38 protein-coding genes, 1 tRNA gene and 2 pseudogenes (1 of these 41 running past the window's edge) are annotated in these 57,671 nt (G+C 62.3%); 17 read left to right on the top strand and 24 right to left on the bottom strand.

What is annotated here, in order from left to right; genetic code table 11:
- The 15 genes from E0L37_RS14045 to E0L37_RS13975 form a co-directional block, all read right to left on the bottom strand.
- On the bottom strand, positions 1 to 88 hold the beginning of the coding sequence (locus E0L37_RS14045) for an isochorismate synthase (RefSeq protein WP_133492349.1). The gene continues 1,304 nt to the left of window position 1, outside the view; 88 of the gene's 1,392 nt are visible here — the first part of the coding sequence; it begins with the start codon at positions 86 to 88; the stop codon falls past the left edge of the window.
- Complete coding sequence (locus E0L37_RS14040) at positions 85 to 390, bottom strand: isochorismate lyase (protein WP_133492348.1); 306 nt, start codon at positions 388 to 390, stop codon at positions 85 to 87. The genes E0L37_RS14045 and E0L37_RS14040 overlap by 4 nt, the downstream gene beginning before the upstream one ends.
- Positions 377 to 1,153: a thioesterase II family protein gene (locus E0L37_RS14035; protein ID WP_133492347.1), complete on the bottom strand. Its 777-nt coding sequence runs from the start codon at positions 1,151 to 1,153 to the stop codon at positions 377 to 379. Before E0L37_RS14035 ends, E0L37_RS14040 begins: the two co-directional genes overlap by 14 nt.
- Positions 1,153 to 2,760 carry a (2,3-dihydroxybenzoyl)adenylate synthase gene (locus tag E0L37_RS14030; RefSeq protein WP_133492346.1) on the bottom strand — a complete coding sequence of 536 codons (1,608 nt, stop codon included), beginning with the start codon at positions 2,758 to 2,760 and terminating at the stop codon, positions 1,153 to 1,155. The genes E0L37_RS14035 and E0L37_RS14030 overlap by 1 nt, the downstream gene beginning before the upstream one ends.
- A gap of 33 nt (positions 2,761 to 2,793) precedes the next feature.
- Positions 2,794 to 3,501, bottom strand: a complete 708-nt coding sequence (locus E0L37_RS14025) for a VOC family protein (RefSeq protein ID WP_133492345.1) — start codon at positions 3,499 to 3,501, stop codon at positions 2,794 to 2,796.
- A gap of 1 nt (position 3,502) precedes the next feature.
- Complete coding sequence (locus tag E0L37_RS14020) at positions 3,503 to 4,663, bottom strand: Gfo/Idh/MocA family oxidoreductase (RefSeq protein WP_240687477.1); 1,161 nt, start codon at positions 4,661 to 4,663, stop codon at positions 3,503 to 3,505.
- The gene (locus tag E0L37_RS14015; RefSeq protein WP_133492344.1) at positions 4,609 to 5,799 is read right to left on the bottom strand and encodes a cytochrome P450; all 1,191 of its coding nucleotides are present in this window, start codon (positions 5,797 to 5,799) and stop codon (positions 4,609 to 4,611) included. Before E0L37_RS14015 ends, E0L37_RS14020 begins: the two co-directional genes overlap by 55 nt.
- Positions 5,796 to 7,994 (bottom strand): class I SAM-dependent methyltransferase, encoded by a 2,199-nt coding sequence (locus tag E0L37_RS14010; RefSeq protein ID WP_133492343.1) that lies wholly within the window; start codon positions 7,992 to 7,994, stop codon positions 5,796 to 5,798. The genes E0L37_RS14015 and E0L37_RS14010 overlap by 4 nt, the downstream gene beginning before the upstream one ends.
- Positions 7,991 to 9,166 (bottom strand): class I SAM-dependent methyltransferase, encoded by a 1,176-nt coding sequence (locus E0L37_RS14005; protein WP_133492342.1) that lies wholly within the window; start codon positions 9,164 to 9,166, stop codon positions 7,991 to 7,993. Before E0L37_RS14005 ends, E0L37_RS14010 begins: the two co-directional genes overlap by 4 nt.
- The gene (locus tag E0L37_RS14000; protein ID WP_133492341.1) at positions 9,163 to 10,272 is read right to left on the bottom strand and encodes a saccharopine dehydrogenase NADP-binding domain-containing protein; all 1,110 of its coding nucleotides are present in this window, start codon (positions 10,270 to 10,272) and stop codon (positions 9,163 to 9,165) included. Before E0L37_RS14000 ends, E0L37_RS14005 begins: the two co-directional genes overlap by 4 nt.
- Positions 10,269 to 12,014, bottom strand: a complete 1,746-nt coding sequence (locus E0L37_RS13995) for an ABC transporter ATP-binding protein (protein WP_133492340.1) — start codon at positions 12,012 to 12,014, stop codon at positions 10,269 to 10,271. The genes E0L37_RS14000 and E0L37_RS13995 overlap by 4 nt, the downstream gene beginning before the upstream one ends.
- Positions 12,011 to 13,777, bottom strand: coding sequence for an ABC transporter ATP-binding protein (locus tag E0L37_RS13990; RefSeq protein WP_133492339.1), 1,767 nt, complete (start codon positions 13,775 to 13,777; stop codon positions 12,011 to 12,013). The genes E0L37_RS13995 and E0L37_RS13990 overlap by 4 nt, the downstream gene beginning before the upstream one ends.
- Positions 13,774 to 19,263, bottom strand: coding sequence for a non-ribosomal peptide synthetase (locus E0L37_RS13985; RefSeq protein WP_133492338.1), 5,490 nt, complete (start codon positions 19,261 to 19,263; stop codon positions 13,774 to 13,776). The genes E0L37_RS13990 and E0L37_RS13985 overlap by 4 nt, the downstream gene beginning before the upstream one ends.
- A gap of 49 nt (positions 19,264 to 19,312) precedes the next feature.
- Complete coding sequence (locus tag E0L37_RS13980; RefSeq protein ID WP_133492337.1) at positions 19,313 to 25,894, bottom strand: non-ribosomal peptide synthetase; 6,582 nt, start codon at positions 25,892 to 25,894, stop codon at positions 19,313 to 19,315.
- Between the two features lie 126 nt (positions 25,895 to 26,020).
- Entirely contained in the window at positions 26,021 to 26,983 is a 963-nt protein-coding gene (locus E0L37_RS13975; protein ID WP_236563955.1) for an AraC family transcriptional regulator, read from the bottom strand.
- 168 nt (positions 26,984 to 27,151) lie between these two features.
- Here E0L37_RS13975 and E0L37_RS13970 point away from each other — a divergent pair, with 168 nt between their 5' ends.
- The 4 genes from E0L37_RS13970 to E0L37_RS13955 all read left to right on the top strand — a co-directional run bounded on the left by E0L37_RS13970 (position 27,152) and on the right by E0L37_RS13955 (position 35,700).
- Positions 27,152 to 28,039, top strand: coding sequence for an ABC transporter ATP-binding protein (locus E0L37_RS13970; protein ID WP_133492335.1), 888 nt, complete (start codon positions 27,152 to 27,154; stop codon positions 28,037 to 28,039).
- Between the two features lie 5 nt (positions 28,040 to 28,044).
- The gene (locus E0L37_RS13965) at positions 28,045 to 31,335 is read left to right on the top strand and encodes an ABC transporter permease (protein ID WP_240687478.1); all 3,291 of its coding nucleotides are present in this window, start codon (positions 28,045 to 28,047) and stop codon (positions 31,333 to 31,335) included.
- Between the two features lie 23 nt (positions 31,336 to 31,358).
- Positions 31,359 to 33,479: a TonB-dependent receptor gene (locus E0L37_RS13960; protein ID WP_133492333.1), complete on the top strand. Its 2,121-nt coding sequence runs from the start codon at positions 31,359 to 31,361 to the stop codon at positions 33,477 to 33,479.
- Between the two features lie 112 nt (positions 33,480 to 33,591).
- Positions 33,592 to 35,700: a TonB-dependent receptor gene (locus tag E0L37_RS13955; protein ID WP_133492332.1), complete on the top strand. Its 2,109-nt coding sequence runs from the start codon at positions 33,592 to 33,594 to the stop codon at positions 35,698 to 35,700.
- Positions 35,701 to 36,031: 331 nt separating this feature from the next.
- On the opposite strand, the gene E0L37_RS13950 is transcribed toward E0L37_RS13955, so the two are convergent.
- Positions 36,032 to 36,505: a HAMP domain-containing protein gene (locus tag E0L37_RS13950; RefSeq protein WP_166643073.1), complete on the bottom strand. Its 474-nt coding sequence runs from the start codon at positions 36,503 to 36,505 to the stop codon at positions 36,032 to 36,034.
- A 28-nt stretch (positions 36,506 to 36,533) separates the two neighbouring features.
- Positions 36,534 to 36,665 (bottom strand): hypothetical protein, encoded by a 132-nt coding sequence (locus E0L37_RS21865; protein WP_255433155.1) that lies wholly within the window; start codon positions 36,663 to 36,665, stop codon positions 36,534 to 36,536.
- Between the two features lie 638 nt (positions 36,666 to 37,303).
- Here E0L37_RS21865 and E0L37_RS13945 point away from each other — a divergent pair.
- The 8 genes from E0L37_RS13945 to E0L37_RS13910 are packed head-to-tail and all read left to right on the top strand — an operon-like array spanning position 37,304 to position 45,960.
- The gene (locus tag E0L37_RS13945; RefSeq protein WP_133492330.1) at positions 37,304 to 38,938 is read left to right on the top strand and encodes a long-chain fatty acid--CoA ligase; all 1,635 of its coding nucleotides are present in this window, start codon (positions 37,304 to 37,306) and stop codon (positions 38,936 to 38,938) included.
- A gap of 10 nt (positions 38,939 to 38,948) precedes the next feature.
- Entirely contained in the window at positions 38,949 to 40,670 is a 1,722-nt protein-coding gene (locus E0L37_RS13940; protein WP_133492329.1) for an acyl-CoA dehydrogenase, read from the top strand.
- A gap of 5 nt (positions 40,671 to 40,675) precedes the next feature.
- A complete protein-coding gene (locus tag E0L37_RS13935) occupies positions 40,676 to 41,890 on the top strand; it encodes an ABC transporter substrate-binding protein (protein WP_133492328.1) in 1,215 nt (404 codons plus the stop codon).
- Positions 41,891 to 41,939: 49 nt separating this feature from the next.
- Entirely contained in the window at positions 41,940 to 42,704 is a 765-nt protein-coding gene (locus E0L37_RS13930) for an ABC transporter ATP-binding protein (RefSeq protein ID WP_370450548.1), read from the top strand.
- Entirely contained in the window at positions 42,697 to 43,401 is a 705-nt protein-coding gene (locus E0L37_RS13925; RefSeq protein ID WP_133492326.1) for an ABC transporter ATP-binding protein, read from the top strand. Before E0L37_RS13930 ends, E0L37_RS13925 begins: the two co-directional genes overlap by 8 nt.
- 1 nt (position 43,402) lies before the next feature.
- Complete coding sequence (locus E0L37_RS13920; protein WP_133492325.1) at positions 43,403 to 44,284, top strand: branched-chain amino acid ABC transporter permease; 882 nt, start codon at positions 43,403 to 43,405, stop codon at positions 44,282 to 44,284.
- A gap of 10 nt (positions 44,285 to 44,294) precedes the next feature.
- The gene (locus tag E0L37_RS13915) at positions 44,295 to 45,248 is read left to right on the top strand and encodes a branched-chain amino acid ABC transporter permease (RefSeq protein ID WP_133492324.1); all 954 of its coding nucleotides are present in this window, start codon (positions 44,295 to 44,297) and stop codon (positions 45,246 to 45,248) included.
- A 31-nt stretch (positions 45,249 to 45,279) separates the two neighbouring features.
- Positions 45,280 to 45,960, top strand: a complete 681-nt coding sequence (locus E0L37_RS13910) for a TetR/AcrR family transcriptional regulator (protein WP_133492323.1) — start codon at positions 45,280 to 45,282, stop codon at positions 45,958 to 45,960.
- Between the two features lie 170 nt (positions 45,961 to 46,130).
- On the opposite strand, the pseudogene E0L37_RS21925 reads toward E0L37_RS13910, so the two are convergent.
- A pseudogene (locus tag E0L37_RS21925) lies at positions 46,131 to 46,226 on the bottom strand (transposase domain-containing protein); the annotation flags it as partial.
- 74 nt (positions 46,227 to 46,300) lie between these two features.
- Here E0L37_RS21925 and E0L37_RS13900 point away from each other — a divergent pair.
- Positions 46,301 to 47,410, top strand: a pseudogene (locus E0L37_RS13900) (IS3 family transposase).
- A 125-nt stretch (positions 47,411 to 47,535) separates the two neighbouring features.
- Here E0L37_RS13900 and E0L37_RS13895 read toward each other — a convergent pair.
- From E0L37_RS13895 to lptF, 3 genes are all read right to left on the bottom strand, one after another.
- Positions 47,536 to 47,622: transfer RNA gene (locus tag E0L37_RS13895), tRNA-Leu, on the bottom strand.
- Positions 47,623 to 47,713: 91 nt separating this feature from the next.
- A complete protein-coding gene (gene lptG / locus E0L37_RS13890; RefSeq protein WP_133492322.1) occupies positions 47,714 to 48,775 on the bottom strand; it encodes an LPS export ABC transporter permease LptG in 1,062 nt (353 codons plus the stop codon).
- Positions 48,772 to 49,920: an LPS export ABC transporter permease LptF gene (gene lptF / locus E0L37_RS13885; protein ID WP_236563956.1), complete on the bottom strand. Its 1,149-nt coding sequence runs from the start codon at positions 49,918 to 49,920 to the stop codon at positions 48,772 to 48,774. Before lptF ends, lptG begins: the two co-directional genes overlap by 4 nt.
- An 18-nt stretch (positions 49,921 to 49,938) precedes the next feature.
- Here lptF and E0L37_RS13880 point away from each other — a divergent pair, with 18 nt between their 5' ends.
- The 3 genes from E0L37_RS13880 (at position 49,939) to E0L37_RS13870 (ending at position 54,690) form a co-directional block, all read left to right on the top strand.
- The gene (locus E0L37_RS13880) at positions 49,939 to 51,414 is read left to right on the top strand and encodes a leucyl aminopeptidase (RefSeq protein WP_133492321.1); all 1,476 of its coding nucleotides are present in this window, start codon (positions 49,939 to 49,941) and stop codon (positions 51,412 to 51,414) included.
- Between the two features lie 4 nt (positions 51,415 to 51,418).
- Positions 51,419 to 51,835 carry a DNA polymerase III subunit chi gene (locus E0L37_RS13875; RefSeq protein WP_133492320.1) on the top strand — a complete coding sequence of 139 codons (417 nt, stop codon included), beginning with the start codon at positions 51,419 to 51,421 and terminating at the stop codon, positions 51,833 to 51,835.
- A gap of 62 nt (positions 51,836 to 51,897) precedes the next feature.
- Entirely contained in the window at positions 51,898 to 54,690 is a 2,793-nt protein-coding gene (locus tag E0L37_RS13870; RefSeq protein ID WP_133492319.1) for a valine--tRNA ligase, read from the top strand.
- Between the two features lie 14 nt (positions 54,691 to 54,704).
- Here E0L37_RS13870 and E0L37_RS13865 read toward each other — a convergent pair whose 3' ends face one another.
- Positions 54,705 to 55,388: a TetR/AcrR family transcriptional regulator gene (locus tag E0L37_RS13865; protein WP_133492318.1), complete on the bottom strand. Its 684-nt coding sequence runs from the start codon at positions 55,386 to 55,388 to the stop codon at positions 54,705 to 54,707.
- Between the two features lie 76 nt (positions 55,389 to 55,464).
- Positions 55,465 to 55,677: a DUF2061 domain-containing protein gene (locus tag E0L37_RS13860; protein ID WP_133492317.1), complete on the bottom strand. Its 213-nt coding sequence runs from the start codon at positions 55,675 to 55,677 to the stop codon at positions 55,465 to 55,467.
- Between the two features lie 207 nt (positions 55,678 to 55,884).
- Here E0L37_RS13860 and yegS point away from each other — a divergent pair, with 207 nt between their 5' ends.
- A complete protein-coding gene (yegS, locus tag E0L37_RS13855; RefSeq protein WP_133492316.1) occupies positions 55,885 to 56,793 on the top strand; it encodes a lipid kinase YegS in 909 nt (302 codons plus the stop codon).
- On the opposite strand, the gene E0L37_RS13850 is transcribed toward yegS, so the two are convergent.
- Positions 56,794 to 57,186, bottom strand: coding sequence for a DUF2721 domain-containing protein (locus E0L37_RS13850; protein ID WP_133492315.1), 393 nt, complete (start codon positions 57,184 to 57,186; stop codon positions 56,794 to 56,796).
- Positions 57,187 to 57,671: the final 485 nt, after the last annotated feature.

The raw sequence follows: 57,671 nt of genomic DNA, 5'->3' as shown, positions 1-57,671 counted from the left end.
CCGCCAATACCGGCTGGCCGGATTGCCGGGCCTGTTTCCGTGCCTTGGCGAACACGGATTCCAAATCGCCCATCCGCGTCATCTTCATCGCTGCCCCCTCTGCTCACGCCAATATTCCACCTGGCGGGCGATAAACCAGGGAATGATCTGCTCAAAGAGGGATTCGACGAAGTCGCTGTCCAGGTCGTTTTCTCGCGCCCAGAGGCGGCGCTCCACCAGCATCGCCGCTACCCGGTCCGGCGCCGGGATACTCGCTTCATCCGGTTTGAACCGTGACGCGGCCAACACGTACCCCATCCGCTTGCCCAGGAGCCCCACCAGTTCATGATCCAGCGTATCGATCGCCTGGCGGATATCGGCAAGGCCGGTGCACTCGTCAGGATGTAACATGCTCTCTATCTCCTTGTCCGATCGGGGAGTCCAGTTGTTTCAGCACTCTGTCGACCACATCCCGATACTGCTCGCGCAGATAGAAGTGACCGCCGCGAAAAGGCAGCACCCCTAGCGTCCAGGGCGTGACATCCTGCCAGGCGCGCACCTCGTCTCCGCTAATTTCGTCGTCATCAACGGGAAAACACACATCCACGGGCACGTCGATCTCGTCGGGAAAATCTCGCCTGTAACGTTCGATCAGCCGGTAGTCGTTACGCAGCATGGGCATGAACAGTTCACGCATGGCCGGTTCATCAAGCGGGGTACTGCCGCCGGAAAGGCGTCGTATGTCGTCCAGCAGCGCCGTGTCGCCCCGTTGATGGAGCGCGCTCTCGCGTTGCCGGTGAGGAGCTGGGTGGGCGGACACCACCAGACGTTTCAGTGACAGATTCCGTCGTCGCAGCCGCAGCGCCACTTCATAAGCCAAAGCGGCGCCGAGGCTGTGCCCGAACAATACCAGCGGCACCTCGGCGAACAGCGTCAAAGCCTCGGTGATTTCATCGGCCAGCGCTTCCAGGGAGTCCGCGAACGGTTCCGGGTAGCGCTCCTCCCGCCCTGGATATTGCACCGCCAGCAGATCGAGGTGATCAGGCAAAGCTTTGCCCCAGTCGCGGTAACAGCTGGCGCTGCCACCGGCATGCGGCAGGCACACCAGACGCGCCGACGGCTGTTCGCTGAGACGAAAGCAGCGAACAGCCGGGTGCCTCACCTTTGCGCTCATCACGAGACCTCCTCGGCGACAAGCAGCTCGACCAACTGCCGCCGATTGATCTTGCCTAGCCGAGTCAACGGAAAGCCATCCACGATTTCGAGCCGATCCAGCAACTTGTAGGCAGCCATCCCCGCAGCGGAGAGATGCGCATTCAACTCCGACAATCGCGGCGCTTCGCCCTTGACGACAATGCACGCGCAGCTGCATTCGCCCAATGTCTCGTGGGGCAGGCCCACCAGCGCCACATCGGCGACCGCCGGATGCGACAGCAGGTGGTTCTCCACATCCTCCACCGGGACCTTTTCCCCGCCACGATTAATGACGTCCTTGTCCCGGCCTTCCACCACCAGATAGCCTCCCTCCAAACGCCTCACCCGGTCGCCACTGCGGTAATACCCCTGCTCGGTAAAGGCCCGCCGGTTGTGTGTCTCCGCCCGGTAGTAGCCGCGCAGAGTGTAGGGCCCGCGGACCAGCAGCTCGCCCACTTCCCCATCCGGCAGGTCCTGGCCCTGCTCGTCCACCACCCGGATCTCGTCGTCCTCGGCAAGGGGGCGGCCCTGGGTATCAAGGATCCGTGACGGCGGATCATCCGGCGCGGTCATGCACAACAGACCCTCCGCCATGCCGTAAACCTGCTGCAAACCGCAACCCAGGACCTTGCCGACCTGCGCCGCCACCTCGGCTTTGAGACGGAAGCCGCCCACCTGTAACAGACTCAGACTGCTCAGATCAGCATCGGCATGGAGCGCGAACTCCAGCCACACACGCACCAGTGTCGGGATCAGAGCGGTCACCGTTATCCGTTCGCGCTCCACCAGTTCGAAGGCGGTATCGGGGCTGGGATCGGGGCACAGCACCACCGTGCCCCCGACCTCGAACGTGCCCAGCAACCCCGGGCACGCCAGGGGGAAATTGTGCGCCACCGGCAATGCCGCCAGATAGCGGGTATCACCGGAGAATCCGGTCCGTTCGGCGCTGGCGCGGGCGTTATACAGATAATCGTTGTGCGTGCGGGGAATCAGTTTGGGCAAGCCGGTGGTGCCGCCGGACAATAGCAACACGGCAACGTCATCGGCAGCGGGCACGGCGATCGGACGCGGCTCGGCGTCCAGGGAGGCAAAGCGTTGGAAGCCGCCGGCGTCTCCGACCACGAACACCGAACGCAGGGTATCGACCTGCTCCAATAACGTCCGCGCCATCGGACGATAATCGAAGCCCAGATGGGTATCGGCGATCACATAGGCCCGGGCCGCCGAAAGCCGTGCCAAATGGCGGATTTCATTTTCCCGGTGCGCCGGCAACGCCAGTACGGGAATCACCCCGACACGGAACAGCGCCAGGCTCAACGCGACAAATTCCGCCCGGTTGGGCAGTTGCAGCAGCATTCGTTCACCGGCCTTGAATCCCGTCGCCAGTATTCCCGCCGCCAGCCGTTCTACCCAGTCATCCAGTTCCCGGTAGCTCCAGCGCCGCTCACCGTCCACCAGCGCGGGGTGATCGGCGAACTCAGCAGCGCGTCGCCGCCACCAGCTGCCCAGATCGAGATCACGCCAATAGCCTTCACGCCGATAGCGCTCCGCCAATTCCGGCGGCCAGGGTACGCAGCCTTCCAACATGGTTGCCTCCTTTGCAGTCAACAGGGGTACGGGTCACCCCATCGCTCCAGCCGACACCGCGGCAGGTCGAATCGAGGCGCCGTGTGTCAAAGTCCCGTCCAGTGCATGGGACAGGCCCTCCAGCTCGATCCACAGCACACTGGTTCGCTCCGCCGATTCGACCGAGAACACCGGGTCGTCGCTCACCAGATTGTTCAACAGCACGCGGTCCTCCACCCGCGCCCCCAGACGCACTCGCCGCAGCGCCGTGGCGCCGTTGTCGTGGCACACGGTGGCCGGGTGCTGCGGCGGATCATAGGGCGTCACCAAAAAGGGAAGCCGGCCATGACGCGGGTAGGCGAAGCGGAAGCGGGTACGCTGGCCGTCTGGACGGGTACGCCGCCAGGGCACGAAACGGCCGAGGGTGATGCCGCAGCGTTTCAGTCTGGCCGTCACCGCCTTGGGGTCATCATTGGTCACCACCGCGACATCGCAAAACCCTTCCCCGCCCTCCCCCCAGCGCACCATGCGCTCGCCGGCACCACGCCCGGCCATCAGATCGATGGGCCATTTGAAATAACGGGCATTGGCCGGTGTGGTCAGTAATTCGATCACCGGCCCGCGTCGAAACCAGATGTGCGCGTGCTGGGCTTTTTCCGGGTCGGTGGCGTAGTCCACTTGAAACCCGAGAGCCCGGAAATCCACCACCGCCTGATGGAGATCGCGCACCCAGAGCAGCACATGGCTGCAGGACAGACTCATCTCACCCCTCCTCTTCCATCGCCGCCGCCCGCAGCGCGTCGAGACACACTTCCCGGGGTTCGTCCGGACGGATCAGTTCCGGCATCCCCACCTGCGCCGTCATATCCTTCCATGCTTGTGATACGGCCAACGCCCATTGGCCGCTGGCCGCCCGCCGCGCCGGATCCTCGATATCCCGGCACAGGCGCAACAGCGCGGACACCACCGCCTCCGGCCAGACGTCGGCGAACACGCGGTGATAATCCGTCGCCACCGGGTCGCTCAACGTCACGGTACTGGGAACCGCCAGACGCCCGGTGCCAAGTCCCGCCATCAGCAAGCGACCGGTGTCATCACGAGGCGCGTGCAGGCGCGGATTCCACAGCACCGGTCCATGGGTTTCGGCCAATGTCAGCACGCCGCCTTCCCAGCCCAACGTAATGCGGTGCATCAGGTAGGAATGGTTGTCCGGATCGTCGGGATGCACCTGATTCTGGATGCGCAACGTGGTCGGCACGCCGCCAATGATCGCGTTCAGGCAACGAAATGGCGTCGATGCAATGCCGGCCGGCTCCGGCCCGGCCCGAAACGACCAGGGCCGCAACCCACCAGCCGCGCGTCCAAGGATGTCGATCAACGGATACGCCACCTGGCTGTTGCAAGCGGCATCAATAAAAGCCAGCGGCTGCTGCTGACGCAGATGAGCCGCGACGGCCAGCATCCTCCGAATCGGCTTGATAGTCGGGTACAGTGTATTCACCCCATAGGCGGTGCCACCGGCCCGGGCGGCGCGCAGGCAGTCGACGATTTCCGTACCGTGCACCGGATGTTCCTGCAACACATGGAAACCCCGCTTCAGCAATCCGCACGCCAGTTCAGCCCCATCGCCACCGAGGGCGCCGGAGCGCACCACCACGCAGACGATATCGACGTCATCGGGAACCTGTTCCGGATCGGTAAACAACGGCACGCCCCGGCGCTCCGCCAAGGCGAGGGAGTATTCGCTGCCCTTGGCGAGCAAGCCCGCCAATTGAAAACAATCCGGGCGGGACAACACCGCATCAATGTAAATGCGACCGAAAGCGGTGCCCGCCACCACCACGCGGCGTCGCCCACCGCCGTGCCGGCTCACCATGCCACCGGCATCCGCAGCGGGCCGCGAAAGAACGTCTTGGTCTTCCATTCGATCTCTCCGCGAATATGGATCTCCGGAAATCTCCGCAGCAAAGCCCCCAGCGCTTCCTGCAGCTCCACCCGGGCGAGCCCGGCGCCAATGCAATGGTGCATGCCGTGGCCGAAAGCAAAGTGCCCTGACGCATCCCGGTCGATGTCCAGACGGTCCGGCCGAGGGAAACGGCGCGGGTCCCGATTAGCCGCGCCAACCGACGCGAATACCGCCTCCCCGGCGCGCACCAGGGTGTCCCCCACTTGCACGTCCTCACGGGCGAAATGCACGAACATCGCCGCCGAAGCGAGCGGGATGAGACGCAGCAGTTCCTCCACCGCGTCAGCAATACGGGCCGGATCCGAACGCAGCCGGTCCAGGGTTTCCGGCTGCGACAGCAGGGTGTAAAGAAAGTTGGGAATATGGGAGGAAACCCCTTCGTAGCCCGCCACCAGAATGGCGATGCACAGTAGCACCAGTTCCCCCTGGGACAGACGGTCGTCCTGATCCCGGGCCTGGATCATGGCGGAAATCAGATCGTCCCTGGGCTGCTCCCGTCGCTCGTTGATCAGTCCCATGATGTATTGGGACAGTTCACCCAGGTTTTTTTGGGTCTCTTCCGCGGACAGCGCATTGGTGGACAACAGGGAATCGTTCCAGATCTTGAAACGGGGCTGATCCGCCAACGGCACCCCCAACAACTGGCAGATCACCGACATCGGGATCGGCAAGGCGTAATCCGCCACCAGATCCGCCGGTGCGCCACGGCGGAGCATATCGTCGATCAGGCCGTCGGCGACTTCCCGCACATGGGGCCGCAGGCCCTCCACGCGGCGTACCGTGAACGCCTGCAGAGCCAGTTTACGCAAACGGGTAAGCTCCGGCGGATCCATGATCACGATCCCGCCAGCGACACGGGGAAAGGCCCGTGGCACCCGTTCCCGCTGCGTCGCTTCCGCCCGGCTGAGACGGCGGTCCGAAAGCACCAGACGGACATCCTCATAGCGTGTCGCCAGCCAGGCGTCGCCATCGAACGGCAGCGTGATGCGGGTCAATCCGGTCCGGCTCAGCGCCCGGGTGTACTGCTCCGAAAGCTCCAGGCCGTCGAAGCGATTGAACGGATAAGATAGCGGCGGTTCCACAGTGCTTGTCATTTCACCTCCCCAACGGTGCGGGCCCACTCAAAGTTCCCGTCTTCGCCCGGTTCGGGAAGCCGGTCGACAATCTCCACCCGGGATACGATCGTTCCCAGCGCCCGTTGGCAGTGGTGTCGCACCTCGTCGGGCCGGACATCGGCACGGTCGGCCCTGGTCCGGGCGGCGAAGATCCGGTGTCCCAACGCCGCTAACGGATGGTCTTCCGGCGGCAAATCGAGTACCCGGTCGAGACCTGCCCGGTCGAGCACCCGCAGCCACTGCCCCCGATCCAGGAAGGTCCGTCCAGAGCGCGCACGCTCGTCGTCGGCGTCCGCCAACATGAACGCCTGGGACGCCATCACCCAGAATTCCTCCCGCGTCGGTTCGGTGATCACCAGCCAGCCTCCCGGCCGCAGCAGCTGTCGCAGCCAGCCCACGGAGGCGTCGGTGTCGCGGGCCGCGTTCAACACGCCGCCACCGATGACCACATCGAATTGATGGGATGAAAATCCCTGTTGTCGTGGCGGGCGGTCGATATCGTAGAGCGCGAAAGTTACCCGCGGGTCCCGGTCCAGGCGCTCGGCGGCCTGATCCAGAAAAAAGCGCGAAACATCGGTATAAACATAGTGGAGCGGCTTGCCCGCCAGGGCCGGCAGAACCACCTCGGACGTTGCCCCGGTGCCGGCGCCGACTTCCAGAACGCGCAGCGGGTCGTTGGCGTCACGGGGCGCGGCGATCTCCGCCAGCAGCGCGGCCACGGCGCGATGCTGATAACGGGCCGCCGGGCTTTCCCGGTACAGGGCTGCCGCCCGTTCGGTACGCCCTGCCGGGAAAAGCACCTCGACGGCCTTGCGTTCCCCGGCCAGCAATTGGGCCAGCACGGCGCTGTTTTCCCGCGCGTAGTCGATGGTGCCGGAAGCGCCGGTCACGGTTCGCCAGAGCACCGCCATCTCGTCCCAGGCCAACGCCAGGGCCGCGTCGTCGTAGCGCCCGGTCCGCGCCACCACCGCCAGTTGACCACCATCACGGCGGAGCAGTCCCTGGTGCTCCAGCACCGCCAGCCAGCGGCGCAATAGAGGACGATGGCGTTCAGCGGCGCAGGCCAGCACCTGCTCTTCCGAATAGCCCGCCTCCGGCGTGTTGAAGACGCCTCGGTGGGACAGCGCATTCAACATGGAGCGCAAGGCGATATCCGCCAGGCGCTCGGTCGCCGCCACGCCGCCACGCCAATCGGCGTCGGCGAAATGCCCACCCAGCGAGGTCAAAACGCGGTCTCGCCAGAGTGCCTCCCGCACCGGCACGGGCGTACATTCCGCCGCCACTACCGCCAAGACCCAGATGCCCGCGTCATCCTCCAGCGCTCTCGCCTCACTCACCCCCGGATGGGCGATGGCGGCCAGTTCCAGATCCCGTCCCTGTTGGCGACGCCGCGAGCGGGCCTCTTCCAACGTCAGTAGTTGCTGGTCGGAAGACACCAGAAAGTGGGTCCTACGCGCCTGGAAAGGGCCCTCGGCAAGCAGTGCCATCAACTCCCGTTGATCGGTGCCGACATGACTTTCTATGAACAAGGATTGCAAGGACACGGGACCCGCCAGCAGCGCTGCCGGATGCGCCGATAGAGACCGGAGCCGGGCCTCCGACAGCACCAGCGAGTCAACCTCGGCGGATTCCAGGAAGGCAAAGACTCCGGCGGCTTGCCCAACATCGCAGTACCGCACCATGGCCGGCACGCCCCAGGCGGCCAGGGACAGATCACCGCCAACCCCGGACAAAGGAGACAGCACCGCCAGACGGCGAGCGCCTTCTAACTTTTGCCGCAGTGTAACCAAGGTGACATCGTGGTCCGTTGATCTGAGCGTTTTCCCAGCGCTGCCACCATCCATGGCTTTTTCGGCAAAAAGAACCGGGGATATTGCAATCGCCAGACCTTCACCCGCACGGCCCGCCCCCGTATAGGATGAACCGCCGGGGAAAAAGCGGCAGCCGAGGGCCATGGCGGCGATACGCAATGCCAGCACCTCTCCCCCTTCGTCGCCGGACCAGATCAGCCGATCTCCGGGCTCCAGGGCATGCTGGTTCAGCAAGGCCTGATACGTCCGCACCGCTTCCAGTAATCGCGCCCCGTGCCACCCGCCATTCCCATCATGTAGCACGATGTCGTCCCGTGACCTTGCCAGCCGATCAAGAAGGCACTGATAAAAAGGCGTCGTCATACGGCCCCCATGTCCATGTCATCATCCACCCGGGCCAGAAACAGGTACTGGCCGGCGGCGGCCAAGGGCGATGCCGTTTCCGGCAAAATCAGCAGCGGTGCGAATCCCGCCTGCCGCAAGGTGTCCCGCCAGCCAGTGAGGTTCAGAAACGGGCTGCCGGACACCCCGCGCCGATCCGACCAGCCCGGCGCCGCGGCACCGGACGCCGGCGACAGCAGGAACTGCATACAAGTCAGCACGGCATGGTTGTCACGGCAGGATTCGGTGAATAACAGCCACCCTCCCGGCGCCAGGACCTGACGGATATGCGCGAGGGTAGCGCGCAGATCACGGGCGTTGTGCAGCACATTGCCGGCCACCACCAGATCGACGCTGTCGGCGGCGACATCCTGCGTGGTGAAGGCCGTGTTGATGTCCAGCAGGCCATACCGCATTCCCGGCCTCGCGGAAAACCGGTCCCGGGCGGCGACGGTAAACAACCGCGACAGATCCGAAAACAGATAGTCCACCTCGATGCCGTGCAATTCCCGCAGCACGGAGGCAGAGGTCAGACCGGCGCCACCACCCAGTTCCACGATCTTCAGCGAACGGGTTGAACGTGACTCGGCCAGGCGCCTCGCCAGATGGGCGCAGGCGCTGTTGAGGTAGGTGGTGAACAAGTTGTCCTGATAGGCCGCCAGCGCTTGCAGAACCCGACCGTCGGCAAACAGCACCTGCTCAATACTGAGCATGTCTCGAATCAGATCCGGCAGAGACTCGAGGGCACGCCCATGCACCCTCGCCATGATCGGCGGGAAGCCCAGGTCGGCGTAGGCCCATTCCAGTTCACTTGGGGCGCTAACGTTGAAGTCCGGTGATGGCGCCTTGCCTCGCCAACCGAGAGAGCCGCCTGTCTCCTCCAGCATTCCGGCCGACATCAAAGCCGAAAGCCAGGACCGCAGCAGTCCGGCATGCCGGTGCGCCACGCCGAGTCTGGCCGTCAGATCCCGACGCGGCAGACGCTCACCGTGATGCCAGCCACACCGATGCAAACCGTCGCGGATGGCCAGGCGCCCGACCGCCTCCAGATGTTCCATCACCCGCGGAATCCGCTCGGGCTCGACAACCGGACGCCCATGGCGGCGTACACCGGCAACACCAGCCAAATGGGCCTCGGCGGGCTCGATGATCACAGCACCCCCTCCTCGGCTTCGTTGAGCGCTTCCAACGGGCCTTCGATAACGGACAGTCCGGCGGTCATCCCGGTGGCCAGCAGCGTTTCCACCGCGGCCCCGGGGTCCAATACCATGGCTGCGAAATGACGGCCGGCGGGAACATCGACTCGTGCCAGCGCGTCAACCGCCACCGCCGCCAGGGCACCGGTCAGGTCGGCGTTGCGATGCCCCCGCAACGCCAACGAACAAGTTCTCTCCTTGCCCTCCCGGTGCCCGGTCATCCGCAGCAAAAGCGTCACGAACGGCGCCCTGCCGGCCAGGTCCAGCCGGCTCATACGCTGCAGCTGCATACAGGCGTCTTCGCGTGAACAGGTATGAAGCCGGTCGAACACCGAGCGCATTGGACCGTCGGCCAGCGCCGTGTACCAGTCCCCGTGTTCCAGCTCGAGAGCAGCGGCCACCCGTTCGGCCTCCTGATTCAAATACGGCATGACCGTTACCGGGCCGGGGAAGAACGGCAAGCCCACGCCCTTCTTACGGATCAGCACCCCGGTCCGCACACCACCGTTCCGCCAGGCCGCCCGTGGCTGACCGATACCATCCTCGACGCTCTGCCGGTAGTCCTCGGCGGCCACCGCGGTGAAAAGGTCCCGTAGCCCGAAATAGCTGGTCAGCGATGTCACCCGATCAAATCCGGTGTGCGCCAGCCACAATGGTAATAAGGCGGTCAGCCCTGGCTGCAAACCCGCCGAGAGCAGTGCCCGACGGCCCTGTTCCCGCCAGGCCCGATCATCCAGCCGGGCGTGCAAACGCTCATCACCGGCCACGTCCAGGTAATCCGCGCCGGCGCGCAAGGCGGTTAAAGCCGGCCCCTCACCGATCCGGTGGGAAGGGCCGGCGCAGTTCACCAGGACAGTGCAGCCGTGGACGAAACGCTCCAGAGAGCCCGCATCGTTGATATCCACCGTCACGACTTCCACCGGTCCCTGATCCAGGGTGCGTACGAATGCCTCGGCGGAAACCGGATCCCGGCCGCCAATCCGCAAAGGCCCCGACCTCAGCGCCAGCAGCGCACGCACCACCGCTTTACCGACTTCGCCATAACCACCCAACACCGCGATCATGCCGAGGTCTCCACGTCGGTGAGACGCCAGCCCCGGGCGCGCTGACGTTCGCGCCAGAATTCCGCGTACCTGGGTTCGTTGGTACTCAACTGCGGGTGCGTGCCGGTGGCGACCACGGCCCCGTGTTCGAGCATGACGATTTGGTCCGCCGAACGAATCGTCGACAACTGATGGGCCACCACGATCAGGGTGGAGCGCGCGCGCAGGGTACGAAGGGCGTTTTGCACATGACGTTCGTTCTCGGCGTCCAGGGCGGCGGTGGCCTCGTCGAGAATCACGATAGGGGCCTTTTTCAACAGCGCCCGAGCCAGGGAGATGCGTTGCCGTTCACCGCCGGACAAGGCGCCACCGCCCTCGCCCACCGGCGAGCGCCAGCCTTGCGGCAGCCTTTTCACAATTTCATCGACACCGGCCAGGCGGGCGGCCTCATGGACATCCTGATCGCTGGCGCCGGGCGCGCCGATGCGGATATTCGCTTCCAAGGTATCGTCGAACAGATAGACGTCCTGCATCACCGGCGCGATCTGCGCCATCAGATCCGCACTGGTCAGACCACGGACATCGGCGCCGCCGACCTGTACCGCGCCACTGTCAACATCATGGAATCGCATGATCAGCCAGGTCAGGGTGGTCTTGCCGGATCCGGATGGGCCAATGATGGCGGTCATGCTGCCCGCCGGCACCCGCAGCGAGACGCCGTCGATGATGGGCTGTTCCGGCCGATAGCCAAACACCACGTTGGAGAGGCACACCGTCCCCGGGTCGCTGATCGGCAAGGAGCGCGCCGGCTCCGGCAGCGGCGGCTGATCGAAGATATCGGCCAGGCGCCGCAGATCATTGGCCGCCATGCGCAATTGGCCACTGCGCGCCGCCGCTTCCGCCAACGGTCCCGCCAGGCGGGCGGATAACGCCAGCAGCGCCACCAGTTCCACGGTGTCAATGGCATGAGCAAGTGCCAGCATCACCCCCACCACCAGCAGGGCGGCAAAGGCCAGATGCACGCTCAGGCCCGCCATCAGCAAGCGGGGAAAAGTGGCGCTGAGCCGGTCGCCGCCCGCCCGCTGCTGCGCGTCAATGGCCTGGTCCAGCGGCGGGTACCCTTCGCGGGTGCGGCCAAACGCCCTCAACACCGGTTGCAGACGGGCGAACTCCACCACCCGGTTACTGGCTTCAACGCCCGCGGCATCAACCCGTTGCTCGGTGCGTGCGATCCAGGACGCCGACCAATGATGCAAAACATAAATAAATGGCGCCGCCAGCAGCACGGTCAGTCCCAGGCGCCAGTCAAAAAACAACAACGTCAGAGCCGTGGTGGCCGGTGTCAGCACCCCGGTCACCACCGGCGTCAGCAGATGCGCGAACACGTTGGTCACCATCATGGTGCCACCAGTGGCGCTGCGTGACAGGCGCCCCACCCGTTCAGAGGAAAACCACCCCAATGGCAGCGAGACCAGTTTCGCGCCGAGCCGATCATGCAAGGTGGTCAACACCACCAGCGCCAAGGAGAACCCTTTCATGGCCTGACGATAATGGGCCACCGCCACCAGCAGCACGGTCAATGCCAGAGCGAGCAGGCCGTAAGCGGCCCGTTGCCCATCACCGTGGATCATGGCCGCCAGCACCGGCACGAGAAAGGCGGTGGCCACACCTTGAAGGACCCCGTAAGCTCCCAGCCACAGCAAATAGCGACGCAGATCCCCGGCGTGCTTGGGGCCCAGTATTTTCAGAAGGTCACTAATCATGCCCGTGCCTCCCGTTCCCATTCACTGGCTTCCTCCGCCGGCCCGGTCTGCAATCGCCACAGGTGCGCGTACAGACCATCGCGCCGCAGCAACGCTTCATGGCCGCCCAGCTCGGTAATCCGCCCACCGTCGAGCACGGCGATGTGATCCGCGGTCATCACCGACGCCAGGCGGTGGGCGATCACCAGCACGGTCCGCCCCTTCGCCAGCACCGACAAGGCGTCCTGGATCCGCGCCTCGGATTCCGGATCGGCATGAGCGGTGGCTTCATCCAGGATCAGAATCGGCGTGTCCGCGAGCAGCATTCGCGCGATCGACAGCCGTTGCGTTTCGCCGCCGGAGAACACCGCGTCCTCCCCGATGACACTGTCATAGCCGCGCGGCAGTGCCACGATACGATCGTGAATCCGGGCGGCACGGGCGGCTTCGATGATCGCCGAGTCCTCGGCGTCGGGTCGGCCCAAACAGAGGTTGTCGCGAACCGTGCCGCGCACCAGCTGCGCGTTCTGCAGCACGAACCCCACTTTTCGATACAGCACCTCGGGGGCGATTTCCCGCACATCGACCCCACCTATACGCACCGTTCCAGCACCGACGTCGTGAAACCGGGGCACCAGAGTGGCCAGAGTGGACTTGCCGGCCCCGGAACGGCCCACCAGGGCGGTCACCGTGCCAGGCCGGCAATGCAGCGAAATATCGGACAGCACCTCATGGCCATCGCCGTAACGGAACGACACCTGTTCGAACTCCACCGCGCTACCTGCAGGCTGGCGTGGGTGCCGGCTTTCCGGTAGTAGCTCCGTCGAGAGCAACGACGCAATACGCTTCGCCGCGGCCTGGGCGTTGCGCTGCGCCACCATGCCCTGATTAAACGTCAACAACGTTTGCGGCAGGGCCATGCCCACCAGGGCCGCGGCCATCACATCCAGCGGCCCGACCCAGCCCCGGGACAGGAACCAGGCACCACCAGCGAGCGTGGCCAACAGGATCACCGGCGCCGACAACGCCAGGGACGACAGGGCTTCCAACCGCAACAGGGGGCGTACCCAGCCGGCATACCGTTCACTGAAATCATGGACCGCTTCCCGGTAGCCTTGATAAGCCCGCCCGGTCTGTCCGAAGGCCTTGACCACGGTAATGCCATGAACGAACTCGACGATGGCGGCGCTGACCCGAGAAAAGCTGGCGTCAAGTTGCACCATCTTGTCGCCGAACCCCCGCATCATCCAGACGTAGGCCACCGCGTACACCGGAAAAGTCACCACCGCCAGCACCATCAGACGCCAGTCGAGCCAGCATAGATAGAGCAGCCCCGACGCGGGCAATACCAAGGCGGCGATCCGTTCCACGTCGTGGTGCGCCACCAAGTGATGCAGATCCTCAAGATCGTTCTGCACCGCCTTGCGAATGGCGCCGGATGTCTTATCCGAGTACCAGCCCAAAGGCACGCGCCCCAGTACCCGCACCAGATCACGGCGCAACGCCGCCTGCATGCGGTGATCGGCCACATGGGTGGCCCACAGCGCCAGCCCGGTGCACAACCAGCCCAGCACCAATGCCAGCGCGATCACCAACGCCGTGATTGCCACCCGTTCGATATCCAGCGGCCCAGGCGACAACAGCACCCGACCCAGCTCGACGATGGCGACAAACGGCAGCAGCGATGTCAGTGCACCCACGCCACCCAGCAGTACACCGAGACGGATCAGCCCCGCCACCGGATACCGCAACTGGTACAAGGGCTCATTGGTCTTTCGGCTCACAGTGCTCTCCGTAAAGTCTCGGCAAGGTGAGCGGCCACGGTCTCCACGTGGGGCGGCTCGATCACGCTGAAGTGGTTGCCCGGCACATCGATCAGGTTGAACACGCCCAGGCAGGCGTTTTGCCAGAACGGCGCGGCGTAATGGCCCACACCGGCGGTAATGCCAAAGGATTGCTGTTCCTTGCAACGCAGGTAGTTGATGTCACCGACATAGGGCGCGGGGTCGAAACAGGCTGCCCGCATACTGTGCCGGCATACCCGGAACAAGGCGGGAATAAGCTCCGGCCCCACCGGCACGCCGGCTTTACCGGCGGCCACGCGGGCGTATTCGGCAAGGCGCTGGTCCTGGGGAATCATCGAGCGACGTCGCACCGCCCCGGCCACCGCCCGCAGCCCGTCATCGCCATCCAACGCCGCCATCGCGCCGGCGGGAATATGCCGCTCATGGCGTTGCATCAGCGTTTCAATGGCGCGATAAACATCCGCCTCGTTCAGCCCCTCGCCAAACACATCCTTGACCGGATCAAGATTGAGGTTCGGCGCGAAAATCGCCTCGAAGGCGAGTTCCTCATCGGTATTGATGAACATGGGGATGCTGTCCACCAGCGTCAGGTCGATGACCTCCACGCCCCGCTCCAGTAAGCGGCGGGACACTTCCATGGCGAGCAACCCGCCCAGGCAATAACCGATCAGTTGAAAGCGGTGATAGCCCTCATCCAGCAAACGCCGTGCGTAGTCGTCGGCGACCCGGCCAATCAACTCCTGATGGGGAATGGAGACATACTGCTCGGCGTCCGCCACCGCCAATCCGATCACCGGGCCGACCTGTTGGGCGGCCAGCGCCCGGCCGAGATGCTGAAAATAATCCATGGTGCCGAGCGCGGCGTGGAACAGTACCCGTACCGGCCCTTCACCACCGCCGAATGGCACGATCAGCGCATTACTCCCTGCACGTGTTTGTGCCGTTCCCACTTCGGCGGGCGCGCCGCCATCCACCGGCGTGGCCGTGTCACCCTCCGCCGCCGAGCGCAAGACCGCGGCAAGCGCCGCCACCGTCGGCTCATTGAGCATTTGCCGGAGCAAGGCGTCATAGGTGAAATCCCCCGCCTCCGGCACGGTGTCACGGATCTGTCCGGCCACTCTTGCCAGCACCAGGGAATCGGCGCCCTGATCATAAAAGTTGTCATCGCGACCGATGGCGGGCAGACCCAGAGCCGCCGCCCATAGCGCCCCGAGGCTGTCCTCCAGAGGGTCGTCCGAGGGCGTCTCGGCGAGGGTGTCTTCTCCCATCAGCGGCGCTGGCAGCCAGCGGCTCAGGGTGCTGCGGTCCACCTTGCCATTGGCGGTGAGCGGCAGACGATCAAGCACCTGCAGATGGGAGGGGATCATGTACCTGGGTAATCGCTCAGCCAGAAACTGGCGGATTGATTCGCAAGACAGCGGCGCGCGATCCGCTTTGAAACGGGCGGCCATCATATTCATGCCCCAAACCGACAGGGGGTGCGAGGCATCCGGCAAACAGACGACATCCTCGCCTCCCTGGCCAGCCAACAGGTCGCGCCAGCCGTCTTGGGACAGGAACGGGGCAGCACCGGTTTCCCGATCACCGGCCGGCTCCATCATGAAACCCTGGGTGAGCATGATATGCGGATGTTCCCGGGTCGGCTCGGTGAGGATCAACCAGCCTCCCGGTGCCAGCAATTCAGCGATGCGGCCCACCGCCGCGTCGGGATCGCGGGTGCTGCTGAGCACCCCCGCGCAAATCACCACGTCCATGGAGTTCGGCGCCAGGCCCTGCGCCCGGTAATTCTGGTCCAGATTGAACAGACCAAAACGCATCCAGGACAGCGCCCGCCAACGCTGCCGGGCGGCGGAGAGAAAGAACGGACTCAGGTCGGTGAACAGATATTCCACCCGGCACCCGTCGAGCATCGGCACCACCGCTTCGGTGGTAGCGCCGGTACCGGCGCCAATCTCCAGAACGCGCAGCGGCTCCGTCCGCTCATTGGCCACCGCCACCCGATTCACGAACGCCGCCACCGCGTGGTTGTTGTAGCGCGCGATCAGATCATCACGGTACAAGGCCAGGGCCGGCTCCTGGGAGCCTTCGGGAAACAGCAGTTCAAACGGATTCTGTTCACCGCTCAACAGCCGTGGCAGGCGCGCCACATGGTCTTCATGGTAGGCGACAAAGGCGCTGCCACCCTCTCGTCCCGCCGCCCTCTCCGCCACAATGCGCCATGACCGCTCCATGTCATCAGCCGCCAGCTCCGTGGCAAGGTGGTAGCCGCCAGCGTCATCACCGGTGAGCCACCCATGCGCCACCAACAACGCCAACCAGCGGCGCACCAACCAATGGTGGCGTGGCGCCACCGTCAGGGCCTGCAACACTTGATCCGGGGTGACACCCTTTTCCCGGTCGGAGAACAACCCATGTTCCCTCAGGAGCCAAAGCATCGAAACCAAAGCGGCACGATGCAGGGCATCGACCTGATCCGCCGCGTGTTCGGTGTCCGTATCCTTCAGTTGGTGCCCGGCCAGGCGTCGCGCCGCATCGACCGGCGGGGACGCGGCATGTGGCGTCGTCCCCCGCTTCGCTTCGACAAACCCCAACAGGGTCCGATCCCCTTTATCGTTCCCGGCGGCGACCGCCACGGCGGCGGCCACGCCGGGATATGCCGATAGCGCCGCCTCCACTTCACCGAGTTCCACACGATGCCCCCGGATCTTGACCTGGCCGTCATCGCGACCAAGAAACTCCAACTCGCCGGACGGCAGATATCGGGCCATATCACCGGTTCGATACAGGCGCTGTCCGTCCACCGGATGGTGAAAAAAGCGTGTTTCGGTCAACGCCGCGTCGCCCAGGTAGCCGGTGGCCAATCCCATTCCAGTGATATAGAGCTCGCCGGGCACCCACACCGGGCGGTCACGAAGGCCCGCGTCAAGCACCCGAAACCCCTGATTGGCCAGCGGTAGTCCATAGGGAACGCTGGTCCATTCCGGGTCCACCGTCGCCACCCGATGGTAGTTGGACCAGATCGCCGCTTCCGTGGCGCCGCCCAAGGCCACCAGGTCCGCCGCCGGGGCGTGGCGGTGAAGATTCGCTTTCAGCGACAGCGGTACCCAGTCCCCCGACACCAGAGCAAGACGCAGGCTGGGCATGGCGGCCGGTTCCGCATCAAGGTAATGGGTCAGCATCTGCAATTGTGCCGGCACCGAATTCCAAAGCGTGACGCCATGTCCGATAACACATTCCGCCCAATGAGACGGATCAGCCCCGCGTTGAGCGTCCGGTAGCACCAACCCGCCGCCGCGTGAAAGCGGGCCGAAGATATCGTAGACGGAAAGATCAAAGTTCAAATTCGCCAGCCCCAGCACACGATCGGTGCCGGTGACGTCGAATCGGCGATTAATGTCCTCGATGGTATTGAGCGCGGCGCGATGCGTGATCATCACGCCTTTCGGATCGCCGGTGGAGCCCGAGGTATAGATCAGATACGCCAGGGAGTCCGGGTCACCGCCAGCGACCTCCGGCATGCCTTCCGTGGCGTCGAGCCGGTCGACCTCGATGACCGGCAGCCCTTCGGGCAGATCCCGGGGCCGGTTTGATGATTGCACCAACACCGCCGCGACGGCGGCATCGGCAAGCACTTTATCGCGACGTTTCGCGGGCTGAGTAACATCCAGAGGCAGGTAGGCGGCGCCGGCCAGCAACACGCCGAGGACGCCCACCACCTGCTCCACGCCCTTGCTCATCACGATCGCGACGTGATCGCCGGCGCGGCAGCCCTGGTCACGCAAGGCGCCGGCCACGGCCCCGGCACGGCGAACCAGATCGCCATAGCAAAGCGTTTCTCCAGGGGCCACCACCGCGTCAGCGTCGGGCGTCCGCGCGGCCTGCTCCAGCACGGCCTGGTGCAGCAGCCGGTCCGGCACCGGCGCCTCGGTATCATTCACCCTGGCCCGGGTCGACGTCTGCCAGGCGGGCAATACCACGGGCTCCGTGGCCGTCCAGTGCTCGCCGCCGGCCAGGTCGAGCAGCAGGGTCTGGAAGGCCTCCCACATATCGTCGACCAGCCCGGCAGGAAACACGCCCTGACGAACATCCCAGTTCACCTCGAGGCCGCCCTCGTCGTCGCGGACCTGGCAATCCAGGAAGACCTGGGGCGTCTGGGTAACACCGTTCTCCAGGCGGCAGCCGATCTCTGCCTCGCCGGTGCCACCCAGCCCGATGGCGCTGGTGAACACCACCGGCATTAACGCGGCGTCTTGCCCATGCCGCCGGCCGATCTCCCGAATCACTTCCACCCCTGAGAACAACCGGTGATCCAAGTCGGCGAAAAGCTGCTCCCCCAATGCCGCCGCCCGTCGATGGAAGGGCAAATCATCAGCGGCGCGGACCGCCAGGAGGCTCACCGAAGTGAAGTCTCCCACCAAGGCATGGACCTGTGGATGAAGCGCCTGGCGATTGAGTAAGGTGAGGTTCAGGGAAAAGTCCGGGCTTCGGCTCCAGCGCCGCAGTACCGCGACGTAAGCGGTCAACACCACATTGGAGGCCGTCAGCCCGTACCCGGTGGCCTGCTGGCGCAAGGCCCGCCAATGCCCGGCCGGTAACCGCCAGTGATGCCGATGAAAGCAGGCCTTGTCCGCGGCAGCCGATGACAAAACCGGCAATTGAGGTGCCGGCGGCAGGTCATCCAGTCGCGCCAGCCAATAGTCACGGGCCTGCCGATAAGCGCTCCCCTCACGCATGCGCCGCTGCGCCAGGACATAATCGCGGAAGCTGATTTCCAGTTCGGACAAGGTATCGCCATACCCCTGGATCAACTGATTCAGTTCGGAGAACAGAATCCCCGCGCTGGCCCAGTCAGCAATCAACGCATCCAGAGAAAAATGCAGGATGTCGGCCCCTTGCGTGCGGGTCAGACGCAGTTCGAACATGGGCCATTGCCCGATTGGATAGAGCCGATGATCCATTTCCGAGCGGGTTGCCTGTAAATGCCGCTCCAATTCGGACGGCAACCAGCCACGTCCATCCGCGATGGCGATCCGGTAGTGCGGGACCTCCGGCAATATCCGTTGGTAACCGTCCGCGCTGACCTCCGCACGCAGCATGTCATGGCGGGTGATCAGCCGATTCCAGGCGTCCTCCAACACTTGCGGTTCCAAAGCCGGATACACCGCTTCCAGATAACCGTGGCAGGCCACCCCGCCAAAGCCGAAGGATTCGTTGCGCCCCAACAGATAGGCTTCCTGCACCTCGGTCAAAGGGAAAGGCTCATGGCGGCCTTCGCTGTCGGCGGTCACCGCGTCGAAGGCCGCGCCGCGAAGCAATTCGACCACTTGCGTCTTGAGCGAGCGTAACGTGGCAAGCCGCTCCTCGGTAAGCACCCCCCTGGGCGCACGGAACCGTAATTGTTCCTGCTCCGCCCAGAGTTCCACTCCGAGCCCCTGCAGTTCCTCGATCAAGGCATTGGCGTTCATAACGTCCCTCTCCGGATGTCGTGCTGGGTCGTAAGCCGGGGCCACGGATTCATAACGCACCCTCTTCCATATCCGCGGTTCGCGCGCTCTCCGCTTGCAGCGCCGCCGCCACATCCGCCAGAACGGGATGGGCGAACAAATGACGAAGCGACAGGGCTACACCATGGCGGCGGCGAACGCTTTCACTGAATCGGGTCGCCAACAGACTGTCCCCGCCCAGCTCAAAGAAGCTCTGCTGCCGTTGGGGCGCGCTGATCTCCAGCAGCTCCGCCCACAATGCCGCCACCCGCGCTTCCCATTGGCCTCGCGGTGGTCCGGCTCGCTCCTCCTCACCACCAGGCGCCGCGAAATGTTCGGCCAGCGCGGCGCGGTCCACCTTTCCATTAGCGGTTAACGGCAGTGTCTCCAGAGCATCGATTCGTTCGGGAATCATCGGCACCGGCAGCAACCCCGCCAGATGCGAGCGCAACTGCTCGGCATCAGGTTGTCCGGCCGGCGCCACGACGGCGGCAACCAGTTTCATCGCCGAAGCCGGACCACGCCGCACCAGAGCCACGGCCCGTTCGACACCGGCAAACGCCGACAGCGCCGCTTCAACTTCGCCCAGTTCAATGCGATGTCCTCGAATCTTCACCTGGCCGTCGATGCGGCCGAGAAACTCCAGCAGTCCGCCTGGCCGATAGCGCGCCCGGTCGCCAGTGCGATACCAGCGGCCGTCCCACCGCGCTTCCCCGGTTTCAGCCATTACAAAGTGGGCGGCACTGCGTTCCGGATCAGCCCGGTAACCGAGCGCCAGGCCGTCGCCACCGATCCACAATTCGCCAGCGACCCAGTCCGGACAGTCACGTCCCTCGTCATCGACCACCCGGAAGCGCTGATTGGTCAACGGCCACCCGTAGGGGATCGAGCACCAGTCCGGCGCCCGTTCTGCCACCGGTTCTTCCACCGGATAGAAGTTCGACCAGATCGATGCCTCGGTGGCACCGCCCAGCGCCACGAAACGGCATCCCGGAGAGCATTCGGCCACCCGCGCCGGCAAATCCAGCGCGACCCAGTCGCCAGAGGCAAGCGCCAGCCGCAACGGACCCGGCGGCTCCGCCGGATCACTGACGGCCATCAGCATCTCCAACAACGCCGGGGCGCTGTTCCAGATGGTGGCGCCGTATCGCCGCATCAGGGCCCGCCAGTTCCGTGCCTCGCGGCGCTCCTGCTCGTCGACGAGAATCAAGGCGCCGCCGGCACCCAGCAGCCCGAAGATGTCGTACACCGACAGATCAAAATCCAGAGCGGACACGGCCAGGACCCGGTCGCCCGGCCCCACCTCGAAACGGCGATTGATGTCGAGTACCGTGTTCAAAGCGGCACGATGAGTGATCTCCACGCCTTTGGGTTCACCGGAAGAGCCGGAGGTGAAGATCACATAGGCCAATTGGTCGGCGGCCACCGGCAGCGGCCCGGACAGCGGCGCCATGGACCGGGCATCCTCAAGGAAACAGGGTGTTACTGATCCGGGCCAGTTGTGCTCCGAAGCCGTCACCACCCACCGTACCGCGGCGCGCTTCAATACCCGGTCGCGCCGCGCCGGCGGCTGCTCCATGCCGAGCGGCAGATAAGCGGCGCCGGCGGCCAGCACCCCCAGAACCGCGGCGATCTGATCCGGCCCCTTGGGCAATTGCACCGCCACCACGTCCCCCGGTGACACCCCGACCCGTCGCAGCCGAGCGGCGATCCGCAAGGCGTGATCCGCCAGTTCGCCATAGCTCAGCGCACCGTCCTGCCCCCAATACAGAGCCACTCGCTCACCCTGGTCGCCGGCGTGCTGAAAGAAGGCCTGGTGAAGGGTGCCGCTTGGTAACGGCGCACGGGTGTCGTTGATCTGATCGCGCACGGTGCGTTGCGACGCGGGCATCACGTCCGGTACCGGCGCTCGCCAGTCCATCCCGGCAAGTTCGTGAAGCAAGTCCATATAGGCTTGGAACATGTCAGTGATCAGGCCATCGGGGAACAACGCCTCCACCACGTCCCAGTTCAAGGCAATACCGCCATCCGCCTCCACCACCTGATGATCGATCCAGACCTGGGGCGTCTGGGTGAGGCCCCAGACCTGGCGGCTGAACGGTCCCTCCTTCGGCGCGGCGGTACCCCCCGGAACCCCGAGGGCGCTGGTGAACACCACCGGCATCGACGCCAGGCCTTCCCCGGAATCGCGGGCCAGTTCGCGCAACAGTGTCACGCTGGACCAGGCGCGATGATCCAGCGCCTCGCCCAACGCTTTTTGCGTGCGCCGCAAACGATCAAGCCATGAATCGCCAGGATCCGGCCGATAGCCAAGCAGCATCAGGGAGGTGAAATCCCCCATCACCCGATGAATATCCGGGTGAACCTCCTGACGGTCGAACAAGGTCAGGTTCAGGGTCAGTCGGGACTGCGCGCTCCAGCGTCCCAGCACCTCGGCGAACGCGGTCAGCAGTAGTGCCGAGGGCGTCACCCGTTCGTTTTGCGCCCGCGCGATCAGACGCGACCAGGTGTCCGCGTCCAACGCCCCCTGATGCCGAACGAAGCACGGCCGGCTAATGTCTTCCGGACGACAGGCCAGCGGCAGTTGCGGCGCCGGCGGTAATTGCGGCAGCTGCTTCCGCCAGAATGCCCGGGCCTGATCCCGTTCCTGTTCCGTGGGAGCACTGTTGAGCCGGTAATCGCGAAACGACAAGGACACTGGTGGCAGTTCGGCGCGCGGCTCCCGGTAGAGAAGATCCCATTCCTGGTAGAACAGCAAAATGCTCAAGGCATCAAGGATCAGGTTATCCAGACTGATCGCCAGACGGATTCGACTCCCCGAACGGATCCCTCGGACATCGAACAACGGCCACAGCGTGGGATCGAATACCCGGTGCGCGGCCGCCTCCCGCAGTCGCTCACAGGCCGCGTCCCAATCGCCTTCCACGTCTTCCACCGGAATGGAAAAGCATGCCACATCCGGCAAGATTCGCTGGTGCCCCTGATCATCGAACACCGCCCGCAACATCTCATGACGATCGATCAACCGGTTCAGTGCGTCCTGCAGACGCGCGACGTCCAGATCCACCACGTCGTATTCCCGGTAAAAGTGGCAGCTCACCCCGCCCAGTGGCAGCCCCGGATCCCGCCCTATCCAATAGGCGCGTTGCACTTCCGTGGGCGGGAACGGCTGGTAGCGGTTTTCGATATCCGCGTGCCATCGCCGCCGTGGGGTGGGGTCGTCTCTGAGTCCCAGAGTAGCGGCGAACTCCGACAGGACCGGATGCTCGAACAGCGCCGCCAGACGTACGCCAGTGAGCCCCTCTTCACCCAAGCGGCGAACCATTCGGGTGGCCAGCAGGGAATCGCCGCCCAAGGAAAAGAAATTCTCCTCGCGCCCCACCCGCGGCAATTCGAGAAGACGGCGCCAGACCACGGCGACCCGGCGTTCCACTTCACCCTGGGGCGGCGTCACGGCGGCGGGCTCCCGCCGTCTTTCCTGCTCCTCGACATGGCGGGCGAGGGTTTTGCGGTCGATCTTGCCGTTGGCGGTGAGCGGCAGCGCGGCGCAGACATAGAGACGCACCGGAATCATCACCGAGGGCAAGGTCGCTTCGAGATGATCACGTAATGATTCGAACACCGCCGGCAGCGCTCGCAGATCGACCCACTCCTCGTCATGGTTGCGCGGCGAGGCAACCAGGGCCACCACCGCCACCAGTCCCGGCTTACCCACCACCGCCGCCGCCTGCCGCACGCCCGGCGCGCCGGCCAGGGCCGCTTCCACCTCGCCCAGTTCGATGCGGTGACCACGCACCTTGATCTGATGGTCCAGGCGCCCGAGAAACTCCACGTTGCCGTCCGGCCGATAGCGGGCCTGATCACCGGTGCGGTACCAGCGTATGCCATCACGCTCAACAAACCGGCTCGCTGTTTTGCTCGGATCGCCGCGGTATCCCCGGGCCACGCCGTCCCCGCCGATCCACAGTTCACCAGCGACGAAATCCGGGCAATCGCGCCCCAGGGCATCCACTACCCGAAGATGTACATTCGCCAATGGCGTTCCGTACGGCGCGGAATGCCAGCGCGGCCGAGTTTCCTTAACCTCAAAAAAAGTGGAATGGATGGCGGTTTCCGTAGTGCCGCCCAAAGCGATAAAACGGCAATCCGGGACCTGGCGGGCCAGTCTGCCGGGCAGCTCGGGGGGAATCCGGTCGCCGCCCAGCAACACCGCTCTGAGTGTCATCAGTGTCTCGGCGTCCGCCGCGCTCAATATCATATCCAGCAGCGCCGGCACGCAATTGAGCACGGTGACCCGGTGGCGCCGGATCAGACGGTTCCAGACCATGGCATCACGCCGCTCGCTTTCCCTCACGCACACCACGGCGGCACCAACGGACAGCGCGGCGAACATATCGAACACCGACAGATCGAACTCCAGCGCGGACAGCGCCAGGATCCGGTCTTCGCCACTCAGGTCCAAACGATCGGTCAGATCCTCGATGGTGTTCATGGCCGCCCGATGCGGCACCTCCACGCCCTTGGGCTCACCGGTGGAACCGGAGGTATAGAGAATGTAGGCGAGATCCCGGTCATTGCCCGGCACCGGTGCCGACAAGGGCGCCGACACCTCGGGCAGCGCGTCCAGCGTCAGGCGCGCACCGGAGGCGCCGAGGATACGCCGGCGGCGGGCCTCGGGTTGGTCCACGCCGATCGGCAGATACACCGCCCCGGCCGCCAGCACCCCAAGCACCGCGATGATCTGCTCGGCCCCTTTGGGCAACGACACCGCCACCACGTCATTCGGTTGCACGCCCTCGCCCACCAAATAGCCGGCCACACTCATCACCCGCCGCCGCAGTTCGCCATAGGACAGCGTTTCGTGTGTCTCCCACAGCAGGGCGGGGGCATCCGGGTTGGTGTCGGCGATGTGGAAGAAGCCTTCATGGAGCCGGCGGCCGGACAACGGTCGGGAAACGCCATTGATGGAGGCCCGGCGCGCCAGCGCGCTGTCCGGCAACAGGGCGGGCACCGGCCGGCACCACGCGTCCGGGCAATCAATCAACACCGACAGCAATCGCTCATGGGCTTCGAACAGGGCATCCAGAACACCTGGCTCGAAAGCGTCCTCGCGCGCATCCATATTCACCAGCAGGCCGTTGTCGAGCTCCGTCACCTGCGCGTCCAGCCAGACCTGAGGCCCCTGGGAGATAATCCAGCTCGGTCGCCCAAGGCAGGTCTGCACGGTGTCGGAAAACAGCGGCCCCAACCCCAAGGCACTGGTGTACACCACTGGTGCCAACCGTTTTTCACCATGATGACGGGACAGTTCCCGCAGGACGTCAACGCCGGTGAAGGTGCCGTGCTGGACGTCGGAGTGAAAACGGTCTTGCAGAGCAAGTGCCCGGTCGACAAAGGAGCCCGGCGCACCGCCCCGCCATGCCAACAACACCGAGGAGGTGAAATCACCGACCAGCTGGTCCACATCGGAGTGCAGCGGTTCCCGGTTGAACAACGGCAGGTTGATCAGGAAATCCGGCTCGGCGCTCCAGGCCGTGAGCACTTCGGCGAACACCGCCGCCAGCGCCATGGCCGGCGTCAGCCCATGCGCACGCGCCGTCGTCGTAAACGCCGCGACCCGCTCGGGAGGCAGCCAGTCGTGACGCCGGATCACACGGGTCGCCTGTTGCGCTCCGCCCCCACCCGTGATCGGCAAGCGCGGCGCTGCCGGCAGATCGGCGAGTCGGTCACGCCAATAATCCCGGTCTCGATGCCAGCCGGCACGACGCCCCTCCCCGGCCATGGACGCGTCATGATCGGCGCGGTAGCGGGGATAGCTGTACTCGATGGGGGGCAACACCTCACCGCGATACAGGTCGGCCAAATCCTTCAACAATACGCGCAAACTCAGAGCATCAGCGGCGACCATATCGAGGTTTAAGTGGACACGGGTACCGTCCACGCGCATCGCATCCGGCAGCAACGACAGCTGAACATCAAACACCTCTCCGGCCGCCAGGTTCATGCACCGATGAGATAACGCTTGGCGCAGCCGTTCCAGGGCCTGCTCGGCACCTTCCACCGTCATCGACCGCAGGTCATGCACCTTCAGGCCAAGCCAGGTGCTGTCCGCGTGAATACGCTGACGACCGTCATCAGTGAGACGCACCCGCAGCATGCCATGACGCTCGATAAGCGCTTTAACCGCCCGCTCCAGCCGGTCTCCATCCACGCCGGCGCCATCGAATTCGTTATAGAAATGCGCGGCTACGCCGCCCAGTTGTTGGTCACCAGACCGCCCGATCCAATACGCATGCTGCATCGGAGCCAGTTCGAAGGGTGCCCGCTCATCCAGACAACGGCCCATCGTTTCCGGTGCCGATGTCTCCGTTTTATCGGTATCCACACAGGTACCAAGCAGAGAGCACCAGGCAGACAACCTGGGATTGGAAACCATCTGGGCAAAAGAAATGTCATGCCCCCGCCGGCGCCACTCGCTGGCCAGGCGCATCATGGTGATCGAGTCGACCCCCATTTCAATGAGATTGCCGTCGTCGCTGACGGCATCTACGGGGAGCTCCAGCACCGCCGCGACACACGCACGCACGCCGGGCACATCAGTGATGTCATCCATGGTTCACCGTCAGTCATAGGATCATTTATAAATGCAAATGATATCCAACTGCGGTATCGGCTCTACCCGAATCAGGATGACTTGAGCCCGGATCCGTTCACCATGCCGGAACCGGGTCGTGTCGCGTCACCGGCGTTTCAGCGCCGACGGCTTGACGCCAAACTCCTTATGAAACGCGGCGGCAAAGTGACTGGCGTTGGTATAGCCCAATTCCGCGGCCACCTGGAGCACCGACTGCCCGCCAGAACCAAGACGACGACGCGCTTCATGCATCCGCTCACGTTGAAACAATCCGTAAACGCTGTTGTTGAACAGTTGCCGAAAGCCGCGCTTGAGTTTGATCACACTCAAGCCAGAAGCCCGGGCCAGCTCTTCAATGGTCGGAGCCTGACAAAGGTCCGCCAGCAGACAATCCCGGGCTCGAAGCAACTTTTCCCGGTCCGGAATCGACAGATCACAGGCACAATGCGAACCGGGATCCAGGCTTTCCAGCAACAAGCCGACAAACACCAGACTGGTTCCGAACAACCATAAGAGTCCCCGGTTAGTGCCATCGTCCGGACACAGATCAGCGACTCGCAGCGCTTTGCTGAGTGTCTGGGCCGTGGCCTTCAGTTCCGCATCGCAGTGCAAACAGTTAGCAAAACAGCGCCCCGAGTCGAACAGGCGTTTGAGCACCATGTCAGGTTCGCCAACCCATTGATACAAAGTGTCCGGCCGGATCATGACGATGACACTTTCAAAATCCCCATGCTGACGAAAACCACCAGCACGCCCCGGATTGTAGTTAATACAACCCGCGCCTTCGTGAACGGTATGAACGTGATCCGGACCACCATCATCGAACCAACTCTGAAAATGGCCGTGCAACGAATAGGAAAAGTGAATGCGCTCACTGTCATCCCGGACATTCATGGTCACCGGCTCAGCAAAGTGCCCCCGCCATACCGCCAGTTCCATGCCCTCCAGTAACGGCACCCGAAGTAACCGGCACCGTGAGAAAGGTGCCAGTTCAATCACCGAAGTATCGGAAAGCAACGCGAGCGCGGATAGCTCCTTATGCTCCAGGATCGACTGATACACCGACATACCTGCCCTCCATTCCATGGTCCTGCGAGGAACCCGATTCGGGCATAAATGGAACCGATTCGGGCGGATTCACAAATGAGAACCATTATCTTTTATACGGTTTCGTTCTTCTTGTCGACTTCAAGGCCTTGCCACCCATCAAGGCTTCCTATTCTGGGGACCCACGTTATGGCGAACTCCACCGGCCTGGTCATCGAAGACCTGGCGAAAACCTATGGCAATGGCGTGCGTGCTCTGGACAGCGTCTCACTGCGAGTCCCCCCCGGGATGTACGGACTGCTGGGCCCCAACGGCGCCGGAAAAAGCACACTGATGCGAACACTGGCCACTTTACAGGAGCCGGACCGCGGTCGCCTCTTTCTCGACGGCGAGGATGTTCTCGCCTCACCAGATCATCTGCGTCAACGACTTGGCTATCTGCCACAACAGATCGGTGCCTATGCCGGTGTTCCGGCCCGTGATTTACTGAATCGTTTTGCCTGGCTGAAGGGGCGCCACCGCCGCTCGGAACGCCAGGAGGAAGTAGAAATTCTGTTGGAGAAAGTCAACCTGCGGGAGGTGGCGCATCGTCCCGCCTCAACGTTTTCCGGCGGCATGTTGCGGCGTTTCGGCATTGCCCTGGCCTTGATCGGCTCACCGCGTCTATTGATCGTGGATGAGCCCACCGCCGGGCTGGACCCGGCGGAACGCAACCAATTCCACCGGGTTCTGGCTGACACCGCCAACAACAGCGTAGTGCTGCTGTCCACCCATATTGTCGAGGATGTGGAAAACCTGTGCGACCGTCTGGCCATTCTCGCCAACGGCAGGTTATTGGCCGAAGGCACGCCCGCCGCTCTGACCCTCCCTTATCAGGGCATGCTCTGGGAAGCTTCGTTCGAACGAGATGAACCGGTACCTGAAGAGGCTCTACGTGTCTTGCCTCAACCCGGTGGCCGCCGTGTTATCTGCCATGCGGAACGGGCTCCCGATGACCGCTTCGTTTTACGCCCACCGCGTCTTGAGGACGTCTACTACCTGGCGCTGGAAAACGCCGGGCGAGGGACGGCCGCGTGAACCCAATGCGTCTGATGCTTCATGAGATCGCCGGCGAACTGCGCGCGGGCCTGCGCAGCGGCATTGTCTCGCTGGTGTTTCTGGGACTGACGCTGTACCTGCTGATGTCCCTCACCAACGCCGAGTACATGGAAAAGATGGGGGCCACGGATATTCCGCGCAACGCCCCCAGCCTGATTTATCTGATGGCTACCGGCTGCATGTTCTTCCTGTTCTTCGCCTGGGCCTGGGTGTTCGCACAACCTGTACTTCGCGACCGCCATGCCAATCTCCACGAGGTAATACTGTCAGCACCGATTTCCCTGCCCGCCCTGCTACTGGGGCGATTTCTTGGCGCCGCACTGCTGGCCTCCCTGCTTGGCGCCTCGGTCATGGTCGGGTTTCTCTGCACGCCCGCCCTCTCCTGGCTGGGTCTGGTGCCCCCTGACGCCATCGCGCCGCCCGCTTGGCACGCCCTGGCATTCAGTTGGTTGTGGCTGGTGTTACCGATCGCTTTCGGCGTCGGCGCCCTGTACTTCATGGTGACGCTAAAAACCCGCAGCGTGGCCGCGGCCTTCGCACTGTCCGCGTTGCTGATGCTGCTGTGGATGGTGGCGGTGGTAGTACTGGAAGGCGGTCATATCAATCCCGTTCTCTCGGCGACCCTTGATCCGTCCCTGTTTACCTTCGCCCACGCCCAGGTCGAGGATTGGACGCCCGCACAAAAAAGCCAGGCCCTGTTACCGATTAATCGGGAGTTCCTGCTGAACCGGGGCCTGTGGTGCGTGCTGCCAATGTCCGGTCTGGTATGGATGGTCACACGGGTACGACGGGAAAGCCTGATCCGGGAAAGCGCCCGGAAGCCTTCCCGCAAGACCGCCCCCTCCCTCCCGGAAACAGTGCTTCCACACACCCTGCCCGGACCGGTCACCGCCTTTCGATGGTGGCGAACGGTCACCGCTGAAACCGGCTGGCGGTTGCGCCGGACAGTACGGACTCGCGCTTTCCTGGTTGGCACTGTCCTGTTAGTGGCGGTCGGCGTGATGGCCGCGTTCGTACATGTGATCTGGCACGCGGAGGGACCGTTCCTGCCCCATCCGGATCGGTTGTTGCCATTGCTGATGACGACCCTGTATCTGGTGATCGCCTTTGTGGTGGCGGCCAGTGCCGGACTGATGTCACGCCAGGACGATGTGGAAGGGTTCAGGGATATGCTCGACGCGGCGCCGGCACCGCTATTCGTACGCCTGTTCGCTCTCGCTCTGGCGCTACTGGCAGTAACCCTGATTCTGGCACTGCTTCCCGGCGTCTCCGTGTTGATCGTCACCGCTCTGGTGATGCCGGACAGCCTCGCGCCGGTCACCGTCCTGCTTTACCAAATCCTGGTGATGGCGCCGGCGCTGCTGGAACTGGCCATGCTGGCACTGCTGATTCACGCCCTGATACGACGCCCCGGGCTGGCCTATGCCGCCTCCATGTTCGTGACCTTCGTGCTGGTACTCAATAACGAACTGGCGCTGGTCACCTACCCACCGTACAAGCTCGGCATTCCCGTTCAGATTTCCCTTTCAAGCCTCACTGGCTGGGCACCCTGGCGTAATTACCTGCTGACCCTGGACGGCTACAAGCTGGGCGTCGCGCTGCTCTGTGTCGCGGTGGCGGGTCTGGTTCTGCCGCGTGGCCATTTGCGGCGGCTGCGTGAAATGGTCGCCCGACTGCCCGGCCCCTTCGGCGGAGGGGCCCTGATCGCGGTGGCTGGAATAATCGGTAGCGGTGCTCTGTTGCACCAGAAGCTGATCTCGGCAGGCAGTTACCGTACCGCCGAAAGTGAACGTCTGGAGCAGGTCGACTGGGAACGCGACACCGTCGCCAACGCCGGCGCCTTTTCCGTGAAGGGCGGAGAGCTGACTCTTAACCTCAATACCGATCAGCGTGAAGCCACCGGCCAATGGTTGCTGAAAACCGTGCGGACCGACACTGGAGTGCTCCACGCCGAATTGCCCCCCGGCTTTGTATTGCTGTCCTCACGGGTCGACGGCCAGGCGGTCCAGGCCGATCAGGCCAACGATCATTTGACCCTGCCTCTGGACCATTGCACCGCTGATGGCTGCGACGTCGAGCTGACCTGGCGCCTGTCTTTTGCCTCCTGGCCGGCGGACGCCTCTCCGCCAGCGCTGGCGGATAACGGCGTCTGGCTGCGGGCCTACCAGGCCGCCCCCCGGCTCGGCATCGATCCGGACCGGGCGTTACGCGGCGCGAACGCCAGAACCCGCTACGGCCTGCCCGCGGACTATGCCGTGCCACCGGGCGAAGCGGCGGCCTCCGTCAAAGGTATTGCCCCAGCCGGGCTCTGGCGCTGGCGGCTGAGCAGGGATCTCGCCAAAGGCGGGTACTCCGAACAAGGCGCAACCTCCGGTGCGCTTGATTTCAGCCTGTATTTACCGCATCGAGCCCACGAACAGGCCCTGGAGGGTCTGACCGTCATCAGTGATCCGGGGCGCACCGCCGCCGCACGGAGCATCGCCGACGACGTACGACGGATGCGGGCCTGCGTGTCGCGCCGGCTGGGGCGCGATATCCAGGTCAATAGCGTACAGCAGTGGCCGCGAGGACAGCAGGTCACGGGCTTCTCCCGAGGCGTGCTAAGGCTGGCGGAGGATCCGGATTGGGACGTGGCCGATCAAGGCGTGGGCCGCTGGCGGCGACAAGCCCACATTGCCACGGCCCTGGCCCGAGGGCACCTGGTCGAGGCCGCCGAACTGCGGCGCGGCCCCGGCGCCGCGTGGCTGAGCGAGGGGGTGGCCGGTGCCATCGGCCTGCTGTGCGTGGGCGACGCAAACGGCGTGGATGCTTTGCAAGCGGCGGTCGAGCGCCAGGCGCAGGATACCACTCAACGCCTCGCCAACAGTGATATCCCCATTACCTCGCTGCGGGCGGCGCCCAGCGAAGGCTGGGTATCCCTTTACGCGCCCCTGGCCAACCTCGGCTGGGTGGCCCGGCAAAGCGCTTCCGACCTGACCGCCCTGCTCGCTGACATTCGCCAGCAACGGGACGTGGAACACGTACTGTCCACACGCCTGGGATCCCACGCCACACAGCGCCTGCTCGGCCCGCCCTTGGCGTTTGGCGCCGAAGGCGAACGCTGGCATTGGCGCGACGGCGGCTGGCAGCCGCTGACCACCCCCGCCCGCTATCAAAGCCTGGTGCGTCACGATGGCCAGATCGTTTCAAGGCCCGACTCCGTCGATGAGCCAGGTCTGTTACTCGATCGCTGGCCCGCCTATCCCCGGTTTACACAACACCACGATAACGAATGACCCGTCATCCACAGGAGACACCGATGTTAGAAAAAGGATTGCCCAAGACCGTGGGGAGCTTCGGCAAGGCCGGGAAGGCCGCGACATTCTCCATGCTGTTCCTGCTTTCCCCTTTGGTTGCCGCAAAGGAAGATCCCGATCACGAATTGGAGGGCGTCACCGTGACCGCCCGTCAAAGCGAGGAGCGAGCCAAGGATGTGCCTTTCGCGATCAGCGTGGTCGACGGCGGCACGCTTGCCGACCAACGACTCGACAATGTGGAGGACGCTTTGCGATCGGTGCCCGGCGTCAACATCAATTCCTCCGCCGGTGCCAACGATTCCAATGTTTATATTCGCGGGGTCGGATCCTTGTACCAGATGAACATGGACGACAACTCGGTGGCCCTGATCATGGATGGTGTGACCTTGTCGCCCCGCTCAATCTCCCTTGGCACTCTGGATGTGGAACGGGTGGAGGTACTGAAAGGCCCCCAGGGTACTCTGTTCGGCGGTAACGCCGAAGCCGGCGCCATCAATGTGGTTAGCCGCCGCCCCACCCGTCACCGGGAAGGGTATCTGCGACTGGAAGGCGGACAGGATGAGCAGTGGCTGCAGGAAGGGGTAATCAGCGGGCCACTCAGTGATCAGTTCAGCGGCCGCTTCGCTCTTCGTCATGCCACCGCCGATAACTGGGTGGACAATAAACAAACCGGTGATCCGCTGACCGACCAGAAGGATCTGGCCTTCCGCGGCAGCCTGCTCTGGGACAATCACGACGCCACCACCGCACTGTTCATCGCCGAACGTCAGAAAGTGGAGGGCCGTACCAGCGTGCTGGTGTTACGGCCCTATGGCGATGATCCGGCCAACGATCTGACCCCGGGCCTGTTCGACGACAACGAGAAAACCATGGAGCGCTATTCCATGGAGATCAACCATGATCTGGCCAGCAGCCGGGTCACATCGGTGACCGCCATGACCCGCATGGATCTCACCGACCCGGTGGTCTACGACCGCGACATCATGGAAGCCATGTATGGCTCTCCCATGGTCGCCTGGTTAAAAAAAGAAGCCGATGAACGAACCTACAGCCAGGACCTGCGCATCGGTTCGCTACCTTCCAGTCCGCTGTTCTGGACCACCGGTATAAGTGTGTCCCATTCGGAACGAGGCTACGACACCACCTACGACTCCCGTGACCCCTCCAGCGCCAAGTTTCGTGATTTCACCACCGAACAATACGGCCTCTACGGTGAGGTCACCTACCCATTGTTCGACGCTCTCAAATTGACGGCGGGGATACGCCATTCCTGGGATCGTAAGGAATACGATGCGGTGTACCGTTCCAGCGCCGGGGTCGTGCGGGACCAGAGGGATCTGGATGATGACTTCACCACCGGCCGCCTGGCACTGACCTATGTACTGACACCCAGCACCAATCTCTACACCCAGATCGGGCGCGGCTACAATCCTGGAGGGTTCAACGATTATGCTTCACAGAAAGCGGACAGCGAGCCCTACGACGCCGCCACCGCCCACTCCTGGGAAGTCGGCTTCAAAACCGAAACAGAGCGGCTGATGCTCAACGGCAGCGTCTTCCTGACCCGGGTGAAGGACGCGCACCTGATTGATTATGACGTCATTACCTGGGCCTCCCGTGCGGTTAACGCGGACACCCGCAGCCGCGGTGCCGAATTGGAAGGCCGTTACCGGCTCGGCCGGGGTGTGTCCATCGCGGGCGCCATCAGCTACCTGGACGCGGAAATCAGTGACGATGTAACCGGTATCAGCGGCGGTGATGTCCAGTCCGGCAATCAGGTTCCTGATGTTTCGGAGTGGAGCGGCTACGCCGCCATCCATTACGACCGTCCACTGCCGGATAATTTTATCGGCCTGTACGCGCCAGCCCTGAACGCCCGGATCAGCTACCAGTACGTGGGTGAGCGCCCCGCCGATCCACAAAACCATTTTGACCTGGATGACTACGGCATGCTGGATGCGCGCCTGGGCATCACCAGTGGCGCGGTGGAGCTTTATCTGTGGGGGGAAAACTTGCTGGATGAAACCTATGACCTTTACGGGTACTACGAATCCAGCACCGTAACCTACGGCGCACCTGGCCGCGGGCGCACCGTTGGCGCGGGCCTGAGCTACTACTTCTGACGATCCGGCCTGGCCGCCGTGCGCCCGGCGGCCAGGCCCCGCGCCGCTCGCATTTTATATTTTTGTGTCAATCTTTTAATGTTACGTTATAACGTATTTGGAGCTATCAGACATGTTTCCCTTACGTCGTCATCCTACGGTCGTCGCCCTGCTGGTGGGGCTTGCCCTGCCCCCCTTGTCGTCACACGCCGACACCCGGAAGGACGGTGCGGAATCCTTTGCCCCTCACGAGTTGGAAAGCGTCACGGTTACCGCCCGTCGCGGCGAGGAACAGGCCAAGGAGGTCCCCTTCGGCCTCAGCGTGATCGACGCCGGGACACTGGAGTCCAAGGGAAACGCCGATCTGGAAGCGGTCCTGAGGGATACCGCCGGCGTCAACATCAGTTCGTCCGGCCCCTACGATGCCAATGTGCTGATCCGTGGCGTGGGGTCGCTCAATCAGATCAGCCAGGAGGACGGTTCCGTAGTGCTGAATGTGGACGGTGTCGCTCTGTCCGCCCGTCAGATTTCCCTGGCGACCCTGGATATGGAACGGGTGGAAGTGCTGAAAGGACCACAGGGCACCTTGTTTGGCCGCAACAGTGAGGCCGGCGCGATCAATGTGATCAGCCGTGGCCCCACCGATTATCGTGAGGGTTATCTGCGCGGAGAATACAGCCAGGACAACCAATACCGCCTTGAAGGCGCGCTCAGCGGCCCGCTCGGTGAACGGCTCAGCGGCCGTCTGGCGGTACGGCAAAGCGGAGAGGATCACTGGGTGGAAAACGTCAACGACGGCGACCCGATTTCCAAGCCTCGTTCCCTGGCGTTTCGCGGCAGCCTGCTCTGGGATGTGGGCGAGCGCACCTCCGCGTTATTCATCGCCGAGCGGCAGCGAATACAGCACGATGCCAGCGTCCAGGTGCTTTACCCGTTCGGAGATCCCCCCGGGATCGATATGACGCCGGGGCGCTTCGACGATAACCAGAACACCGTGGAACGCTACTCCTCCGAGGTCCAACACGACTTCGCCGGCAGCCGCCTTACGTCCACCACGGCTCTTACCCGGACCGACATGAGTCTGGTCACTGGCTATGGACGCCGAATCTCCGAAATACTTTACGGCGCCCCCATGGAGTTCATGAAAGAGGACGACTCCGACCAGCGTGTGCTCAGCCAGGATCTGAATGTGTCCTCACTGCCCGGTGCCCGGGTCTTCTGGGTTGCCGGTCTCTACGCCTCCGATTCCCGGCGCAACTTCGATTCATTCTTCGAAACCACCGGCAACCGGCAAGACCGCGACTACGAGACCCGCGCTTACGCACTCTATGGCGAAGCGACCTATCCCCTCACGGGTCGTCTGGACTGGACCTTCGGCCTGCGCCACACCTGGGACCGGAAAACCTACGAAGCGGACTATTTCAGTGGCGCTTGGCAACACGACGAGCGCGATCTGGACGATGACTACACCACCGGACGTACCGGTCTGTCCTTCGCCGTCATGCCGGACTTGAACCTGTACGCCATGTTGGCGCGGGGCTACAAATCCGGGCTGTTCAGCGACTACGCCACTCAGGTCGAGGACAGCAGCCCCACTGATGCCGCCAAGGTCAACAGCCTCGAAATCGGCTTCAAGCTGGAACCCACACATCAGCGCTACGCGGTCAACGGCGCCGTGTTCATCAGCCGTATCAAGGACGATCATTTGTTGGGATACGACGTTGCCACCCAGGCCACCAGCGCCATCAACGCGGACACCCGCAGCCAGGGCGCGGAGCTGGAAGGCTCTCTGTCGCTGAGCCAGGATCTGGCACTGTCCGCCTCGGTGACCTACATCGACGCGGAAATCACTAGTGACGCCCCCGGTGTGCAGGGCGGTGATGTGGAATCCGGTAACAGGGTTCCTCAAGCCGCCCGCTGGAGTGGCGATCTGGTGCTCACCTACCAACGCGAACTGCCGGACTTTCCGGGCCTGCCCTATCCGATGCTGAAAGCCCGCGCGGGTTACCACCATGTGGGCGCGCGCCCCGCCGATCCACAGAATCATTTCGACCTGGATCACTATGATCTGGTGGACACGCGGGTGACGTTATTGACCGGGAACGCCGAGTTTTATGTCTATGGCGACAACCTTCTCAATGAGCGATACGAGCTGTCCGGCTATCAACTGGCCCCGGGCGTGCGCACCGGCGCCATGCACCGGGGCCGAACCATCGGTGTTGGCGCCGGTTACTATTTCTAGCAGCACCTTCCAGCCGATCGGTATCAACCCTGCTCCAAGGATCGCCAGCCCGCTCAAGCGGGCTCCGGCGGCAGCTTCCCGCCCGGGAATGCCCCCCTGGTTATTCAGCCTGGTGGTTCCGAACCGCCGCCAAAGCGGCCCACATTTAGGAGGCGCTTTTCCTGGATCCGCGTCCTTCTCGCAATCGTAGTGAAGCGCTGACACCGGAGCAGCGCGAGATTCAGAAACTGAGGCGCAAGCTGCAGCGAGTGGAGGAAGAGAAAGAAATATTAAAAAAGGTTCATCGCGCTTTGGCGGGAAGTCTCGCTCCAGCCGGGGCGCGGCTCAGGGCTCAAGGCCCTTCCGGGAACGCCGCAATTACGTCCCTCAGGGCTTGACGCATCTTGCGGATGGCGCAGATAAGACGGCCAGTTTCATCGCGGCTTTCGCTGCTGATCTCGGTGTCCCAGTCGCCGTCGGCGATGCTGTCGGCGGCGCTGACCGCGTCTTCCAGCAGCCGGGTGATGGTACGGGTGACGCGCAGAGCGATCAGCCCCAGCAGCGCGAAGGCTAGGCTACCCAGAGCGAGGCCGATAAGCTGGGGGCCTTGGTTGTCTTCCCGCCTGGCGTTCAGTGTCTCGCGAAAGCTGCGGTAACGTTCCTGTTCGAACTCATTGTGCGCCTGCTCGTAAACCCCTTCCAGGCGCCGCATTCGGTCGAATTCATCAGCGCCTACGGCCATCGATACCGGGCCGCCGATCGCCGCCCGGGCGAGCGCCTCACCGATGCTCCTGTAGCGAACAAAGGCGGTGCGCAGCCAATCCACGGGCCCATCGAGTCCCGGGTCCAGCCCCTCATTCCAGGAACCGGTCGGAACGCTCCCGGGCTTCCTCCGGCGAATCCACCTCCGCCCAGGACACGGCGGCGTTGACGGCATGGCTGATCGCCCGGAATTCCACATTATTGGCGTTGACCAGCTCCAACACTGGAAAATCGTGGTTCCCACCCGTTCAAGGTAGTGGATATTGACTTGCGCGATGTAGTAGCTGAAAAAAATAGGCGAGAAAAAGCAAGATGCTCAGCGCCGCGACGGAAAGAATTTTCAGCCGCACGGACAGATTGTTCAGCCAGCTCATCGATGTGCCCCCAATGCACGCGCCCTAGGTGCTAATTATTTGCTTACGGCCCCAGCAATAGAACTAAAGCACCAGAAGCTCCTGGCGGAGCCAAGGCGCGATCCGCGGTGGGTGCCCTCGCCCACCCAATTATAGGAGGGTGGGCCCGGCCTGGCAGGTGGTCACGCCGATACTGGCAAGCCCGTCACCACGAACCCACCTAAGAATAAAGACTGAGCCCGAGAACACCGTCTCCGGCCCGCTCCACCGGCGGGCCGGGCCACTTGCCTTTCGGTCGGAACTGAACTAGCCTTCGATATATTAAACACTTGTAATATATATTGACCGTTTGTTCACTTAGCGCCAAGGCATGCTCGAAACCGAGCCCGCCCGAGCCAACAGCGGTCCGGCGAAAAAAAAGAGCAAGGATTGTCACGAGGTCGCACCCAAGCCTGGGCGGCTTTTTCGCATACAACACAAAAAGCACAAATAACAATCGGGAGTCTGTCATGCTTTACGGCCGGATGATGCAAGACCAATTGACGATCACCGGGGTCCTCCAGCACGCGCAGCGGTTCCATGCTGGCTCGGAAATCGTCTCCAGAACATCGGATAATAAAGTTCACCACCTTCGCTACGAGCAGTTCTATCGCCGCGTCTGTCAGTTAGCCAATGCCCTGGTGAAGGCCGGCGTCAGGTCCGGTGACCGCATCGCGACACTTGCCTGGAACGACCACCGCCATCTGGAAATCTACTACGCCTCTTCCTGTATCGGCGCGGTCTGCCACACCATCAATCCACGCCTTTTCGATGAGCAACTGACCTTTATCGCCAACGATGCGGAGGACAGATTCCTTTTCTTCGATCCCCAGTTCCATGACAAGGTGATGGAACTCAAGCACACCTTCGAGACCGTAGAACGTTACATCGTGCTCTGCGAAGACGAGCCGGAAGCAGCGGCGGGTAACGGTCCGGAGACCTATGAATCCTTCATCGCCGATGAAGCCGCGAGCTTCGACTGGCCCGAGCTCGACGAAAACCAGGCCAGCGCGCTTTGCTACACCTCCGGTACCACCGGCAACCCCAAGGGCGTCCTGTTCAGTCATCGCTCGACCCTTATCCATGCCCTTTCCGTGAGCGGCGGCGACTGGCTCTGTGTGCGCCAGAGGGACAGTATTCTGCCCGTGGTCCCCATGTTCCACGCCAATGCCTGGGGCATCCCCTACGCGGCCTTGATGAACGGCGCCAAACTGGTCCTGCCCGGTTACGCGCTGGACGGTCCCAGCCTGCATGGCCTGCTCAACGATGAGCGAGTGACCCTGATGGCCGGCGTGCCCACCGTATGGCTCGGTCTGCTCGACTACCTCAATCGCAACGAACTGTCGATCAACAGCGTCGAGCGCATGATGGTCGGCGGCTCCGCCGCGCCCATGGCGATCATCCATCAGTTCGAGGAAAGGTACGACGTACGAGTCATGCACGGCTGGGGAATGACCGAGCTGAGCCCGGTGGGCACTCTGGGGGCCTTGAAAAACCACCAGGCCAGCCTGCCTCCGCAGGAGCGTTACCAATTACAGGCCCTGCAAGGCCGCCCTCTGTTTGGCGTGGATTTGCGCATTGTCGACGAGGCCGGCCATGTTCTGCCCCACGACGGCCGGGCTATCGGCGCCTTGCAGGTGAAGGGGCCCTGGGTCGTGGGCAGCTATTACAAGGACACCTCGCCGGAATCCTTTACTGAGGACGGCTGGTTCGAAACCGGTGATGTGGCCGCCATCGATCCGGAAGGCTACTTGATCATCACCGACCGGACCAAGGATGTGATCAAGTCCGGCGGTGAATGGATCAGCTCCATCGAGCTGGAGAACATCGCCGTGGGCCACCCGAGCGTGGCGGAAGCCGCGTGCATCTCCATTAAGCACAGCAAATGGGGAGAGCGCCCGGTAGTGTGCGTGGTTCTCAAGGAAGATGCGGAGGCCAATCCGGACGATATCAAGGCGATCTATGAAGGACAGGTGGCCCGGTGGTGCATTCCCGACGAAATCATCGTGGTGGATGACTTGCCGCATACGGCAACCGGGAAATTGTCCAAGTTGGAGCTGCGTCGCAGGTTCGAGGGTTATTCCCTGAAAACCGACCAGGCGTGAGGCCACCGGCATGGACAAACAACACGAACGCGACTTTATTGTCCGACGGGTTCTGAATCGCGACAGCCTGGAGCGCGTCTGCGCGGCGAAACAGGTGGAGGTCTCCGACCTTACCGGTATCGCCGCGCACTTCGACGTCTCAATGGCTCCAACCATCGGCGCTCTCAACCCACTTCTCGACCAGCAGGGCGCGACTCTGGACCAGGGCGCGGTGCGGCTTCCGGAGGCGATGCAGCCAGTCTACCGGAGCTTCTGCGGCCATGGCTGGAATGGTCTGGCCTGTGGCCCGGCATTCGGGGGCGAGGGCCTGCCCCATCTTTGTCATGCTTTTCTGCGCGAGACCCTGAATGGCAAGAGCCTCGCCTTTGGGCTTTTGCACGATCTGAACTTCAGCTTCTACAAGGCTCTTCACCGGCATGGTTGCGATGAGCTTAAAGCACGCTTTCTGGAAAAAGTAGTGGCCGGCCAATGCACGGCCACCATGTGCCTCACCGAGCCCAACTGCGGCACAGACCTGAGCCTGATCCAGACCACCGCCAGGCGAGATCCACAAGAGCGGCTTTGGCGGCTCTCCGGCAACAAGATTTTCATCACCTGGGGCGACCACGATCTCACCGACAACATCGTCCATCTGGTGCTGGCCAGATCCGGGGAGCGCGGCAGTGGTCTGGCGGGCCTGAGTCTTTTCCTGGTCCCGAAATGGCTCGAAGAGAACGGCTCCAGGCGGCCCAACCAGGTTCAAACCCTGGGTATCGAGAACAAAATGGGCATCCATGGCTCACCTACCTGTTCCCTGGCTTTCGATGGCTCCGAGGGCTGGCTGGTGGGCAACGAGGGTGACGGTCTCTCGTGCATGTTCACCATGATGAACGCAGCACGGATCTCGGTGGGGCTGCAGGGCCTGGGGATCGCGCAGGAAGCCTTCGAAAAGGCCCTCGCCTATGCCGGCGAGCGTCGGCAGGGCAAGGCTGCGTGGCAGCGGGCCGCGCTTCCCCGGCCACCCCACCCCATCATACAGCATCCGGATATCCAGCGCCGTTTCATGGACATGGAAGCACGCATCACCGCCGCCAGAGTACTGGTCTACGATGCCTGCCTGCTGCTTGATCTCGCCGATGTGACCGAGTGTGAGCGCGAAGCCGATGACGTCCAGGCACGCCTTGGGTTCTATACACCGGTTTTAAAGTACGCCCTCTCCGAGCTGGGCTGGGGTGTCGCCAATGAATGTATGCAAATACTCGGCGGCCATGGCTATGTGCATGAAAATGGTATCGAGCAACTTGCCAGGGACATCCGCATCGCCTCCATCTATGAAGGCACCAACGCGATCCAGGCCAGGGATCTGGTCCAGCGCAAGCTTCTCAAACAATGTGCCCGGTTCGAGGAAATCCTTGATGCCGTGGCCGCCAGTGCGTTGCGCCTGGGCCGGTTCGCGGACTTCCCGATGCAGGCCAGAGCCCTGATCGACCTGAACGGCAGGATCAAAAACGCGGCATCAATTCTCATCGAACGAATGGAGAACGACGACCGGGATGTCAGCGCGGATTTCTGTGGCTTCCTCGAGGCGTTCTACCTGTTGCTCAGCGGCTCCGCCTGGGCCCGTCTGCTCACCGCCGCCAATGATGACGGAGAGTCCCCGCTCCACCAGAACAAAATCAGAATCGGACGCTTCTTTTTCGACCGGATTCTACCGGAAGCGGACCTGCCGATAACAATAATCGAAACGAGGTAACGACCATGAAAACGAAGAGCATACTGAAAATCGCGGCGATTGCCCTGGCGACCAGCGGCACCTGCGTCGCGCAAACCAATCCGGCGGTGTCCGAAAACGCGGTCAGAATCGGCGTTCTCAACGATATGTCCGGAGTCTACGCGCCCGCCGCCGGAGCCGGTTCCCTGGAAGCAGCCCGGATGGCTGCCGAGGACTTCGGCGGGCGGGTGCTTGGCGCGCCCATCGAGATTATCGGCGCGGATCATCAGAACAAACCGGATGTTGGCACCGCCGTCGCCAACCGCTGGTTCGACCGCGAAGGCGTCGACGCCATTGTTGATTTGCCCAACTCTTCCATTGCTCTTGCGGTGCAGGAAATTGGCAGAGAGAAAGGCAAGATCATCATCGGTGGCGGCGCGGCCACGGCAAGGCTGACCGGGGAGAACTGCTCACCGACCGGCATTCACTATATCTACGACACCTATTCCATGGCCAAGGCCTCCGCGCTGGCGATCACGGAAAACATCGGGAAGAAAGTATACTTCATCACCGTTGATTACACCTTTGGCCAACAGCTCCAAGACGCCATCACCCACTTCGTGAAGCAGAACGGCGGCCAGGTCATCGGGTCCGTCAAGCACCCGCTGGGTGCCAACGACTTCTCTTCCTACATCATGCAGGCCATGTCCTCGAACGCGGATGTCGTCGTGTTCGCAAGTGCCGCCGGCGACGCCGCCAACGCTATCAAGACGGCGAAGGAATTCGGTCTTCAGCAATCCGGCAAAAGCGCTTTCGCCCCACTCGTCATGATCCCGGACATTAAAGGTATTGGCGCCGGGATTGCCGCCGGCACCATGCTCATCTCTCCTTTTTACTGGAACAAAAGCGAACAGAGCGCGGCCTGGTCCAAGCGCTATTTCGAACGCATGGACGCCATGCCCTCAATGGCCCAGGCCGGCGCTTACTCCTATACCACTCACTACCTGAAGGCGGTTGAGAAGGCCGGCACGGATGAGGGGATCAAGGTCGCACGGGCCATGAAGGAGCTGCCGGTCAACGACTGGTTCGCCGAAGGATACATTCGCCGGGACGGTCGGATGATTCATGACCAGTATCTGGTGAAGGTTAAATCCCCGGAGGACGCCGATCATCCCTGGGACCTCTTTGAGCTGGTGGAAACCATCCCCGGCGAAGAAGCCTTCCGTCCGCTCGATGAGGGTAACTGCCGCCTCATCCGGTAACCCCCCACGGTCAGGGGGCGCCGCCCCCTCCGTCACCCACCTCAGGGTTATAAAGATGAACGACTATGTTCTGTCAACACGCAAGCTGACGAAGCGCTTTCACGGTTTCTGCGCGATCTCCGACGTGGATATCAACGTTCGCGAAGGCGCCGTTCACGCTCTGATCGGCCCGAACGGGGCGGGCAAAAGCACCTGTTTCAATCTGATTACAAGGTTTCTGACGCCCTCCAGTGGACGAATCTATTACCGGGGAGAGGATATCACCTCCCTGAGAGCGGCCGAGGTCGCCGGCAGGGGCATGGTACGCTCCTTCCAGATTTCATCGATCTTCCCCGAACTGAGCTGTATCGAGAACGTTGAAATCGCCATTCAGAAACGGGAGGGCCTGTCCTTCAACTTCTGGCGTCATCAGCGCGCGCTCCAGGCCCACCGCGACGAGACCATGGACCTGCTGGCCTGCACCCGGCTCGCGGCAGAGGCCGGGCAGCGGGCCGGCAGTCTTCCCTATGGCAAACGCCGGGCGTTGGAAATCGCCACTACTCTCGCCATGAACCCCTCCGTGCTGTTGCTCGATGAGCCCATGGCCGGCCTGGGACGAGAGGATATCGCCGCGATCTCGGATCTGATCAAGGAAATCAGGCAGGGGCGGACCATCGTGATGGTAGAGCACAACCTCGACGTGGTCCGCTCCCTGTCGGACACCGTCACGGTACTGGAAGCCGGCCAGGTCATCTGCCAGGGCGTTTATGAAGAAGTCTCCACCAATCCACGGGTGATGGAAGCCTACCTGGGCGCGGGTGACGACGATGAATAAGGCGGTCCTCGAAGTCTCCCGGTTGAACGCCGGTTACAGTGAAATCAATGTGCTGAAAGACGTGTCGCTGACCGTCAAAGAGCATGAAGTCGTCACCTTGCTGGGTCGCAACGGAGCGGGAAAAACCACCACGCTCAAGGCCATGGCCGGGCTGCTTGATGATTACGAAGGCCACATCCGGTTTTTCGGCGAGCCGATCACAAAGCTGCCGGCATACCGGATCGGGCGTAAAGGTCTTGGCTATTGCCCGGAAGAGCGCGGTATTTTTTCAAGCCTTACCGTGCGGGAGAACCTGACCCTGCCACCCCGGACCGGAGACGCGGCCTGGTCGCTGGACGCCATTTACCAGCTGTTTCCCAAACTCAAGGACCGTGGCGGCAGCATCGGCACGAAACTGTCTGGTGGTGAGCAGCAGATGCTGGCCATCGCCCGCCTTCTTTACTCCGGTGCCCGGCTTCTGCTGCTGGACGAACCCACGGAAGGGCTTGCCCCGGTAATCGTCAAGCAGATCGGCCGGTTGCTGTTGGAACTGAAAGCCAAGGGCCTGACGGTGGTCCTGGTCGAGCAGAATTTCAACTTCGCCCTGAAAGTCTCGGACCGCTTCTATGTGCTGGATCAAGGCGAGGTGGTGGCTTCATTCGACCGCGAGTACGCCCTGCGAAACAAAGAACAGATAAACTCTATGCTGGGAGTCTGACATGTTCGAGATAGTAGGCATTTCATCCCAGGCCTTGCTGGGGCAGCTCGTTCTGGGCCTGGTCAATGGCTCTTTCTACGCCATGCTCAGCCTCGGTCTCGCGCTGATTTTCGGCATGCTGCATATCATCAACTTCGCCCACGGGGCTTTCTACATGCTGGGAAGCTTCGCCACCTGGCTGCTGATGCAGTGGCTGGGCGTGAATTACTGGCTGGCTTTGGTGCTGGCGCCGCTGATGGTTGGTGTGCTCGGGGTTATGCTTGAGAAAGCGTTCATTTCCCGGCTGTATTCCCTTAATCATCTGTTCGGCCTGCTTTTCACATTTGGCCTGGCGCTGTTCATCGAAGGCACCATGCATGAAATCTTAGGTGGCATTTCCAAGCCTTACAGCGTACCAGAGGCGCTTCAGGGAGCGCTTAACCTGGGCTTCATGTACCTCCCCACTTACCGGGGCTGGGTGATTGTCTTTTCACTGGCTGTATGCCTGACGACCTGGTTCGTGGTGGAGAAGACAAAACTCGGGTCCTACCTGCGCGCGGCCACGGAGAATCCCGCCCTGGTCGAGCAATTCGGTATCAATGTGCCCTTGCTGATCACCCTCACCTACGGTGCCGGGGTAGCCCTGGCGGCACTCTCCGGCGTGTTGGCGGCACCGCTTTATCAGGTTAACCCGCACATGGGTGTAAACCTGATGATCACCGTGTTCGCGGTGGTGGTGATCGGTGGCATGGGTTCCCTTGGCGGCGCGATCATCACCGGATTCATGCTTGGCATCGCCGAGGGGCTGACCAAGGTTTTCTATCCCCCGGCTTCGAATCTCGTGATCTTCGTGGTAATGGCCCTTGTGCTGGTGGCCCGCCCCAATGGTCTGTTCGGAAAATGAGTGCTGTCCTATGATTTCTCCCAGAAAAACCCAGGCTATCTGGGCCGGCGCCCTCGCCGCCGCGATCATCATGCCCTTCTTCGTGTACCCGGTGGTGCTGATGAACGTGCTGGTCTTCATGCTGTTCGCGTGCGCCTTCAACCTGATGCTCGGCTTTGGCGGGCTGCTTTCCTTCGGCCATGCCGCCTTCTTCGGCTCCGCCGCCTATGTGGCGGGTTACGCCGCCAAGGAATGGGGGCTCACCTTTGAGTTGGCGGTGGCTTGCGGCGTATTGATCGCTTTGTTTCTCGGCTGGCTCTTTGCCCTGGTCGCCGTGCGCAGCAAGGGCATCTACTTTGCCATGATCACTCTGGCTCTCAGCCAGATGGTCTACTACATCGCCTTGCAGACCCCCTTCACCGGCGGTGAGGACGGCATTCAGTCCATCCCCAGGCCCCCGCTCCTCGGGGTCATCGACATTTCCTCGAATCTGGCTCTTTCCTATACCATCCTGGCCATCTTCACTCTCGCCATGCTTGCTCTGGTGCGTATTTCCCGAAGTCCCTTCGGCCAGTCCCTCAAAGCCATCCGGGACAATGAGGACCGTGCCGTTTCACTGGGCTACAACGTCGTCAGATACAAGCAGATGGCTTTTGTCATTTCCGCCGGTTTCAGCGGCCTGGCGGGCTCCCTCAAGGTCTTCGTATTCGGGATAGCGACCTTGACGGACGTCTCCTGGTTGCTTTCCGGTGAAGTGGTGTTAATGGCATTGCTTGGCGGGCTTGGTATCATGTGGGCCCCCGCGCTTGGCGCCCTGATCGTCGTTGCCATGCAGTACCTTTTGGCGCCCTATGGCGCCTGGGTGACCATCATTCAGGGGCTTATCTTCATGGGTTGCGTTTTGCTGTTCCGCGAAGGCATCGTCGGAATGGTTCGCGATCTCTTGAGCCGGCGCCGGACGAACCTTAAAACCTTCCCGAACTGAGTCTACAAGACACCTGAAACGGACGCAGAGCATGAGCAAGACCCAGCCAACAACCACAAAAGGCCGACGCAGATCCTGGGGCGGAGGCGTCCAGACTCTTGAAGAGCAACGGGAAGCGCGAGAGAAAATCCTGCTCGAAACCGCCGCCAAGCTTTTCAACCGCTACGGGTTCCATGGCACCAGTCTGAGCATGCTCACCGAGGAGCTGGGGCTCACCAAGGGTGCTCTTTATCATTATGTGAAGGATAAAGGCGACCTGCTTTATAAAATTCATATCAAGTCCGCCGAGGCCACCAGCAAGGCGGTAAAAGGTGGCATCGAGGAAGGTACTAACGGCTTTGAGCGTGTGCGCGCCATCGTCCGCCTCTACCTGACGTCCGTCACCCGGTCACAGATCGAGACCTTCCTCTATCTGGAAGACGGTGCCTTGAGTGAAGAGCAGGCGGTGGAGGTGCGCGCGCTACGGAGAAATCTTGAACACAGCCTCAGAGAGCAGGTCCAGTATGGCATCGACGATGGCTCCATCGCCCCCTGTGACCCGGCGCTCGCCACCTTCACCCTGATTGGCGCCATGGCGTGGGTGTCCAAGTGGTACAAACGCGATGGGCCCTGGACCTCCCAACAACTTGCCGAAGGCATGGCTGAGCTGCTCGGTCGCATGCTCCGTACTGGCAATACTCCTTCGCTTCCGTTGAGCCTGCGGGACACTTGAGCGCCGCCCAGGTGAAAGCGGGCCACCCGGGGTTTGAACCGCCCCGTGTTTTGAGGAGGCTCCAGCATCTGAGAGAATGGAGCCATGAACAAGTAAAACGAGTTTTCCCCCGAGGTTCGAGAGCGTGCGGTACGGTTGGTGCAGGGTAAGCGTCCGCCGAACCCGCCTTGTCAGGAGGCCTGCGTCCAGTTGTGAGACAGGAGTTCGTTGATGGCGCTGTTCTTTTGCGTCGGCAATCGGGTCAGCACATCCTTCAGATAGGCGAAGGCGTAAGCTCCCCCACTAGGTAGACCACTCCGAAGTGGAAATTTGGCACAATGAGCCAATGAGGAGAGGTCCCATGAAACGATCCCGATTCACGGAAACCCAGATCGTGTCGATCCTGAACGAGGCGGAGGCGGGCTTGCCGGTGAAAGAGGTCTGCCGTAAGCACGGCATCAGTTCGGCCTGTTATTACCAGTGGAAATCGAAGTACGGTGGCCTGGGCGCCTCGGAGTTGAAGCGCCTCAAGGAGCTGGAGGCGGAGAACGCCAAGCTGAAACGGCTGTATGCCGACATGGCGTTGGAAAACAGCGCCATGAAGGATCTGATCGAAAAGAAGCTCTAAGACCGCCCGAGAAGCGCGAAGCGGTGCGTTATCTGACTGAAGAACACCGGCTCTCGGTGCGAGCCGCTTGCCGGTGCACCGGCCTGCCCCGGGCGGCTTGGTACAAACCCGTGACGGACTGGCGCGAGCGCGATCAAACAGTGATTGACGCGCTTTCGGAACTGGCGGAATCGAAGCCGGGCCTGGGGTTCTGGAAGCTGTTTCGACGGCTTCGACGGCAGGGCCACGGGTGGAATCACAAACGGGTTTATCGGGTGTATTGCCGGCTGGGCCTGAACCGGCGGCGCCGCACGAAGCAACGACTGCCCCAACGCGATCCCTTGCCGTTATTCGTTCCGACTCAGCCGAATCAGGTCTGGTCGGTGGATTTTATGAGCGACGGCCTGTACAGCAGCCTCCGGTTCCGCACGTTCAACGTGCTGGACGACTTCAACCGGGAGGCCCTTGCGATTGAAATTGATACGTCTCTGCCCAGCCGGCGGCTGGTGCGCGTGTTCGAGCAGCTAAAGGCAGAGCGTGGGCTGCCGAACATCCTGAGAACCGACAATGGCCCGGAATTCCTGGGTGAAGTGTTCACCGAGTGGTGCCGATATAAAGGTTCTTCTGGATTACATCGAGCCCGGCAAGCCGAACCAGAATGCGTATATTGAGCGCTTCAACCGCAGTTACCGGCAAGAGGTACTGGATACTTGGCTGTTCCGCGATTTGGACGAGGTCCGGGAAATCAGCTGGGCCTGGATGCTAGAATACAACGAAGAATGCGATCACGACAGCCTGGGCGGGCTCACACCCGCCGAGGCCCTACACCAAGCCCAGAGTTCTACTTTTTCAGTGTCTACTTGACGGGGAAGCTTACGGTAGGAACGCACGATAGCGCCAAAACATCGCAGGCAAAAGAAAGCCGGGGAGGATGAGTCCCCGGCGGCAAATTGCCAAGATTTAGAGGTGTCTTGGCGCACCTACGAATTTGGTACCAGAGGCCGGACTTGAACCGGCACGCCCGCGAAGGCAACGGATTTTGAATCCGTCGTGTCTACCAATTCCACCACTCTGGCAAGGGATGGCGACAACCTGCATCAAGTCGTCGGCCGGCGAGTATACCAATCTCGCCGGACAATGCCAGCCATTATGCCGTGGATATGGTGGTTACCGCACTCGTAACAATAACCAGACGCCCAGTATCAGACAGAGCACCGGAGGCAGGCCGGCGGCGAGCAGCGGCTCGGTGCGGAACACCAGGGACAAATGACCGAAGAACTGTTGCCCGTAATGGAAAATCAGGCCGGCCACAACCCCGGCGGCCACCCGCAGCCCCATGGTCACTTCCCGCAACGGGCCGAAGACAAAGGAAATGGCGATCAGCACCATGCCGATGGTGGCGGCGGGCATCAGCAGCTTCTGCCAGAATGACAACATGTAGTCCGCCGTTTCCAGCCCCTGCCGCTTCAGATAGGAAGCGTACTCCAGCAGCTTGGCCATCCCCAACCGGGCCGGGTCCAGCACCACGATACTGAGCAATTGCGGTTTGAGGCTGGTCTCCCAGATGCCATGCTCCTCACGGTATGTCTCGGTGCGCTCCCCCTGAAAGCGGGTCCCCTGCACACCTTCCAGAGCCCAGGAATCCCCCTGGTAGATGGCCCGCGCCACATACAGACTTTCCGCCAGTTTGTGCTCCTCGTCGAAGCGGTAGCGGGTCAGGCCGTACAGCACGCCGTTGGGTTGCACCGCGTTAATGTGGATGAACTCATCCCCTTCGCGGTGCCAATAGCCGTATTTGCTGCGAATGGTTTCACCGCCGCCTTCCTGCAACGAGCGATTACTCTGCGCCACCTGCTCCGAGTATGGAGCCAGGTATTCCCCCACCGGCACCGACAGCAGCATCAGGAAGATCACCGGCCGCAGTACCATCCAGGCGATTCGCAGGGTGGAGATGCCCGCGGCACGGATCACCGCCAGTTCGCCGTTGTTGGCCATCAGCCCGAGGCCGATCAGGGTGCCCAGCAGAATCGCCAGCGGCAGGTATTCGTTGAAACGGCGCGGCACCGTGGTGAGCACGAATTGCAACGCCTGCAGCGCCTGATAGCCGCCACGCAGAAACTCCAGTTCGTACACGAAGCTGAACAAGCAGTCCAGGGCGATGATAATGGCGACAATGGCCAGCGACGGAATCAAAACTACCCGCCAGAAATAGCCTCTCAGCAATTTCATGAGTGCCTCCCGCGGCGCCACAACCGATCACCGTAATAAAGGAAGAACACCGCCACCGCCGCTAGCGCGTGGATCCAGATCATCGAGTAATACCAGGGTCGCTCGCCGCCGCTGTCCGCCATCCAGCTTCGCATGGTGAGCAGCAGGCCGACGTACAGCATGTACCCCAGCACCGCCGGAATCATTCGCAGGAAACGTCCCTGACGCGGGTTCACCTTGGCCAACGGGATAGCCGCAAGGCACATGATCGGGACCGTCAATACCAGTGACCAGCGCCATTGCAGCTCGGCCACCGCCTGACTGTCGTTCGGGCTCTCCAGCAATTCACCAGTGGTGCGCCCTCTTACCTTGGGCGGCCGGCTCGAGGTGTTTTCACTGCCGATACGGACCCGTGCCTTCTCGAACGCGACTTCCTGATAATCCGCGTCACCGGGTTTGCCCTGGTATTGGTAGCCGTCGCGCAACTCCAGGTAGTTGATACCGTTCTCATCCTGCACCAACCGCCCGGTATGGGCCCAGACGGTGAGTACGCGCCCGGCCTGGGAATCATCGAACCGGGCATCGGCGACGAACACGTTCTCCAGATAACCGTCCTCGCGATTGAGGCTCTCGGCATAGGTGGCACGCTGACTGCCGTCCGAACCGCGCACCAGGAACCGCCCCGGTGTCAGCAGTTCCAGCACCGAACGCCCTTTTTGCTCCTCGAAGATACGGTTGACTTCGGCATCGCCCCGAGGCGTGACGTACAGTGAAAACAGCGCCACCACGCTGACCGCCACCAATATCGGCGCCACCAGCGAGCGGACGATGCGGCCGTGCCCCTGGCCACCGGCCTGCAACACCACCATCTCGTTGTCCATGTGCATACGTCCCAGCACTAGCAACAAAGAGATGTACAAACTCAACGGCAAAATCATTTGCAGGAATTCCGGCAACCGGAACGCCATCACCAGAAACAGAGCGTCCGCCGCGATCTGACCGGCGGCGGCCTCTGCCAAATACTTGATAAAGCGACCACTGACCAGCACCATCACCAAAATGAAGGTCACCAGCACCGTGGTCACGAATACCTGACGATTTATGTAGCGGTGTAGTATCAACGTTGGTCCCGCCCGCACCTGTTCCATCTTTGCAGTGTGCGGCATTGTAACTCAGGAGAGAGCATGGAGTACGCAATTAGCCACTCGGCCCTGCCGAAACTGAAAGCAGATTGTCTGGTTCTGCCACTCGGTAGCGCTTCCACCCTACCGGAAGCCCTGCCCGATGAGACCCGCGCATCGGTGCAGGCGTTCATCAAAGCCGGGGATTTTTCCGGCAAACAGGGTCAGGTCAGCTGGTTGCACAATCCACCGGGCGTCGCAGCCCGCCGTTTGCTGCTGGTGGGCTGCGGTGACAAGACCGAACTCGACGGCCAGGCTTGGCAGCGTTTGGTCACTGGCGCCACCAGGCAATTGCTCGCTTCTCCGGTGAAACAAGCAGTGTTGATGCTGAACACCGTCAAGGTTGCCCGTGAACTGGGCTGGCGGGTACGAGAAGGAGCCCGGGTAGCGGAAGAAGCCTGCTATCGGTTCGACGACTACCGCAGCAAACCGGCCCAGGCTGCCACCCTGCGTAAGCTGACATTCTGGCACGCGCAACGCGATGCCGCCCTGCGCCAGGCCCTCAAGCAAGGCCGGGCCGTGGCCGCCGGCACCGCTCTGGCACGCGATCTGGGCAATATGCCCCCCAATGACTGCTATCCGGAATATCTGGCCGAGCGCGCCAAGGCGTTGGGTAAGGAATACGACAAGCTGACGGTGAAGATCGTCACTCAGGCCCAGGCGGAGAAGATGGGCATGGGGGCTTTCCACGCGGTGGCCAAGGGCAGCACCCGGGAAGGGTGCCTCATCGTGATGGAGTACAAAGGCGCCGCCGGCAAGCCGGTGTCCCTGGTTGGCAAGGGGATCACCTTCGATACCGGCGGCATCTCCCTGAAACCGGGCGCCAACATGGACGAAATGAAATACGACATGGGCGGCGCGGCAAGCGTTTTCGGTACCGTCAAAACCGTCTGTGAGCTGGGCCTGCCTATCCATCTCGTGGCCGTGGTGGCCGCGGCGGAAAACATGCCCGACGGCGGCGCCACCCGTCCCGGCGATATCGTCAAAACGCTGTCCGGACAAACCGTGGAAATCCTCAACACCGACGCCGAAGGCCGCCTGGTGCTGTGCGACGCCCTCACCTATGTGCAGCAGAAGTACAAGCCGCACACCGTCATCGACATCGCCACTCTCACCGGCGCCTGCGTGGTCGCGCTGGGCAGTCATGCCCAAGCGGTGTACGCCAACGACGATGTGCTGCGCGAGTCACTGCTGGAGGCGGGCCAGGATACCGGCGACCGGGGCTGGCCGATGCCGCTGTGGGAGGACTACCAAAGCCAGTTGGACAGCCCCTTCGCCGACATGCAGAACATCGGCGGCCCGAAGGGCGGCTCGATCACCGCGGCCTGTTTCCTGCATCGTTTTGCCCGGGACGTGAATTGGGCGCATCTGGACATCGCCGGCACCGCCTGGATCAGCGGCGGCAAGGACAAAGGGGCCACCGGCCGTCCGGTACCGATGCTGACCCGCTATCTGATCAATCTGGCCGGCAAGGGCTGAGACATTGACCGAGGTTTTGTTTTACATCACCGAGCAAGCCGGAACGGGGGTGCGTGACGCCCTCGCCTGGCGCATCGCGGAAAAGGCCTGGCGCCAGGGGCGCCAGATCTACGTCCACTGCCAGGACGAGCCCCATGCCCAGGCGTTGGATCAGCAATTCTGGGCGCAACCCGCTTCGGGCTTCCTGCCCCATTCCCTGCTCGGGGAGGGCCCGGCACCGGTGGTGCTGGGCTTTGGCGACGACCCGGGCAGTCACCACGACGTGCTGATCAATCTGGCGGCGGCGGTACCGGATTTCGTCACCCGCTTTGAACGGGCCGCCGAGATGATCACCGGCGACCCGCGGCAGCGCGAGGGCGGCCGTGAGCGGTTCCGTTTTTATCGGGAAAGGGGCTTTCCACTGAAAACCCACAACCTCTGACGGCAGGCCCCGGTTCCGGTATAATCCGCCTTTCGTTTTTGCGATGAAAGACAGCGGAGATCATGGACAAGACCTACCAACCCGATCGTATCGAGCAGGCCTGGTACAACACCTGGGAGGATGCGGGCTATTTCCGCCCTTCCGGCCAGGGTGATGCCTATTCCATCATGATCCCGCCGCCCAATGTGACCGGCAGTCTGCATATGGGCCACGCGTTCCAGGACACCATCATGGACACCCTGATCCGGTTCCGCCGGATGCAGGGACGCAACACGCTGTGGCAGGTGGGCTCCGACCACGCCGGCATCGCCACTCAAATGGTGGTGGAACGGCGTCTGGCCGCCGAGGGCAAGAACCGCCACGATCTCGGCCGCGATGCTTTCATCGAGAAAATCTGGGAATGGAAGGCGGAGTCCGGCGGCACCATCACCCGCCAATTGCGCCGCATGGGCGCCAGTGTCGACTGGACCCGTGAGCGCTTCACCATGGACGAAGGCCTGTCCAACGCGGTACGCGAAGTGTTCGTGCGCCTCTATGAGGAAGGCCTGATCTACCGGGGCAAACGTCTGGTGAACTGGGACCCGGCCCTGCATACCGCCATCTCCGATCTGGAAGTGGAAAACAAGGAAGAGCAGGGTCATCTGTGGCACTTCCGCTACCCGCTCTCCGATGGCTCCGGCCATCTGGTGGTGGCCACCACCCGCCCGGAAACCATGCTCGGCGATACCGCCGTGGCGGTGCACCCGGAGGATCCGCGCTACAAGGACCTGGTTGGCCAGACCATCCGCTTGCCGCTGGCCGACCGCGAGATTCCAATCATCGCCGACGACTACGTGGATCCGGACTTCGGCTCCGGCTGCGTGAAGATCACCCCGGCCCACGACTTCAACGACTATGAAATGGGCAAACGGCACGATCTGCCGATGATCAATATCCTCACCATCGACGCCCACCTCAACGACCAGGTGCCGGAAGCCTATCGCGGCCTGGATCGATACGAGGCGCGCAAGAAAGTGGTGGATGACCTGGATGTCCTGGGCCTGCTGGAAAAAGTTGACGATCACACGCTGCAAGTACCGCGCGGCGATCGTTCCGGCGTGGTCATTGAGCCCTATCTCACCGATCAATGGTTCGTGGCGGTGGAAAGCCTGGCCAAACCGGCCATCACGGCGGTGGAAAATGGCGATATCCAGTTCGTGCCAAAGAACTACGAGAACATGTACTTTTCCTGGATGCGTGACCTGCAGGACTGGTGCATTTCCCGGCAGCTGTGGTGGGGACATCGCATCCCCGCCTGGTACGACGAGGACGGCAATGTCTATGTGGGACGCAGCGAGGAGGAAGTCCGCGCCGCCCATGATCTCGATGATCGCCTGCTCAGCCAGGACGAGGATGTACTGGATACCTGGTTCAGTTCCGCGTTGTGGACATTCTCCACCCTGGGCTGGCCGGAGCAGACCGAGGAATTGAGCACCTTCCATCCCAGCAGCGTGCTGGTTACCGGTTTCGACATCATTTTCTTCTGGGTCGCGCGGATGATCATGATGACGCTGAAGTTCACCGGTGAGGTGCCCTTCAAAAAGGTCTACGTGCACGGCCTGGTACGGGATGCCGAAGGCCAGAAGATGTCCAAGTCCAAGGGCAATGTGCTCGATCCGCTGGATTTGATCGATGGCATCGATCTGGACAGTCTGGTGGAGAAACGCACCCGCGGGCTGATGCAGCCACAGAAAGAAAAGCAGATCGGCAAACGTACCCGGGCGGAATTCCCCGAAGGCATCAACAGCTACGGTACCGATGCGCTGCGTTTCACCTTCTTGTCGCTGGCCTCCACCGGCCGTGACATCAAGTGGGACATGGGCCGCATCGAAGGCTACCGTAACTTCTGCAACAAGATCTGGAACGCGGCCCGTTATGTGATGATGAACACCGAGGGCCAGGACTGTGCTATCGATGCAACGGAGGGCGAAACCACCTTGTCACTGGCGGACCGCTGGATCATCTCCGCTTTGCAGCGGGCCGAGCGCGAAGTGACCGAGGCGCTGGATCAGTTCCGTTTCGATGTCGCCTCCCACGCCGCTTATGAATTCATCTGGAACGAGTACTGCGACTGGTATCTGGAATTGTCCAAGCCGGTGCTCTACAGCGACGATTATTCTGAAGCGGAAAAGCGCGGTACCCGCCGCACCCTGGTGCGGGTACTGGAAGCGATTTTGCGTCTGGCGCATCCGTTCATGCCCTTCATTACCGAGGAAATCTGGCAGAAGGTGGCACCGCTGGCCGGCAAGGCACCCGCCGCGGGCGGGAAGGAGAAGGACTCCACCATCATGCTGCAACCCTACCCCCGGCCCGAACAGGACAAGGTGGATGAGCAAGCGGAGCAGGATATCGAGTGGATCAAGGCGGTGATCACCGCGATCCGCAACATCCGCGGCGAAATGCGCATTCCTCCCAGCCGCACTCTGGATGTGTACCTGCACAACGGCAAGGACGAAGACCTGCGTCGCCTGCAAGCCAACCACAACTTCCTCTGCCGCCTGGCCAGGTTGGACAGCATCAACTGGCTCAACGCCGACGATTCCGCGCCGGCCTCCGCCACCAGCCTGGTCGGCGACATGGAAATCCTGGTGCCGATGGCTGGTCTGATCGACAAGGACGCGGAAATCGACCGCCTCACCAAGGAGGTGGACAAACTGCGCAAGGAAGTGGGGCGCGCGGAAGGCAAACTGAAAAACCCGGCCTTTGTCGACAAGGCGCCGGAAGCCGTGGTCGCCAAGGAGAAAGCCAAACTCGACGACTACCGCTCCCAGCTCGCCCGTCTGGAAGAGCAATTGGAGAAGATCAAGTACCTGTAACAGCCGGTGCCGGGTCAGGGCTGCCGCTTCAGCGTCCCTGGAGTGGCCTCCTGGCCCAGGATCACCGATTCCGCGATCCCGATCATGGTGCGCTGGCAAAGATGCAGGCGCTCCTCACTGAACTCCCCGCCCTCAAAAACATATAGCGAATAGCTTTCCAGAATCCACAGCATGGTCCGCATCACCAGGGGGTCGAAATCGCGGCCGGTAAGCCGATTGATTTCGGCGGTGAGCACTTCCGCGGCGATGGTCTGAGCGCGGTCCCGGTGCGGCGCCAACGCCGAATTGGAGCTGCGCGCTTCCTCCATCATCAACTTGATCACAGGCCCCATGCTGATGTGGTAATCAAAGTAGACTTTGGTGGTGTTATGGATGATTTGCTGCACTGAGCGGGCCTGGCGCATTTCATGATGGAAATGCAGCAGCATATTGTCGATGAAGATGCGGTAGATATTCTCCAACACATCTACCTTGTTACGGAAGTACTTATAGAAAGTGCGCCGTGACACCTTCGCCGCACTCAACAGATGTTGCACCGTGGTGCGCTCCACACCGCGCAGGGCGAATACCTGCACGGAATGAATCAGAATTTCCGCCCGCGCCGGCGAGCGGGAGCCCCCTTCGTCCTCGGCATGAGCGTCCAGCACCTGATTAACCACCTGGCGGATGGCGTCCAGATCATCCCCTTGATTCCACACAGTAACTTATCCTTTGTTTTTGTTTACCGGGGCGTAGCTTAAACCAAGCCCCGGAACCCAGTAAACAAAGGGTCTATCAAGCAGCCAGAGCGGCCGTTTCCTCTTCCCGAGGGGCCCGGCGGCGCTGCCAGCGTTTCCAGATCTTCTCGTGGAAGTGGTAGGCCACCGTATTCACACAAGGTTCCACCAACGCCGTGGCGCCACCAATGCGCCAGTCACCAGTCATGGCCCACACCACAAGAAACGCAACACTGATATGCATAATGCCGAAACTGAATGTCTTCACCATGGGACACCTCCACCATCATTTGTATATGATAACCATTCTCATAAATGAAAAAAGGAAGATGATGTTATTTTCCCAATAGCTTTAAGCTATTGACGGGCAGGCGTCATGGTGAGACCCACGGTTCCGTCTAAACCAATCTGGAATAGAATGAGTGGCGGGCCATCCGGCGATCCGGTGGCTGTTTTTTGTCCATTGCAAGGAGTGCCCATGGCAAGCGCTAGAGCGGTTTTGATCCTTCACGGTAAACAAGCCACCAATGATGAGGTGCGTCAGGCGGTCTTGGCCCGTCGTGAACAAGGATACCAACTTGATGTTCGGGTCACCTGGGAAGGCGGAGACGCCGAAAGGTATGTAGAGGAAGCATTGAAAGCCGGTTACGACACCGTCATCGCCGGTGGTGGCGATGGTTCGGTGCGCGACATCACCGATGCTCTGATGAAAAACGGCGGCGGGGCCAATCTGGCCATTCTACCGCTCGGAACCGCCAACGACTTCGCCACCGCCGCGAACATTCCCGTGCCTCCGGAGGATGCGCTGGCGCTGCTTGATCTGCCCGCTAGCGCCATCGATGTGCTCGAAGTCAACGGCCATTACTTTCTCAATATGGCCACCGGTGGCTTCGGCACGGAAGTGACCACGGAAACCTCGGAGGAGTTGAAATCCATGCTCGGTGGTGCCGCCTACCTGCTCACTGGTCTCACCCGCTTTACCGAGATCCGGACCGCGCAGGGCCACTTCCAGGGCCAGGACTTTGAATGGGAAGGCGAGTTCATGGCCCTCGGGGTCGGTAACGGCCGGCAGGCGGGAGGTGGCCAGAAGTTGTGTCCGGACGCCATGATTAACGACGGTCTGATGGATGTGGCCATCCTGCCAGCACAGATGGATCTGATGTCCGGACTCCGGGGCCTATTCAGTTCCGGCAACGGCACCAACGGAAACGGTGACCAGGAAGGCCTGTTCGTCCGCGCTCGCCTGGCGTCGATGGAAATCCGCACCCCCGAAGCAATGTATCTGAATTTGGATGGCGAGCCGCTGGAAGACACCCGCTTTGATATAAAGGTACATGCTGGCGCGCTCCGGGTTCACCTGCCCCCCGACACGTCATTGCTTTCGTAATCAGGGTTTGGGACGTCGCAGCGCCTCCAACTGCACATTAAGCGCATTGGTGGAAATAAGAACTTCCCAAAGCGAGAAGATCAACGACAGTGACAGGCTGATCAGACTGGCTCCGAACAGCACCACCCCCGGCATGTCCTGATGCAGATAGAGCGCGAACATCGACAGTGTGCACAGAAGAAAACTGAGCACCCCGGCCACCTGCATTCGCTGGGTCAACACCACTCGCCTGTGCAACAACTCAATCTGACGCGTGGCGATTTCCTCGTGGTGCGTCTTTTCCTCATCCGCCAGCTTGCGAATCAACTGCGCCAAAACCAGGAAGCGGTTGGTGTAAGCCAGCAATAGCAACGAAATGGCGGGGAAGAGAAGCGCGGGCGTGGTCAGAGACATGAGCGACTCTTTGTAGTTGTCATGGAATTTACTTTAACGGATCCGCGGGAAATCCGTCAGCCTTCCCGGGCTGGCACGAAAATCCCAGTCAGCCGGCTTTGGATCAGGCGAGTTGTAGCGAAAGAAGGCGCACGGCAAAACGCCCTGTCAGGTAGCCTGACAGGGCGTTTTGTATTTAAGAGCCCTTGTGCCCTCTGGGTATGACGATGACCTACTTAGGTCACGAGCCGTGCTCGTGATCGCTTCGCGATGCCTACGGCGCCTCCGCCTGGCACCTTCGGTGCATAGGCGGTTTTATGCCCTCGGGTACACATGGGCCCAAAAGTAGGGTAAGCGTCCGGCGACCCCATCTTGAGTCGACGGTTGCGGCCTTCAAGATAGTGTCCACTTATTTCTTAGTGGACACTATCGATGGACCCGTTAAGCGTATCTCAGCCCCAACCTCAACCGCGACGTCGCCGTCACTTCTCCCGTGAGTTCAAGGC

It is taken from the genome of Alcanivorax sp. 24 (assembly GCF_004360225.1).
In the GTDB taxonomy this organism is placed as follows: domain Bacteria; phylum Pseudomonadota; class Gammaproteobacteria; order Pseudomonadales; family Alcanivoracaceae; genus Alloalcanivorax; species Alloalcanivorax xiamenensis.
The sequence above is the reverse complement of the archived record's forward strand: the minus strand, read 5'-3'. Positions and strand labels throughout refer to the sequence as shown.

Coding starts and splice junctions, on each gene's coding strand:
- lptF (WP_236563956.1), bottom strand. CDS start 49,920: ATGCCGCACACTGCAAAGATGGAACAGGTGCGGGCGGGACCAACGTTG.
- E0L37_RS14020 (WP_240687477.1), bottom strand. CDS start 4,663: ATGGAAGACCAAGACGTTCTTTCGCGGCCCGCTGCGGATGCCGGTGGC.
- E0L37_RS13965 (WP_240687478.1), top strand. CDS start 28,045: ATGCGTCTGATGCTTCATGAGATCGCCGGCGAACTGCGCGCGGGCCTG.
- E0L37_RS13935 (WP_133492328.1), top strand. CDS start 40,676: ATGAAAACGAAGAGCATACTGAAAATCGCGGCGATTGCCCTGGCGACC.
- E0L37_RS14030 (WP_133492346.1), bottom strand. CDS start 2,760: ATGTTGGAAGGCTGCGTACCCTGGCCGCCGGAATTGGCGGAGCGCTAT.
- E0L37_RS13995 (WP_133492340.1), bottom strand. CDS start 12,014: ATGATTAGTGACCTTCTGAAAATACTGGGCCCCAAGCACGCCGGGGAT.
- E0L37_RS13975 (WP_236563955.1), bottom strand. CDS start 26,983: ATGTCGGTGTATCAGTCGATCCTGGAGCATAAGGAGCTATCCGCGCTC.
- E0L37_RS13850 (WP_133492315.1), bottom strand. CDS start 57,186: ATGTCTCTGACCACGCCCGCGCTTCTCTTCCCCGCCATTTCGTTGCTA.
- E0L37_RS14035 (WP_133492347.1), bottom strand. CDS start 1,153: ATGAGCGCAAAGGTGAGGCACCCGGCTGTTCGCTGCTTTCGTCTCAGC.
- E0L37_RS13955 (WP_133492332.1), top strand. CDS start 33,592: ATGTTTCCCTTACGTCGTCATCCTACGGTCGTCGCCCTGCTGGTGGGG.
- E0L37_RS13945 (WP_133492330.1), top strand. CDS start 37,304: ATGCTTTACGGCCGGATGATGCAAGACCAATTGACGATCACCGGGGTC.
- E0L37_RS13880 (WP_133492321.1), top strand. CDS start 49,939: ATGGAGTACGCAATTAGCCACTCGGCCCTGCCGAAACTGAAAGCAGAT.
- E0L37_RS13925 (WP_133492326.1), top strand. CDS start 42,697: ATGAATAAGGCGGTCCTCGAAGTCTCCCGGTTGAACGCCGGTTACAGT.
- E0L37_RS13920 (WP_133492325.1), top strand. CDS start 43,403: ATGTTCGAGATAGTAGGCATTTCATCCCAGGCCTTGCTGGGGCAGCTC.
- E0L37_RS13980 (WP_133492337.1), bottom strand. CDS start 25,894: ATGGATGACATCACTGATGTGCCCGGCGTGCGTGCGTGTGTCGCGGCG.
- E0L37_RS13985 (WP_133492338.1), bottom strand. CDS start 19,263: ATGAACGCCAATGCCTTGATCGAGGAACTGCAGGGGCTCGGAGTGGAA.
- E0L37_RS13910 (WP_133492323.1), top strand. CDS start 45,280: ATGAGCAAGACCCAGCCAACAACCACAAAAGGCCGACGCAGATCCTGG.
- E0L37_RS14015 (WP_133492344.1), bottom strand. CDS start 5,799: ATGACAAGCACTGTGGAACCGCCGCTATCTTATCCGTTCAATCGCTTC.
- E0L37_RS14010 (WP_133492343.1), bottom strand. CDS start 7,994: ATGACGACGCCTTTTTATCAGTGCCTTCTTGATCGGCTGGCAAGGTCA.
- E0L37_RS13960 (WP_133492333.1), top strand. CDS start 31,359: ATGTTAGAAAAAGGATTGCCCAAGACCGTGGGGAGCTTCGGCAAGGCC.
- E0L37_RS13915 (WP_133492324.1), top strand. CDS start 44,295: ATGATTTCTCCCAGAAAAACCCAGGCTATCTGGGCCGGCGCCCTCGCC.
- E0L37_RS14040 (WP_133492348.1), bottom strand. CDS start 390: ATGTTACATCCTGACGAGTGCACCGGCCTTGCCGATATCCGCCAGGCG.
- E0L37_RS14025 (WP_133492345.1), bottom strand. CDS start 3,501: ATGAGTCTGTCCTGCAGCCATGTGCTGCTCTGGGTGCGCGATCTCCAT.
- lptG (WP_133492322.1), bottom strand. CDS start 48,775: ATGAAATTGCTGAGAGGCTATTTCTGGCGGGTAGTTTTGATTCCGTCG.
- yegS (WP_133492316.1), top strand. CDS start 55,885: ATGGCAAGCGCTAGAGCGGTTTTGATCCTTCACGGTAAACAAGCCACC.
- E0L37_RS14000 (WP_133492341.1), bottom strand. CDS start 10,272: ATGATCGCGGTGTTGGGTGGTTATGGCGAAGTCGGTAAAGCGGTGGTG.
- E0L37_RS13870 (WP_133492319.1), top strand. CDS start 51,898: ATGGACAAGACCTACCAACCCGATCGTATCGAGCAGGCCTGGTACAAC.
- E0L37_RS13940 (WP_133492329.1), top strand. CDS start 38,949: ATGGACAAACAACACGAACGCGACTTTATTGTCCGACGGGTTCTGAAT.
- E0L37_RS13970 (WP_133492335.1), top strand. CDS start 27,152: ATGGCGAACTCCACCGGCCTGGTCATCGAAGACCTGGCGAAAACCTAT.
- E0L37_RS13860 (WP_133492317.1), bottom strand. CDS start 55,677: ATGGTGAAGACATTCAGTTTCGGCATTATGCATATCAGTGTTGCGTTT.